The organism is Stenotrophomonas sp. YAU14D1_LEIMI4_1 (genome assembly GCF_003086815.1).
Classification (GTDB): domain Bacteria; phylum Pseudomonadota; class Gammaproteobacteria; order Xanthomonadales; family Xanthomonadaceae; genus Stenotrophomonas.
The window spans coordinates 2477967-2534905 of sequence record NZ_CP025997.1 but is presented as its reverse complement, the minus strand read 5'-3'; the positions used below and the strand labels follow the sequence as shown (position 1 = coordinate 2534905).

The 56939-nt window shown below is 64.4% G+C and carries 55 protein-coding genes (2 of these 55 cut by a window edge); 34 read left to right on the top strand and 21 right to left on the bottom strand.

Features of this window, described 5'->3' with window-relative positions:
- The 3 genes from C1932_RS11810 to C1932_RS11795 form a co-directional block, all read left to right on the top strand.
- Positions 1–289, top strand: partial view of a BLUF domain-containing protein gene (locus C1932_RS11810; protein ID WP_325051525.1) — the 3' portion only. It extends 176 nt beyond the left edge of the window; the window shows 289 of its 465 coding nt (coding positions 177–465); its start codon lies off the left edge, out of view; its stop codon occupies positions 287–289.
- A gap of 340 nt (positions 290–629) precedes the next feature.
- Positions 630–1244 (top strand): hypothetical protein, encoded by a 615-nt coding sequence (locus C1932_RS11805; RefSeq protein ID WP_108762298.1) that lies wholly within the window; start codon positions 630–632, stop codon positions 1242–1244.
- An 832-nt stretch (positions 1245–2076) separates the two neighbouring features.
- On the top strand, positions 2077–2421 hold the full coding sequence (locus C1932_RS11795; RefSeq protein WP_325051524.1) for a hypothetical protein: 345 nt from the start codon (positions 2077–2079) through the stop codon (positions 2419–2421).
- 461 nt (positions 2422–2882) lie between these two features.
- Here C1932_RS11795 and C1932_RS19825 read toward each other — a convergent pair whose 3' ends face one another.
- From C1932_RS19825 to C1932_RS11760, 8 genes are all read right to left on the bottom strand, one after another.
- Entirely contained in the window at positions 2883–3728 is an 846-nt protein-coding gene (locus tag C1932_RS19825) for a hypothetical protein (RefSeq protein ID WP_159094540.1), read from the bottom strand.
- Positions 3729–3966: 238 nt separating this feature from the next.
- Positions 3967–5142: a site-specific integrase gene (locus C1932_RS11785; RefSeq protein ID WP_108762295.1), complete on the bottom strand. Its 1176-nt coding sequence runs from the start codon at positions 5140–5142 to the stop codon at positions 3967–3969.
- A 304-nt stretch (positions 5143–5446) separates the two neighbouring features.
- Positions 5447–6493 carry an XVIPCD domain-containing protein gene (locus tag C1932_RS11780; protein ID WP_234412118.1) on the bottom strand — a complete coding sequence of 349 codons (1047 nt, stop codon included), beginning with the start codon at positions 6491–6493 and terminating at the stop codon, positions 5447–5449.
- 42 nt (positions 6494–6535) lie between these two features.
- A complete protein-coding gene (locus C1932_RS20040; protein WP_234412117.1) occupies positions 6536–6922 on the bottom strand; it encodes a hypothetical protein in 387 nt (128 codons plus the stop codon).
- Complete coding sequence (locus C1932_RS11775) at positions 6919–7557, bottom strand: hypothetical protein (RefSeq protein WP_108762294.1); 639 nt, start codon at positions 7555–7557, stop codon at positions 6919–6921. Before C1932_RS11775 ends, C1932_RS20040 begins: the two co-directional genes overlap by 4 nt.
- A gap of 140 nt (positions 7558–7697) precedes the next feature.
- Positions 7698–8321 (bottom strand): hypothetical protein, encoded by a 624-nt coding sequence (locus tag C1932_RS11770; RefSeq protein WP_159094539.1) that lies wholly within the window; start codon positions 8319–8321, stop codon positions 7698–7700.
- A 257-nt stretch (positions 8322–8578) separates the two neighbouring features.
- Positions 8579–11332, bottom strand: a complete 2754-nt coding sequence (locus C1932_RS11765; protein ID WP_108762292.1) for a UvrD-helicase domain-containing protein — start codon at positions 11330–11332, stop codon at positions 8579–8581.
- Positions 11333–11483: 151 nt separating this feature from the next.
- Positions 11484–12473: an MDR family oxidoreductase gene (locus C1932_RS11760; protein ID WP_108762291.1), complete on the bottom strand. Its 990-nt coding sequence runs from the start codon at positions 12471–12473 to the stop codon at positions 11484–11486.
- A gap of 101 nt (positions 12474–12574) precedes the next feature.
- Here C1932_RS11760 and C1932_RS11755 point away from each other — a divergent pair, with 101 nt between their 5' ends.
- Positions 12575–12922 carry a helix-turn-helix domain-containing protein gene (locus C1932_RS11755; protein ID WP_108753418.1) on the top strand — a complete coding sequence of 116 codons (348 nt, stop codon included), beginning with the start codon at positions 12575–12577 and terminating at the stop codon, positions 12920–12922.
- Positions 12923–13334: 412 nt separating this feature from the next.
- On the top strand, positions 13335–13742 hold the full coding sequence (locus C1932_RS11750; protein WP_108762290.1) for a hypothetical protein: 408 nt from the start codon (positions 13335–13337) through the stop codon (positions 13740–13742).
- A gap of 375 nt (positions 13743–14117) precedes the next feature.
- On the opposite strand, the gene C1932_RS11745 is transcribed toward C1932_RS11750, so the two are convergent.
- From C1932_RS11745 to C1932_RS11700, 10 genes are all read right to left on the bottom strand, one after another.
- Positions 14118–15806 carry a PAS domain-containing sensor histidine kinase gene (locus tag C1932_RS11745; RefSeq protein WP_108762289.1) on the bottom strand — a complete coding sequence of 563 codons (1689 nt, stop codon included), beginning with the start codon at positions 15804–15806 and terminating at the stop codon, positions 14118–14120.
- Between the two features lie 83 nt (positions 15807–15889).
- Entirely contained in the window at positions 15890–18046 is a 2157-nt protein-coding gene (locus tag C1932_RS11740; protein ID WP_234412387.1) for a TonB-dependent receptor, read from the bottom strand.
- Positions 18047–18128: 82 nt separating this feature from the next.
- The gene (locus tag C1932_RS11735) at positions 18129–19322 is read right to left on the bottom strand and encodes a GAF domain-containing sensor histidine kinase (protein ID WP_108762287.1); all 1194 of its coding nucleotides are present in this window, start codon (positions 19320–19322) and stop codon (positions 18129–18131) included.
- Between the two features lie 63 nt (positions 19323–19385).
- On the bottom strand, positions 19386–21137 hold the full coding sequence (locus C1932_RS11730; RefSeq protein ID WP_108762286.1) for an EAL domain-containing protein: 1752 nt from the start codon (positions 21135–21137) through the stop codon (positions 19386–19388).
- A gap of 171 nt (positions 21138–21308) precedes the next feature.
- Positions 21309–23435 (bottom strand): methyl-accepting chemotaxis protein, encoded by a 2127-nt coding sequence (locus C1932_RS11725; RefSeq protein WP_108762285.1) that lies wholly within the window; start codon positions 23433–23435, stop codon positions 21309–21311.
- Between the two features lie 145 nt (positions 23436–23580).
- Positions 23581–23850: a hypothetical protein gene (locus C1932_RS11720; protein ID WP_108756493.1), complete on the bottom strand. Its 270-nt coding sequence runs from the start codon at positions 23848–23850 to the stop codon at positions 23581–23583.
- A 95-nt stretch (positions 23851–23945) separates the two neighbouring features.
- Complete coding sequence (locus C1932_RS11715; protein WP_108762284.1) at positions 23946–24689, bottom strand: SOS response-associated peptidase family protein; 744 nt, start codon at positions 24687–24689, stop codon at positions 23946–23948.
- Between the two features lie 18 nt (positions 24690–24707).
- Positions 24708–24896 (bottom strand): hypothetical protein, encoded by a 189-nt coding sequence (locus C1932_RS11710; RefSeq protein ID WP_108762283.1) that lies wholly within the window; start codon positions 24894–24896, stop codon positions 24708–24710.
- Positions 24893–25171: a hypothetical protein gene (locus C1932_RS11705; protein WP_234412116.1), complete on the bottom strand. Its 279-nt coding sequence runs from the start codon at positions 25169–25171 to the stop codon at positions 24893–24895. The genes C1932_RS11710 and C1932_RS11705 overlap by 4 nt, the downstream gene beginning before the upstream one ends.
- A 105-nt stretch (positions 25172–25276) precedes the next feature.
- Positions 25277–26473: an MFS transporter gene (locus C1932_RS11700; protein ID WP_108762282.1), complete on the bottom strand. Its 1197-nt coding sequence runs from the start codon at positions 26471–26473 to the stop codon at positions 25277–25279.
- Between the two features lie 293 nt (positions 26474–26766).
- On the opposite strand from C1932_RS11700, the gene C1932_RS11695 reads away from it, so the two are divergent.
- The 24 genes from C1932_RS11695 to C1932_RS11565 all read left to right on the top strand — a co-directional run bounded on the left by C1932_RS11695 (position 26767) and on the right by C1932_RS11565 (position 50497).
- Positions 26767–27024 (top strand): hypothetical protein, encoded by a 258-nt coding sequence (locus tag C1932_RS11695; RefSeq protein WP_108753406.1) that lies wholly within the window; start codon positions 26767–26769, stop codon positions 27022–27024.
- A gap of 36 nt (positions 27025–27060) precedes the next feature.
- Entirely contained in the window at positions 27061–28740 is a 1680-nt protein-coding gene (locus tag C1932_RS11690; protein WP_108762281.1) for a type IV secretory system conjugative DNA transfer family protein, read from the top strand.
- Between the two features lie 416 nt (positions 28741–29156).
- Complete coding sequence (locus C1932_RS11685) at positions 29157–29603, top strand: hypothetical protein (RefSeq protein ID WP_108749944.1); 447 nt, start codon at positions 29157–29159, stop codon at positions 29601–29603.
- An 88-nt stretch (positions 29604–29691) separates the two neighbouring features.
- On the top strand, positions 29692–30777 hold the full coding sequence (locus tag C1932_RS11680; RefSeq protein WP_108762280.1) for a type IV secretion system protein: 1086 nt from the start codon (positions 29692–29694) through the stop codon (positions 30775–30777).
- Positions 30774–31553 (top strand): TrbG/VirB9 family P-type conjugative transfer protein, encoded by a 780-nt coding sequence (locus C1932_RS11675; RefSeq protein WP_108762279.1) that lies wholly within the window; start codon positions 30774–30776, stop codon positions 31551–31553. Before C1932_RS11680 ends, C1932_RS11675 begins: the two co-directional genes overlap by 4 nt.
- On the top strand, positions 31550–32827 hold the full coding sequence (locus C1932_RS11670) for a TrbI/VirB10 family protein (RefSeq protein ID WP_108762278.1): 1278 nt from the start codon (positions 31550–31552) through the stop codon (positions 32825–32827). The genes C1932_RS11675 and C1932_RS11670 overlap by 4 nt, the downstream gene beginning before the upstream one ends.
- 14 nt (positions 32828–32841) lie before the next feature.
- Entirely contained in the window at positions 32842–33885 is a 1044-nt protein-coding gene (virB11, locus tag C1932_RS11665) for a P-type DNA transfer ATPase VirB11 (protein ID WP_108762277.1), read from the top strand.
- 3 nt (positions 33886–33888) lie between these two features.
- Complete coding sequence (locus C1932_RS11660; protein ID WP_108762276.1) at positions 33889–34842, top strand: lytic transglycosylase domain-containing protein; 954 nt, start codon at positions 33889–33891, stop codon at positions 34840–34842.
- Positions 34843–34915: 73 nt separating this feature from the next.
- Positions 34916–35317, top strand: coding sequence for a TrbC/VirB2 family protein (locus tag C1932_RS11655; RefSeq protein ID WP_108749938.1), 402 nt, complete (start codon positions 34916–34918; stop codon positions 35315–35317).
- A complete protein-coding gene (locus tag C1932_RS11650; RefSeq protein WP_108749937.1) occupies positions 35310–35618 on the top strand; it encodes a VirB3 family type IV secretion system protein in 309 nt (102 codons plus the stop codon). The genes C1932_RS11655 and C1932_RS11650 overlap by 8 nt, the downstream gene beginning before the upstream one ends.
- Positions 35619–35695: 77 nt before the next feature.
- Positions 35696–38143 carry a VirB4 family type IV secretion/conjugal transfer ATPase gene (locus C1932_RS11645; protein WP_108762275.1) on the top strand — a complete coding sequence of 816 codons (2448 nt, stop codon included), beginning with the start codon at positions 35696–35698 and terminating at the stop codon, positions 38141–38143.
- On the top strand, positions 38140–38964 hold the full coding sequence (locus C1932_RS11640) for a hypothetical protein (RefSeq protein WP_234412115.1): 825 nt from the start codon (positions 38140–38142) through the stop codon (positions 38962–38964). The genes C1932_RS11645 and C1932_RS11640 overlap by 4 nt, the downstream gene beginning before the upstream one ends.
- A 64-nt stretch (positions 38965–39028) precedes the next feature.
- Positions 39029–40168: a type IV secretion system protein gene (locus tag C1932_RS11635; RefSeq protein WP_108762274.1), complete on the top strand. Its 1140-nt coding sequence runs from the start codon at positions 39029–39031 to the stop codon at positions 40166–40168.
- Positions 40169–40176: 8 nt separating this feature from the next.
- The gene (locus tag C1932_RS20125) at positions 40177–40713 is read left to right on the top strand and encodes a DUF4189 domain-containing protein (RefSeq protein ID WP_108762273.1); all 537 of its coding nucleotides are present in this window, start codon (positions 40177–40179) and stop codon (positions 40711–40713) included.
- A gap of 36 nt (positions 40714–40749) precedes the next feature.
- Positions 40750–41286 (top strand): DUF4189 domain-containing protein, encoded by a 537-nt coding sequence (locus C1932_RS11625; RefSeq protein WP_108762272.1) that lies wholly within the window; start codon positions 40750–40752, stop codon positions 41284–41286.
- Between the two features lie 757 nt (positions 41287–42043).
- Positions 42044–42610: a DUF4189 domain-containing protein gene (locus tag C1932_RS11615; RefSeq protein WP_159094537.1), complete on the top strand. Its 567-nt coding sequence runs from the start codon at positions 42044–42046 to the stop codon at positions 42608–42610.
- A 1059-nt stretch (positions 42611–43669) separates the two neighbouring features.
- The gene (locus C1932_RS20160; protein WP_108762268.1) at positions 43670–44197 is read left to right on the top strand and encodes a DUF4189 domain-containing protein; all 528 of its coding nucleotides are present in this window, start codon (positions 43670–43672) and stop codon (positions 44195–44197) included.
- A gap of 53 nt (positions 44198–44250) precedes the next feature.
- On the top strand, positions 44251–44832 hold the full coding sequence (locus tag C1932_RS11600; RefSeq protein ID WP_159094536.1) for a DUF4189 domain-containing protein: 582 nt from the start codon (positions 44251–44253) through the stop codon (positions 44830–44832).
- Positions 44833–44897: 65 nt separating this feature from the next.
- On the top strand, positions 44898–45434 hold the full coding sequence (locus C1932_RS20120) for a DUF4189 domain-containing protein (RefSeq protein ID WP_108762266.1): 537 nt from the start codon (positions 44898–44900) through the stop codon (positions 45432–45434).
- A 617-nt stretch (positions 45435–46051) separates the two neighbouring features.
- Entirely contained in the window at positions 46052–46582 is a 531-nt protein-coding gene (locus C1932_RS11585) for a DUF4189 domain-containing protein (RefSeq protein ID WP_159094535.1), read from the top strand.
- Between the two features lie 82 nt (positions 46583–46664).
- A complete protein-coding gene (locus C1932_RS11580) occupies positions 46665–47201 on the top strand; it encodes a DUF4189 domain-containing protein (protein WP_108762263.1) in 537 nt (178 codons plus the stop codon).
- 336 nt (positions 47202–47537) lie between these two features.
- Positions 47538–48074 (top strand): hypothetical protein, encoded by a 537-nt coding sequence (locus C1932_RS11575; protein WP_108749931.1) that lies wholly within the window; start codon positions 47538–47540, stop codon positions 48072–48074.
- Between the two features lie 57 nt (positions 48075–48131).
- The gene (locus C1932_RS11570) at positions 48132–49139 is read left to right on the top strand and encodes an XVIPCD domain-containing protein (RefSeq protein ID WP_108762262.1); all 1008 of its coding nucleotides are present in this window, start codon (positions 48132–48134) and stop codon (positions 49137–49139) included.
- 86 nt (positions 49140–49225) lie between these two features.
- Positions 49226–50497, top strand: coding sequence for a hypothetical protein (locus C1932_RS11565; RefSeq protein WP_234412114.1), 1272 nt, complete (start codon positions 49226–49228; stop codon positions 50495–50497).
- 69 nt (positions 50498–50566) lie between these two features.
- Here C1932_RS11565 and C1932_RS11560 read toward each other — a convergent pair whose 3' ends face one another.
- Together C1932_RS11560 and C1932_RS11555 are read right to left on the bottom strand one after the other, a co-directional pair.
- Positions 50567–51877 carry an XVIPCD domain-containing protein gene (locus tag C1932_RS11560; RefSeq protein WP_108762261.1) on the bottom strand — a complete coding sequence of 437 codons (1311 nt, stop codon included), beginning with the start codon at positions 51875–51877 and terminating at the stop codon, positions 50567–50569.
- Positions 51874–52527 (bottom strand): hypothetical protein, encoded by a 654-nt coding sequence (locus C1932_RS11555; protein WP_108762260.1) that lies wholly within the window; start codon positions 52525–52527, stop codon positions 51874–51876. The genes C1932_RS11560 and C1932_RS11555 overlap by 4 nt, the downstream gene beginning before the upstream one ends.
- Before the next feature lie 403 nt (positions 52528–52930).
- Between C1932_RS11555 and C1932_RS11550 the strand changes: the two genes are divergently transcribed.
- A complete protein-coding gene (locus C1932_RS11550; RefSeq protein WP_108762259.1) occupies positions 52931–53440 on the top strand; it encodes an N-acetyltransferase in 510 nt (169 codons plus the stop codon).
- Positions 53441–53486: 46 nt separating this feature from the next.
- Here the strand turns inward: C1932_RS11550 and C1932_RS11545 are convergent, their stop codons facing one another.
- On the bottom strand, positions 53487–53690 hold the full coding sequence (locus C1932_RS11545) for a hypothetical protein (RefSeq protein ID WP_108749926.1): 204 nt from the start codon (positions 53688–53690) through the stop codon (positions 53487–53489).
- 129 nt (positions 53691–53819) lie between these two features.
- Here C1932_RS11545 and tadA point away from each other — a divergent pair, with 129 nt between their 5' ends.
- The 4 genes from tadA to C1932_RS11525 all read left to right on the top strand — a co-directional run.
- Complete coding sequence (gene tadA, locus C1932_RS11540; protein ID WP_108762258.1) at positions 53820–54344, top strand: tRNA adenosine(34) deaminase TadA; 525 nt, start codon at positions 53820–53822, stop codon at positions 54342–54344.
- A gap of 78 nt (positions 54345–54422) precedes the next feature.
- On the top strand, positions 54423–54995 hold the full coding sequence (gene orn, locus C1932_RS11535) for an oligoribonuclease (protein ID WP_108749924.1): 573 nt from the start codon (positions 54423–54425) through the stop codon (positions 54993–54995).
- 63 nt (positions 54996–55058) lie between these two features.
- Entirely contained in the window at positions 55059–55931 is an 873-nt protein-coding gene (locus C1932_RS11530; protein ID WP_108763429.1) for an EcsC family protein, read from the top strand.
- A 253-nt stretch (positions 55932–56184) separates the two neighbouring features.
- A protein-coding gene (locus tag C1932_RS11525) for an alkene reductase (RefSeq protein WP_108762257.1) crosses the window boundary here: on the top strand, positions 56185–56939 show its 5' portion. Its footprint extends 361 nt past the window's final position; 755 of the gene's 1116 nt are visible here — the first part of the coding sequence; its start codon is at positions 56185–56187; the stop codon falls past the right edge of the window.

Sequence of the window (56939 nt, the reverse complement as noted above, 5' to 3'; positions counted from 1 at the left end):
ACCAGAGGACGGGATAGAGGCTGTGTACAGCCGGATTCTTGCCGACAAGCAACACAAGAAACTGATGGAGCTAGGCAGGGGCAGAGTCCCCCGGCGACACTTTCCGTTCTGGGCGATGAAGACCGTGGTGTCCATCTCGGACGAGATGCAGATGCTATCCAGGGCGGATTGGAGTGGAATGCGCTGCATTGAAGGCTTCGGCGAAATCCCCTCCAGCGGCCTACTGTTGCTCCAGGGGGTGCTTGCTCCAAGTATGCCTCCCATGTCCCCTAGTTTGCCCTGCCCGTAGTCCGCCGGGCAGCAGCTTCGATTTGCTCCGTTAGTAACGCTAGAACCTGCCTGAAGCCAGCGGCGAAGACCTGGCTCTCATCCGCTTCGTGACGCTTGATGATCGCAGGGACGAGAGCTTGCCAGTCCCTCGATAGCGCGCAGGGATCATGGTGGGTCACTATCGCGGTGCGAATCGCGTACTCCAATCCCTTAAGGTAGCCACGCTGCGCGGATAGTTCCGCTTCACAAGTCGCCAGTCGTTCTTCCAGCTCCGGTGGAGTCGAGCTCATGTTGCACCTTGTCGATAGACATGGGGGTGGGGATGGGGAGATATTTGCCGGGTCAACCGGAGAGGCCTATTGAGCATCCTCAACGTTCTACTGCGTCCTGACCAGCTGCTGGTCGCCGTTGACACTCTCGCAGAAGACGCCCTTACCGGGGCGAAATCTTCCGGCGCGAAGCTGCTCCTCATCCCCCAGCACAACCTTGTGCTCGCCACCCGGGGCAGCACGCAGTTCTTTCTGCGCATCTATGAGCTTGCGCTGCAGGCTAGCTTCCGAGCGGACTTCACCATGGAGCAGCTGGGCAAAGAGCTGGGCCTGGTGGCGGATCAGTTGTGGCCGGCCTATGAGAGGGCGGCCGTGGACGCCGGCATACCCCGCGAGGCGCTGGGAACCGAATTGGTGCTTGGGGGCTGGTCGCCCCAAGCGGGGCGGATGGTGGCGACTGCCTACGCGAAAAGCGACAGCGGCGTGGCCGCGGTGGTCCAGCCGCTGGCCGGTGGGCTGGCATCGCCTGGGGAGCCACTGCAGGGCAGACCCGACAGCTTCGCACCGGACGCCGTTCTCACTGCCGCACGCATCCAGGCGACGTGGCTGAACAAGGCCACGGGCAGAGAAGCCGCCGGGGGACGCGTGCTTGCTGCCGTACTGCGCAGCGGGCAGGCGGTGATCCAAGATCTAGGGCCGGTATAGATCGTCGGGCGTCAGCCCAGCTAGCGCCAAGATCCTATCCTTTCTCACCTGCTCGCCCCAGAGGATCCAGGCTTGGTCGACGGTCAGCAGTCCCGTCGCCCTGCAGGCTGGGCACGTGAGCTCTATCCCACCATCCACTTCAGCAAGCCCACACCCTCGCGACATGCGCGATTCGTCCCCGCATGAGCCGCATTTGGCATGCAGAGCTTCGACTTGCTCGATCGTTCCGTTGAGGCGCAGCAGAGGGCGGATCCGAAGGATCCGGAAAGCAGTTGAGGGTGTCATGTGTCGAGCCTGTAAGGGGCTAGACACGGGGGCGAAGGATTTCGCACCTGAGAGGAGCCAGATTCGTCAACCATACAGCATGAACCGTTAAGAACTTCGTGCTGGACAAATTCTCTACGTAGGAAGCCGTGCCGTAAAGGAGCTCAACTCGGGGGGCATGTCCGGCCGTGGCCTGAGTGTCAGGACCAGCCCGACCCGTCAGGGCGACATTGTCCGACGGTGCCGGCGGGCCAGTGCGCGCATCCTGACCTTGCCGGGTCCGGGGTCGCAGGTCGCTCAACCCGGATGCGCCTGAGCAGCACTTGGCCGGCACCACTACAATGGTTCAGGCGACAGAATCGCCGTCGTCGCAGCATCTGCGACCGCCGGGCGTATGCTCCCGGACATGCTCATTCCAAGCGTCTATCAGTGGTTGCACTCCGTCCCGATTCCGTCTGGCTGGGTCCAGACGGGTGATCGCTGGGGGCTTTGGTACAACGGCCGCGAGACGGCCAGCGTTGCCCCTGACGGACGGCCAGGTCTGCGCCTGTGGATGGAGGGTCAGAAGATGTGGCACGTGAAGGAGGCGAGGGTGGCCAGCGTGCGCCAGGGGAAGCGCTTCGCGGAGCGCTGGTGCGCTGCCAGGCTATATCCGGGCCTGCCGCTGCGCGAGGCGGTGGCCCGCCTGACCGATACCACCCCCGGCGCGCCGGCCGCTCCGCTTCCCGGTCTACCGCCTACCCGCGAGCAGTTGCAGCAGGCCCAACGCCTGGACGAGGCCTCAGCTGTCGCTGCGGCCCGAGTGAAGGCGGCGCTGGAGCCGCGGCGGGCGCCGGTGGTGACCAAGCCCAGGGCAAAAAATCCAATGAAGGCCTGGGTAAAGGCGTCGCGGCGAATCCAGTGGCCGTCGTAAAAAGGTAGCGCCCGGATGGGACCGGGCGCTATGCATCAGAACAGGCTCAGCTGATGCGGGTAAGAGCGCCAGTGCTGGCAAACCTGCTCCAGGCTGCCGAAGCGAATCCTGGTGTAAGCACGCACTCGCACGCTCTTGGGCTTGGCTGCAATGCAGTCCATGGCCAAAGTCCTCTTAGGGCTTTGGAGGCGATATTTGCCTGCAGCGTCGCACGGGTGATAGAGTTCCCCCGTCTTCAAGAGACAGCTACAGGTGGCAGAGGGACGCCCCCACTGCCATGCCGAGCCCGATAGCGTTGGCGCGCTATTGGGCTTTTTTCGTTAGCGAGTTGACATGCCTAGCGGCACTTGCCAACATCGACTTCTCGGCCGATTCATGTTGTGAGGAAATGGCGGGTTAGCACCATCTACACCCTCCAGTCCGAGCAGTCCCTTCGGTTCGGGTCAGGTCGTTCACCTGTGTTACTCCTCCTCTGACGCGGTTGCACCCGCGTCAGAGGCTTCGAATTTGATCTCGCGTCGCGCTGGCGAGTCTATGTAGACGTGGCCGCGTTCCGACAAGGCGTAGGTCCCATCGGTTTTTAATTCCAAAAAGCCATACTTGGTCCGGTACGCGTACAAGAACGTGCTGAGTGCAGCGCGATTCATGCCAAGCCCACGCCTTTCAACGAACTCGAACGTGGAGTCCGACGTCGCTGGTATGCGCAAGAAGCGAAGGAGTTCGATTGCCTGCGCAGACACTTGACGCTTTGGCTGAACGAATTGGCTCTCTTCACCGCCTTGACTCCTTTCTCCGCTGAACTCGCTCGGCTCGGATTGCGCCTGAGGCGGGGCAATGAACGGATTCATCGGCCCGGGCGGCGCAATGAACGGGTTCCTTGACTCAGGCGGGGCAATGAACGGATTCACCGGCGCCGGCGGCGCTGGCGCGGGCGGCGGCGGTGCCGGCGGGAGCGGATTGGAAGGCGAAACTCTGGGAAGGGCCTGCGTGAACGGGCTCACCTCCGCTGCGGGCAGTTGGGGCAGCGGTGGAAGGCCTGGGTAAATTGGTGCAGAGGAGGCCGCCAGAGACGCTGGAGGCACAGCCTCATACTTGACGGTTCCAATTTCACTTGAGGCCAGACTGATGCTATTGGAGCCGCTCAGCTTTCGTTCCAGGGCAGCGTCCACATCGTCCTGAGCGCCATCCGCCAACCCTTCGAGCGCTGCAATTCGCGCTAGGCAAGCTGCGATGCGCTTTTCGTACTCTGAAATCTTCGCGCGCTCCATAGCGATGGCTGCGGCGTAAGGGCTGGTCGGCGTGTTCATGATGCGAACAATACCCCTCACCTCAGCCAAATGGAAGTGTGAGGCGAAAATTTCTAGTTCGGTGCGTGTATCTTGAGCCGGCGCGCTGAACAAAATATAGTTTAATCAACATCTTAGCTTGTTTCCTTGTGGAGTCTGATGAGGTGGAGTCGTGCATTCTCGATGATTCGGCGTGAAGTTCCGTGATTCACGGTGCTGTCGCGTGAGGTGAGACGGGCCTCTCTTTGGCATAGCGCGTTCACGTTTCGTTCATTATGTACGCGCACCAAGCAGCCATCAAAGATCTGCGCTTTTCGAGCATCGTGCCGCGCTTGTAGGCCGCTTTCGCTTTGTCTCGTATTTGATGAGCGAGCGCCGCCTCTGACAGATCGTCGGGATAGTCAGTTGTCTCACTCGCCCAGTCCTTGAAGGTCGATCTGAAACCGTGGACGGTGACGTGGCCAAATCCCATGCGCCTCAACAGCGCCAGCATTGCGTTTTCGCTGAGGGGCTCGCCAGTCAGGTCGTTGGGGAACAATAGCGCGCGCTGCGTGCGTGGCCGGACCAACGCCATAGCTGCCGAAGACAGAGGGACTGTGTGTTCTGCTTTCGCCTTCATGCGACTACCGGGGACTGTCCATGTGCCGGCGCGAAGGTCAATCTCCGCAGGTACGGCTCCGAGCGTCATTCCTGTGCGAGCAGCAGTGAGGATGGTGAACTCCAGGGCCCGCGCGGCCTCACCGTGACGCCGCGCTAGGGCGGCCATGAATGCTGGCATGTCGGCATAGGGCAGGGCGGCGAAATTCTCTACCTTTGATACGGCTGTCGGCTTGGGCAGGATCATGGCCAAGTGCCCGCGCCACCTAGCCGGATTCTCGCCGGCGCGTTTCTTCTGGACCGTCGCGGCATCCAGCACGGCTTCAATGCGCTGTCTCACCCGACTGGCGGTTTCGGTCTTGCTGGTCCAGATCGGCCGCAGGACCGCCAGTACGTCCTCGGTCTCGACCCGATCTACGCGAAGGTCACCGATGATCGGCCTGGCGTAGGTTTCCAGCGTGCTGGTCCATTGAGCCCCGTGCTTCGGATTGGTCCAGCCGGCTCGACGCTCCGCAATGTACAACTCGGCAGCCTCCCAGAACGTGGGGGTGCTGGCCGCGGCGACCGCCGCAGCGCGCCTTCCCGCGAGTGGATCGTGGCCGGCTTGCACCATCTTTCTCGCGGCATCAGCTGCCGCCCGCGCATCGGCTAGGCCGATCACATGCAGCGGGCCAAGTCCCATTTCTGGGCGCCTCCCTTCAAAGCGATACCGAAAGACCCAGCTCTTCGCCCCGGAAGCCGTAACCTGTAGGTACAGGCCGCCACCGTCGGCGTGGTAGCCCGGCTCCGTGATTGTGGCCACCCGTCTCGCCGTCAGGCGATTGATCTTCAGACCCATTCCTACCCATCCATGTACCCGCCCAATTGACGCGGTTTCCCGCGAAGGCGTGCGAACCAGACCGGATGGTGAAACATAGCTGGCGCAGGGGCTGAGACTGGTTTCACGAAGGCGCACGGAAGCTAGGGGACGCCCTAAATTCAGACACTCTCTCCGCCAGAATATTTGGAAAGCCTCTGGAAACAGGGGCTTTCTTTTTTGCCGTGCCGGCCTATGAAAGACCCCTGGCGAGGCATTTTCATCCGTCATCTGGCTGCGCAATCACGTGAGAGCAACGAACAGATGGGGTTCGGTTGCGCAGCAATTACCCCATGCGCATCGCATCTCGCGCCTGCTCGTGGGCTTGCTCTTTCTGGGCAACCTGCTGCTGCGCCTGTGAGATCTGCTCTGCCTTGGCGAGTGATTGTTCCACTGGGGTGTTGATCGCGTCGCTGATGGCTACCGATGCCCGCAGGTGTGCCGGGTTGTCGAGCTCACCTTGCACAACGAACATGCGCGGGCCAGAGCCGTCGGAAGATGGGTTGCCCAGGACGACGTGATCGACCCGATTCAGGCCGCCACTCTTGGCCGATGCCAACAGGCTGGCGCAGATGCGTTCGCTGGTTTCATCGAAGCTGCGTCCATGCGTGGAGTCCACGGCCGATACACCATTGCGGATCTGTTGATAGAGCGGATGATCAGGGTGTCCTTTCTCCCTGGGATCTTGGTTCATCTTGTCCAGGGTCGATTCGATGCTTTCCTGTAGTGGACTCTTGGGTGCGAAGCCCGGGTTGCTCAGCGAAGGCGAGCCCTTGTCGGTTGCTTCTTGCGTAAGTCGCTCACCAGGTTTGAGTGCACTGTGTGCCCGTTGTTCCGCTTCGGCCTCGCGGCGAGCGTACTCGCCGGCTTCCTCGGTGCCCCGCAGATGATTGATCCCATCACGCAGTAGCCCTGGGCCGCCACCTACAACGACGGTGGCTCCGACGCGTACTTGATGGATGTCACTGCGGTACTCAGTGACCCGGCGCAGGTCGTCGGGGTCGGTGATCCGTGCGCTGGGGTCGTCAAGGACGGACTGCACCGGCCCTTTGTCGGTCATGCGATCAAGGAAATGAACCACCCGATGGGAGTCGCCCAACTGCACCGCTACGGCCGCGGAGATGGCGTGCCCGCTCCCCAATCCAGGTGCCAGAAGGGACCCGACGCGTTGGCCCTGTTCGGCGCTGCGCAGAACCTCCAGTTCCTTGGAGAGCGCATACATCTCAACCTTGCCGTAATGGGGGCCGCCTGCGCTCACCAGGTCGCCTGCCATGACATGGTTGGTGAAGGGTGCCGCATTGGCGGGCTGGCCCTCGGGAATGCGGTACGCCAATCCGGCAGCGCCGTAGGGATTGAACGCGTCGCCGGGGAGGTTTTAGTGATGTGCGGTGATCTGTGCAAGCGCGCCACCCAGGGAGTGGCCGGTGACGTGTACAGGGCCGTACCCCATTTCATTCGCCATCTTGATGGCTTGTTTGGTCAGCGCGAGGGCATCGTCGAGCTGTGGGTTGATTCGGGCGGCAACCATGGTGGCGTCGATCCCGCCATCTAGCAGTGGCTCGCGATCAAACTCGGTGCCGCGGTGGGCAACAATGACTTCGTTCGTTGCTAGGCTGCGATAGACGGTGCCTTGATATCCGGTATTGGAGTCGCTTCTGGCCAGTATCTGGTACTTGATACCCGCAATGGTGATGAACGCATCGTCTAAGGGAGGGGATTCATACGTGCTGTTGGAGAGCGCGGCGGCGGTAACAGGAGTCATCGAATCTCTCCTTCAGCCTTTCTGGAAATCTCGATAGGGAAGTACTTTGAGCGCTCACCTTGGGGGATTTTCTGGAATTGGCTGTCGGTCCAGATGCTCGCTCGCTCGGGTGTCTGTCCTGGAGTCAATGGTCTAAGTGTCTTCTCCACGTATGTAGTAGAGCGCGCTTTATCTTCGATCTCTGGAAAGAAGGCGGGAATATCTACTCTGATAGGGCGGCCTTCGACGTCCAGCGTGAACGATGCTTGCACAAAGCGTGGTGTCCAGTTACATGGTCCGCGGCCATAGTAGTCGGCGACCTCCATCCCATCTTTGAACACTGTGGCAGCGAACTCGGTCTTGCTGACGCGTTGCACTGGAAAGACCACTGACTGGCGTTGCGGCGCGTACTGGACGCCCTCGTAGTTGTCGATCGGCGGGAGACAGAGCGGGTCTATTTCGTAGGAGACGAAGACCTTGGGAGCTGGGACGTCCACGGGCGCATCCTGTACCCGAATCACGATAGCAAGCGCGTCCGTGGGAGCAGGATTCTCGCGGTAGGCCGGGTAGGAACGGTCCTCACTGCAGCCAGGCGCGACGACGGTAACCAAGGCGATGAGAACTACACGAGGAAGAGGCTGGAGGGATGTCAGCATGATCGGTCCATGTCGCTGATTGAGATGCTGTTCGGGGGCGCCAGTACAGGCTTGCTACAAAGCATGGCTTCCCGGGCGTTAAGCAGTCGGCTGGGCCAGCCAGACCGTTAGTTCGCGCTGTGTCGCCTGGATGGTCAATCTTAGAATCTTGAGGAGATATCTATCGCAAAGTACTTGGGGTGATCTGCGAGCGGGCGCTTTTCGAACATGGTCTGGGACAATGTCCAAGCCCGTTCAGGTGTCTGCCCGGGAATCAACGGTTTTAGTGCCTTCGCTACGTAGGTGGTTGAGCGGCCCTCATCTTCAAGTCTCTGGAACGCGACGCCAACTTTCGCGTCAATTGAGCGGCCATCCACGACCATTGGAAATGAAGCTTGCACGGTGTTGGGCGTCCAGTTGCATGGGCCACGACCGTAGTAGTCAGCAACGGCCATCCCGTCTTTGAACGCTTTACTGGTGAATTCGGTTGAACTGATGCGTTGCACCTGCAATTGAACAGAATGCCATTTGGGTTCGTAATTCACGCGCTCGTAGTTGTCGATCGGCGGCAGGCAACGTGGGTCAATTTCGTAAAGGACGGTTATCTTGGGCGTTGGGACGCTCACGGGTGCATCGCGGACCCGGATCACGATCGGCAGGGCATCCCTGGGAGCAGGATTCTCGCGGTACACCGGGTACGAACGGTCCTTGCTGCAGCCTGGGGCGGCAACGGCGATCAAAGCAATCAACACAACACGAGGAAGGGTCTGGAGGGTTGTCAGCATCATCGGTCCATGTCGCTGATTGAGGTGCTACCGGGCGGCGCCAGTACAGGCTTACTACAAAGCATGGCTCTCATTGCGTGACGCAGTTTGCAGGACTGCCCAGATCGTAGATCAGCTGGGCAGAGCGTGTCGCCTTGAAGGATGAAGCCCTGACTGACTTCTTGGGCAGATGCGACAGTTCCCGCTCTCTCAGCTTCACGTTCATCGGCGCGCCATTGCGAGGCGTGCGCTGACCATACGATCCGCTCTGGCCAGGCCTACCCGCGCCGCCCGCCCCTCGGCTTGTTATGGCACAACGGATAACTGGAACACGACCGGAACGCTCCATGCGGCCCATTCCGATCCACGAACACCCCCACCTTGCACACCGGGCAGCGCTCCTCATTGATCGCCACACCCGACACGCTCGTAACCTCCACCACGCCATCCTCCACCAGCTCATCCAGGAACGGCGAGCGTTTGCCCTGCAGCGTAAACATCGCAACACTCCGCCGCGCACGCGTCAGCGCCACATAGAACAGTCGCCGCTCTTCGCCCAGCGGGAAGGTATCGCCTTCGGGCATCGCCAGCGAAAGCACCGGGTCGTCCGCTCGCAGGCTGGGGAAACCGCGGTTTACCATTCCCGGCAGAATCACATAGTCCGCCTCGCGCCCCTTTGAACGGTGCGCGGTCAGGAACTCCACGTCCATCGTGCTGCCAAAGGCCGTCTTCCAATCCGCCGGTAGTGCGCTGCGATCATTCCGGTAGCGGCCCAGAATGAACACGGTCACGCGCCCGTTGCGGCCGCGAGGCACCGCGCCGGACAGCAGTTGCTGATGCAGCGTAGCCAGATACTGGCGAACGCCATCCTGAACTTCTTCGCGCCGGGTCATCTGGAATGCCTGCAGCACCGGTCCAACAGGCGCCGTCGAAGAACGCACCGCCTTGGCAATCTGCGCCGGGTTGCGGCTGATGAAGCGGCTGGAGATATCGCACAGTTCCTGCGGGCAGCGGAAGGTCTGCTCCAGTTTCAGTACCTGGCCGTGCCCCATCCATTCGCGGAAACCGGTCATCACCGAAACATCGGCACCGGCGAAACGGTTGATGGACTGCCAGTCGTCGCCCACCGCAAACAGATAACGGCCCGGGCGGTTGACCAGGGCGCGGCACAGGCGGGCGCGGGCGCGCGATGCATCCTGGAATTCGTCGGCCATCACCAGTTCGTAGGGCGATTCATAGTGGCCCTGTTCCAGCAGTCCGGCGGCCATGTTCAACATGTCCTCGAAATCGATGCTGCGCTCGTCGACCAGTGCATCATCCCAGGCCTGGAATACGGGCCCGGCGATTTCCAGGAAGCGCCGGTAGCGTTCCTTGAACTGGTCTTCGGGCATCTGCCGCAGGCGCTCGGCCATGTCTTCCAGGCTCAGGCAGTTGCTCTTGGCATGGGCGATGAAGGTGCGCATCAAGCCGATCAGATCGGCATCGGGCATGGGCTTGGCGCCGGCGTCGGGCAGTTCACGGTCCGGGTTCGGGTCCAATTCAATGCGCGATTCGCCCAGCCGTTCCGACAGGTGGTGCAGGGCCTCGCCACTGCGCAGCCCGAACGAGGTGGTCTCGACCAGCGCGGTCCCGCGTGCGGCGTGCTGCTCGCGCTTCCAGCGCACACCCTCGGCGTAGTTGGCGAACTGCTGTGGCGGCCGGCCGTCGGCGTCCAGCGCGAAGTGCTCGTGATACAGCGCGGCATCCGGGTAATAGAAGGCCGGGCGGTATTGGCGATGGGTATCGGTGGCGGTATCGAATTCGTAGCGCCGCTCGTAGTCGTAGGCCACGCCGTTGTAGAACAGCCAATCGGCAATCACGCACTCTTCCAGGCTCTTCACCCGCTCGCCCTGCAGGGTGCGGATATAGGGTGTGCCATCGCGGTCGTAGCCATCGGCCAGCATCTGCGCGCCCAGCGGCGGCAGATCGCGGCCGAACACCAGGCGGAACATGTCCCACTGGGTGCGGAAGTGGGTCGAGCGGTCCTTCAGGTCGTCCACCAGTTCGGCCAGCTTGTTGAAGCCCAGCGCTGCATCGATGGCCCATTCGGGAATATCGGGCTTGCGGCCGGTGGCCTTGGCGATGATCGACAGGCCCAGTGCGTGGAAGGTGCGCGCCTCCACCACGGTATCGCCCATGCCCAGCCGCTCAAACGACCGCTGCGCGCGTTCTTCCAGTTCCTTGGCGGCATCCTTGTTGAAGGCCAGCATGACGATGCGTTCGGGCGCAACGAAGCCGCGATCAATGGCATAGGCGGCCTTGGCGACCATCGTCGAGGTCTTGCCGGAGCCGGCCGCGGCGACCACCTGCACGTGGTTGTCGAAACAGATGACCGCGCGGGCCTGTTCCTCGGTCAGTGGCTTGCTCTCGACCCGGTGCAGGAAACTGCGGGCCAGCACCAGCTCGCGCGTTGCCATGGTCGCGTTGGCTTCGGCCCAGACGGACGGCCAATCCAGTTCCCAATCGTGCAGGGCGTCCAGCGCGGCACGGTGGCTGTGCGACTGCAGGTCGTCGTGCACATCCTCATCGAGGAACAGCCGCTGCAGCGCGGACGGCTGCAACGGCAGGGCAGGGCGCTCGGCCAGCAGTGCCTGCTGTTGTTCGTGCGTGATCCAGCGGCGGCCGGCGCTGCCGCGGTCGGTCAGGGCATCTGCCTCGGCCAGCCAGCCCTGGATCTGCGCCAGGATGTCCGCAAAGAGCGCCTTGCGCCCACGGGTGGTGCAGGTAAGCCAGATCTGCTGCACGGCGGCCGAAAGCTGCGACGCCTGGCGGTTGGGCAGGCCATCCACCGACAGCGTTTCACCGTCGTCGCGCTGCAGCTCGACCCGGGCCCAGAACAGGCCTGGAATGATCCGCACACGCGCGTCGCAATCCACGTGCTGCCGGTACTGCGCGCTCCCAATCGAGAGTTCGACCTGTTCGCCATCCAGCCGCAGCCGCCAGTCCGGCGAGCGGGTCACACGTTGGCCCCAGCCCGAGGGGCGCCATTCCATAGACATCCAGATACTGCCTTGCGTACGTCACTAGGCGTAAAGCGCCCTTACAGCCCCATGATAAAGGGGCTTGATGGCGTGCGCGGCGTTTCCGGGTCAGGCCAGGCAGTGGGCCAGCGATGGCGTTGCACCACCGCTGGCCCGATCGCCGTCAGGCATTCACATCCACAACGATTCGCCCGCGCACCTTGCCCGGGATGATCTGCTCGTACACATCCAGCACTTCGGCCAGCCCGATCTGCTGCACCGTGCTTTCCAGCTTCTTCGGGTCCAGATCGGTGGCCAGGCGATCCCAGGCGCGCTGGCGCACCTGCTGCGGTGCGTTCACCGAATCCACGCCTGCCAGGGTGACGTTGCGCAGGATGAACGGCAGCACGGAACCGTGCAGCGCATCGCTCTGCGCCAGGCCGCAGGCGGCCACCGCGCCGCGGTACTTCGTTTCGGCCAGGGCATTGACCAGGGTGGGGCCGCCGGCCACGTCTACCACGCCCGCCCAGCGTTCGGAGCTGATCGGCTTCTTGCGCGGCTCGGACAGCTCCGCGCGGTCGATGATCTCGGCCGCGCCCAGGCTGTGCAGGTAGTCGGCATGTTCCGGGCGGCCGGTGGCGGCCACCACGCGATAGCCCAGCTTGGACAGGATGGCCACGGCAATCGAGCCGACGCCGCCATTGGCGCCGGTTACCAGCACATCGCCCTTGTCCGGGGTCACGCCGGCATCTTCCAGCGCCAGCACGCACAGCATCGCGGTATAGCCGGCGGTGCCGATGGCCATGGCATCGCGGGTGGTCAGGTTGCTGGGGATCTTGTTCAGCCACTCACCACGCACGCGCGCGCGCTGGGCCAAGCCTCCGTGGTGGCCCATGCTCAGATCCCAGCCATTGAGCACCACGCGATCACCGGTCTTGAAATCGGCATTGCTGGATTCCAGCACCACACCGGCCAGGTCGATACCTGGAATCAGCGGAAACTTCTGGATGACCGGGCGGCTGTTGGTCAGCGCCAGCGCGTCCTTGTAATTCAGGGTCGAATAATCGACCTGCACCAGCACATCGCCGTCCATCAGGTCGGCCTCATCAAAATCGACCAGTTCAGTAACGACGCGGTCGTCGGTCTTGCTCGAAAGTAGTGCCTTGAATGTCATCGCGGGCCTCACGGTCAATGGATGCGCCCATGCTAGGCTCGCACCGTGATTGCAACAAGAACGATGGTTTTTCGTAGGTACTATGGTTTTCCGGAGTATTCATGCGTAGCAGGCGTTGGGACAACAAAAGTGGTTGTGCCGTGGAAGTCACCCTTTCGGTGATGGGTGGCGTGTGGAAGCCGATCATTCTGTTCCACCTGATCAAGGGCAGGCGCCGGTTCATGGAACTGACGCGGCGGGTGCCCAACGCCACCCAATCGATGTTGACCAGCCAACTGCGCGAACTGGAGGCCGATGGCGTGGTGATCCGCCATGTCTATCCGGAAGTGCCGCCGAAGGTGGAGTACGAACTGTCCGAGTTCGGCCACACGCTGGTGCCGGTGCTGCTGGCCATGCGCGAGTGGGGCGAAACCTATCGCGGGTACCAGAGCGCGCGCGATGACAGTTGACGCGTAAGGTGTCGCGATTGGCCCGTCGGAGCGAGTTGAATTGCGGCTGGCGTGGGTGATCGCTGAAAGCCAGCAGCGCCATTGAAGGGGCTATTCGTCACGGCGTGACGCATGTGCCCCGACCACGCTATGGCGGCGTATTTCCCTACTTTTCATCCACGAAAGACTGCGGCAATCATCGCCACGCCAAGGCACCCGCCCTGGCCGGGATTGGCGTCCCGAACTTACGTACCACTACCGGTCGGATTTGCAGCTCATCCTGCAATCGCGACAATGCACCGCCTGCCAGTCTTTGGCGGACGGTGCGTGGGGATCTCGTGATCCGCCGGCTTCAGTGGTACGTATCCGGCACGCCAACCCGCACCGTCCGCCACCTTGCTTTCGCAGGTGGCCACACCGTGAGGTTGCCGCCATGTCCGACCTGCTTCCCGACTATCCCCGACTGCATGCGATGCTGGGAAATGCCACGCGCGATCTGCCCAATGCCATCGCTGAACAGCTGGAAGACGCGCTCTGCGATTCGCCCGACGGCCTCGCGCCGTCCGCCTTCTTCGCACACCTGAAAGGCCATGGCAGGAACCTGCGTGCCGACGGCCAACCGTGGGGCGAACATCGCCTGACCCCCACCCGCGCGTTCGATCTGGCCCTGGCTACGCGCTGCGCGTCGGGCATTACCGCATTGACCGCCGTGCTGCATGCCGCCCATGTGGCGCGGGAAAGTGATGATCCGGCGGGCTGCCCCTCGGCGGCCGTGGTCGATGGACTGTTCGACGCCTGCGAAGCCTTGTCGCTGCAGGTAGAACGGTGTCTGGTTCCGTGATAACCCACGATTCGCTGCCTACACGGTAGGTGCCCACCTTGGTGGGCACGAGCGGTAAAGCGGGACCGCGCAGGGTGGCCGGCATTTCGGTAGGTGCCCACCTTGGTGGGCACGAGGGGTAAAGCGGGACCGCGCAGGGCCGGCTTTTCGGTAGGTGCCCACCTTGGTGGGCACGAGGGATAGGCGGAGACCAATGCCCACCAAGGTGGGCATCTACCAAAGCGAGACCGCGCAGGGTAGGCGGAGAGCAATGCCCACCAAGGTGGGCATCTACCAAAGCGAGACCGCGCAGGGTAGGCGGAGAGCAATGCCCACCAAGGTGGGCATCTACCAAAGCAGGGCCAGGCAAAGCGCAATGCCCACCAAGGTGGGCATCTACCGGGCGCTGCCGTGCGCCGCTTCGGTCATCACCTGGGCCAGTTGCTTCAGCGAATACGGCTTCCGCAGCAGGGTGAAACCATGCCCCGGGTCGCGTGCCAGCAGTTCGCTGTAGCCGCTGGTCAGGATGATCGGCAGCTTCGGGAACTGGGTGCGGATCGTGCGTGCCAGCTCCAGGCCGTTGGTGCCGGGCATCACCACGTCGGTGAACACAAGCTGGAAGCGCGCGGCGTCGTGTTCCAGTTCGGCCATGGCCTCAGCCGCGTTGCGCGCCAGCACCACGCCGTAGTCCAGCTCGCGCAGCGCGCCAACGGCGAAGTCGGCCACGTCCACGTTGTCTTCCACCACCAGCACGCACAGCCCGCCGCCACTGGCCAGGCCGTGGTGCGGGGCAGGGCGCGGCACGCTGTCGGTGCATTGGGTCAGCGGCAGGTACAGGGTGAAGCAGGTGCCCGCGCCCGGCCGGCTCTGCACGTCCACTTCGCCTTCGGACTGCTTCACGAAGCCGAACACCTGGCTCAGTCCCAGCCCGGTGCCGGCGCCCACGCCCTTGGTGGTGAAGAACGGTTCGAAGATGCGTTCCAGCACCGAAGGATCAATGCCACTGCCGGAATCGGTCACGCTTATCGCAGCAAAATCGCCCTTCAGCGGAATCGACTGGCGCACCGACGGCACGGTGCTGACCCGTTGCACTGCCAGTGTCACCTTGCCGTGGCCCTCGATCGCATCGCGCGCGTTTACCGCAATATTGATCAGCGCGGTATCCAGCTGGTTGCGGTCCAGCAGCACCGGCAGCGGCACATTCGGCAGGTCCAGAGCTACATCAATGCGTGCGCCCACCACGGTGGTGATGATGTCCGCCAGCGCCTGCACGCTTTCGCACAGGTCAAACACTTCCGGTGACAGGCTCTGCCGCCGCGAGAACGCCAGCAGCTGGGCGGTCAGTTTGGTCGCACGCTCGGCCGCCGATTCGATCGCCTGGGCGTAGCGCCGGCGCGGGTCATCGCTGGGCCAGCCGTACAGCAGCATGTCCACCGAACCGGTGATCACCTGCAGCAGGTTGTTGAAGTCGTGCGCCACGCCGCCGGTCAACTGGCCCATGGCTTCCAGTTTCTGTGCCTGGCGCAGCTGCTCGCGTGCGCGCACCAGTTCCAAGTGTGCCTCGCGTGCTTCCTGGGTAATGGCGGCCACCTGGCGGCTGTGCAGGTCGCGTTCGATCACCCGCTCGGTCTGCTCGCTCACCACGCACAGCAGGCCGGCGATTTCGCCGTTGCCCAGCCGCAGCGGCGAATACGAGAAGGTCCACCAGGTTTCCTTCATCGCGCCGTCGCGGTCCATCATCAGGCGCAGGTTCTGGAAGCTGCGCGCGGTGCCGGCGAAGGCATCGTCGATGGCCTGGCTGACGTCGGCCCAGACATCGGCCCACACCACGTCCAGGCGTGCGCCCATGGCGCCGTGCAGCTTGCCGCCCAGCAGCGGCAGGTAGGCATCGTTGAAGAAGAACGCCTTGTCCTGCGGCCCCCAGGCAATCCACATCGGCTCGGGGGAATCGAACACCATGGCCAGCACGGTGCGCAGTTCGGCCGGCATCTGCGCGGCCTGCGCGGTCTGTGCCCAGTCACTGTCCTGCAGCAGACGATACGCCAGCTGCTCGGGCGCAGAGACCGGAAGGGAAAAGGCGTGCATGGCCGCTCAGGGCAGGAAGGTGGCATAGCGTACCCGACGGCGTGTGTGCATGCTCTACACGCCGCCGGGTGGTCATTGCGGCATCAGAAGCTGTACGCCGCCTGCAAGTACACCCGGCGCGGTTCGCCGGGGAAGTGGCCGTTGCGCTCGATGAAGCCGCTGGCCGCATACACCTTGTCGAACAGGTTCTTCACGTTGGCCTGGAACTGCCACTGCTGCCAGGTGGTCTTCCAGCTCATGTCGAACACGGCGTACGGCTTCACCCGCTGGCCGTCCAGGCTGACGCGCTCACCCACGTAATCGGCACCAAAGCCGATGGCCGAATGCAGGGCGGGCAGGTCGTAGCGGGTCCACAGGCCCAGCTTGTTGCGCGGCGCATTGGCGAAGCGATCGCCGGAGGCATTGGTGATCCCGTTCGGGCCGGCGTCCTTCACCCGCGCATCGTTGTAGGCGTAGGTCAGGTTCAGCACCCAGCGTTCGGTCAGGTCGGCCAGCAGGTCCATTTCCATGCCGGTGCTGCGCACCAGGCCCAGCGCGGCCAGCTGGTTCACCCCGCCCACCACTTCGCCGGTGGCCTGCACGATGTTGCTGCGGTCGATGCGGTAGGCGGCCAGGTTCAGGGTTACCCGGTCGGCCAGCAGCGATTTCATGCCCACTTCCCACTGCTTGCTGCGCTCGGCATCGAACGGACCGCCGGCGGCTGAATTCTGGTTCGCCGCAGTCTGCGGCACGAAACCGCTGGCCACGTTGGCGTACAGGTTCAGGCCGTCGCGCACGATGAAGGTGCTGCCCAATCGCCAGCTGATGTCGTTGCCATCCACGCTGCTGTGGGCGATGCGGTCTTCATCCTTGAAGCCGTCCCAGCGCAGGCCGGCCAGCGCGTGCCAGCGCGGGGTCAGGGTCAGCTCATCCTGCAGGTAGCCACCGTAGCGCTGGCTGCGGGTGGACGTGCTGCGCCAGGGCAGGGCGGCCAGGTTGTAGTCATGCCAGGTGATGGCGCCGTACACCGGGTTGAACAGGTCGATGCCCTGCACCGGGCCGGCGCCACGGGCCAGGTCGGCACTGTTGGCGGTCTGCGCGGTGAAGTCCGCATCGGTCTGGTACACATCGGCGCCGAACAGCACCTTGTGTTCGATGCCGCCGGTGCGGGTGCGCCACACCGCATTGGCGTTGGCGGTGACCGCGTCGTTGTCGCGGATCTGGTTGCGCAGCTGGCGGGTCATCCACTCGGCCACGCCGTCGCCGTCGCGGTCGATCAGCCCCATCGGCTCGTGGTACATCTGGTGTTCGCTGTTCTTGAACCAGCGCGCCGCCACGTCCACGTCCAGTGCATCGGTGGGGGCGAAGCGGTACTGCGCCAGCGCCACCTTGGCGCGCATGTCCAGGAAGTCGCTGGCTTCGTTGTGGTTCCAGCGGCGGTCGGTCAGGAAGGTGCCGTTGTCGTCCACCGGCACGCCGCGCAGGCGGTTGCCGCCCAGCTTCTGGGTGATATCGGTGAACTGCAGCACCAGCTCGCCGGTGTCGCCCACGTCGAAGGCCAGCGAGGCATCGCCAATCACGCTTTCACTGTCGGTGTTCCAGCGCACGCCCGATTCGCTATCGCCATAGATGCCCGCGCGATAGCGCACGCTGCCGCTGCGGTTCAACGGGCCGGTGCCTTCAATCGACGCGGCGCGGAAATCCTCGTTGCCGACCTGCAGCTCAATGCGGCGCTCGGCGCTGGCCTTGGGCTTGCGGGTGACGTAGTTGATCACGCCGCCGGCATCGCCGCCGCCGTACAGGGCGCCGGCCGGGCCTTTCAGTACTTCCACCCGCTCGATGTTGAACAGCTGCGGCACCGAAAAGCCGGCGTAGGGATCGCCGCGCAGGCCGTCGTACAGCACATTCTCCTGGCGGAAGCCGCGCAGGGTTACACCGGCGTAGCTGAAGAAACTGATGCCGCTGATGCTGCGGTACAGGTCGGTCACCTGGCGGGCGGCCTGGTCGTCGATCAGTTCGCGCGGCAGCACCTGGATCGACTGTGGCACCAGGGTCAGCGGGGTGTCGGTGCGGGTGCCGACGGCGGCGTCGTCCACCCGGTACAACGTCTGTGCGCGGCCACGCACTTCCACTTTGTCCAGATCCTGCACGCCGGCAGGCGGGCTGTCGGCGGCGTGGGTAGTGTGTGCGGCAATAGCCAAGGGCAGGGCGAGCGCGGCGCACAGGGCGCGGCGGCGGGGCAAACTAGTGGGCATGGGCAGTGCGGGGGTGGCTGCAAATGAGAAATATTAGCATTTGCAACACTTCGACACGCATCCCCCGTTCGGGCAATGCCGTTTCGTTTCAGAGGCGCAGGGTCAGTACCGTGCCCGAATCGCTGGCGCTGACCACCGACAGCGTGCCGCCATGGGCCTTGGCGATCTGCGAGGCGATGTACAGCCCCAGGCCGAGGCCGGAATCCAAGCGCTTTTCCTGCGGGCGTGAGAACGGCTCGAACAGCGCCGCCAGCTGCGCCTGCGGGATCACCCCGCCGTTGGCCACCTCAATCCGCAGGCCGTCGCCCTCGCTGCGGCCGGTCACGCGAACGGGTTCCCCGGCGGTGCCATGCACGGCGGCGTTGATGACCAGATTGGCCAGCAACTGGCACAGGCGCGCGCCGTCACAGCGGAACACCGGCGGCAACTGAAGATCCAGCTCGCAACGGCGCTGCGGATAGGCGCGCATGGCCTCGCGGCAGGCCACGGCCAGTACCCCGGAAAGATCGGACCAGTCTTCCAGCTTCAGGGCAATGCCGGTGCCCAGCCGGCCCCGGGCGAAATCCAGGGTCACATCGATCAGCTCGGCGATGCGGTCGGTGCTGTCGTTGATGTGCTCCAGCACCTTCTGCTGGGCCACGCTCAGCGTACCCAGCAAAAGCAGGTCGGCGCCGGCACGGATGGCCTGCACGGGGTTGCGCAGATCGTGGGCCAGCACCGCGATGAACTCCTCGCGCTCCTTGCCCACCCGCAGCAGCTCGGCGTTGTTGTGCTCGGATTCGGCCAGTTGCACGTCGCGGGTGGTCCCATCACGCCTCAGGCCATCGATCAGTTCCGCATCGGCGTCGTGGCTGTGCACGGCATCGATCTGCCCGGCCACCAGCCGCGCCAGCATCGTCAGCGCCGCCACATGGCTCTCGTCCACCGGCCGGGGCAGCGGATCGAGCGTGCAGAGCGTACCGAAGATGTTGCCGTCAGCCAGGGTGATCGGCACGGAGATATAGCTGCGGAAACCGTACAGGCCGGGTACCGGGCTGTGCTGGAAATCCGGGTGGGCATGTGCGTCGGCAAACCAGACCGGGCACTGCTGGGCCTTCACGTCCCTGCAGAAGGTCTTGTTGATGTCCAGCACCATGCCGTTGCTGATGCCCAGGCCGGCGCGGTCAACACTCTGCACGGCCCGCCAGTGCGCATCGGTTACTTCGCCCACCAGCGCCACGCGCATGCCCGTCAACTGGCAGGCGAGGTCCAGCGAGGGGCGGAAGCCGATTGGTGAGGGCATCGCAGGCAATCCGGCATCGCGTCTGGGCAGGGGCAGTATAGCGACGTGCGGTGCGCCAGCGGTTCACTCGGCCACCTGGGTATCCAGCAGCGGACGGCTGTGGCCGGTGAACAGCTGATCCGGATCCATCGGCCGGGCCAGGGCAAATCCCTGGATCTCATCGCAGCCCAGTGCGCGCAGGCGGCTGACCTGGTCGGCACTCTCGGCGCCTTCGGCCACCACGCTGTAGCCCAGGCGATGGGCCAGGCCGATGATCGCTTCCACCTTCACGCTGGACCGGTTGTCCAGGCACAGGCGATCGATCAGCGACTTGTCCAGCTTCAGCGTGCTGATCGGCAGTTCGGTCAGGTAACCAAAGTTACTGTAGCCGCTGCCGAAGTCGTCCACCGCCACGCGGATGCCCGCATCGGCCATCCGCTTCAGTTGTTCGCCCTGCTGCGAATCGGCACGCAGCCATTGGCTTTCTGTGATCTCCACTTCAATCTGCGTGCAGGCCAGGCCGCGCCGGTCGATCCCGGCAATCAAGCGCTCGGCCGCGCCTTCGCGGGCCATGTCGCGGGCCGAGTAGTTGATCGACAGGTTCAGCGGCAGGCCATCGGCGTGCCAGCGTGCAAGCTGGTCCAGTGCGCGGTCCACCACCCAGTCGGTGATGCCGTGCATCAATGCGGTGCGTTCGAACACCGGAATGAACTCGGCCGGGCTGACCGGACCCAGTTGCGGGTGGTTCCAGCGGATCAGCACTTCGGCCGCGACGGGCTGCAGGTCGCGGGCGCGGAAGCGGGGCTGGTAGACCAGATGGAACTCGTCCTGCTGCAGCGCCGTGCGCCCGTCGGTGGCCAACCGGTAGCCGCGACGGGTACTGGCATCGTGGCCCTGCGAGTACCAGCGGAAGGGCGCGCGGGCGGACACCGCCGCGCTCAGCCCCACCAGCAGGCGGCGGATCACTTCCCCCGCGCTGTGCTGGCCCAGGGTCAGCTCGCACACGCCGGCGTGGAAGCCCGGTGACATCGGCACTTCGGCAGCCATCATCGGCCGGGTCACCCGCGCCTGCAGTTCGGCCAGCAGGGCTTCCACCGCGCTGGCCTGCTCCAGATCCAGCACGAAGGCGAAGCGCGCCACGCCCACGTGGTAGACCTGGGCCAGCCCGTCCAGTGCCACCTTCAGGCGCACGCCGGTGCGCCGTATCAGCGTTTCCAGCGGCGCCATGCCCAGCACCTGTCCCGCCTCGGTGGAAACGGCGGTATCGAACACATCCACCAGCACCGCATGCATGAAGGTTCCCGGCTCGCGTTCGGCCAGCGCATCGTGGTCCAGCATGAACTGCTGGCGATCAGGCAGGCCGCTCACCGGGTCGCTGCGTCCGCTCATCGCCCGCAGCTCCAGTTCGTTCATGGCCGCCCGGGCCAGCGTTTCCAACTGCCGCCGCTCGGCCTCGGACAGCGTGCGCGGTGCATCGTCCATCACACAGAACGCGCCGATGGCCACGCCGTTGCGCGCCACCAGGGGCGCCCCGGCATAGAAGCGCAGGTGTGGCTCGCCCGCCACCAGCGGATTGCTGGCATGCCGCGGGTGTTGCAGCAGATCGTCGATCACCAGCGTTTCGGTTGAACCAATCGTGCTGGCGCAGATGGAATCGCGGATATGGGTCTGCGACACCGCCAGACCGCGGCGCGAGACCAGCCGCTGACGGTCGATCTGCAGCAGCGACACGAACGCGACCGGCACGTTGAGGGTGTGCGTGGCCAGCTCGGTCAGGCTGTCCAGCGAGGCGCCACTGATCTCGCCCAGCGCATTGAGGCTGGCGAGGGTGGACATTCGTTCTTCATCACGGCTGGCGGGCATGTACGGCACATCGTTACGGCGATCGGGGCGCTACACCGCCAGCATGCCGCAGGCGGCGCGAAGGCGGTGTGGCGTCGGCTTGCGCGAAGCGGCCCTGCGATCCTGCCCACTGAATCCTTCAGCTGGGCAGGGCAGGGCATGCGTTTACGCTGCGCGCTGCAACGTCGCGTGCGGTGCGCCAGCGGCTGTGATCCTGAACGTCGCTGCCGCCTGGTCCAGCGCGCTGGCCTGCTCGGCCATGGCGCGCGCCGATGCACTGGCCTCTTCCACCAGCGCGGCGTTCTGCTGGGTGGCCTCGTCCATCTGCGCGATGGTCTGGTTCACCTGCTCGATGCCGGATGCCTGTTCGCTGCTGGCCTGGGCGATCTGCTGGATCAGCTTGTCGGTCTGGGCGGCGGCGGCGCGCAGTTGCTCGATGGCCTGTTCGGACTGGCGGGCGATGCCGATGCCGGCCTGCACGTTCTCGCCGGAGGTTTCGATCAGCGCCTTGATGTCCTTGGCCGACGCTGCCGCGCGCTGGGCCAGGGTACGCACCTCGCTGGCCACCACGGCGAAGCCGCGCCCCTGTTCCCCGGCGCGTGCCGCTTCCACGGCGGCATTCAGGGCCAGGATGTTGGTCTGGAAGGCGATGCCATCGATCAGGCCCACCATCTCGCCGATCCGCTGGGACGAGGCGTCGATCTGCTGCATCACCTGCACCACATCCTGTACTGCGCGGGCGGTGCGCTGCACGGCATCACCGGCGCTGCGCGATGCGGCGTTGGCATGCTGGGCATGCTCGGCGTTCTGGCGCACGGTCGACGTCAGTTCTTCCATCGACGCGGCGGTTTCCTCCAGGTTGGCCGCCTGGCTCTCGGTGCGGCGCGAAAGGTCCGCGTTGCCGGCGGCAATTTCGTCCGAGGCGTTGGCAATCGATGCTGCGGCCGTCTGGATGCGCTGGACGATGCCCGACAGGTTCTCGGCGGTGCGGTTGGTGTCGCGCTGCATGGCCGCGAACACGCCCTGGTAGCTGCCCTGCAGGCGGCGGGTCAGGTCGCCCTCGGCCATCGCGCCCAGTACCACCGACAAGGCCTTCAGGCTGCCATCGGCGGTTTCCATCAACTGGTTCAGATCCACGATCATGCGCTGGAAGTCGTGGCGGTAGGCCCCGGCATCGCCGCGTGCGCTGAAGTCGCCGGCGGCTGCCGCGCGGGCCAGGCGCTGGATGTCCTGGTTGATCGCATACAGGCTGGCCTTGGCCGCATCCATCGATTCATGCAGCATCGCGCGGCTGCCGGGCAGGCGCCGGGCGTCGCGGCGCAGATCGCCCTGGGCGTATTCGTTCAGCACCTCGATCGCATCGACGATGGCGTCCAGGTGCTCGAACACCATGGTGTTCATGCCCTCGGCCAGCTCGCCATACACGCCCGGGAAGTCGGTCGGCATGCGATGGGTGATGTCCTCGGCGGCATGCTTGTCGATCATCTGCCGGGTCTGCTGGGAGAAGCGCTGCAGCAGCTGCACCATGCCATCGGTGGCACGCAGCATCTGGCCCACCTCGTCCTGGCTGTCATCCTGGGCGCGCACGCTCAGGTCGCCACGGGTCACCGCATTGATCGAGGCCTGCACGCGTGCCAGCGGCACGGTCAGGCTGCGCGAGATCAGCCACGCGGCCAGGATGCCCAGCGCCAGGCTGGCCACGCCGAACAGGGTCAGCAGGCCAGTGGTGCGCGCCGCCAGTGACTGCATCTCCGCCGCCGCTTCCGCTACGAGCTTCTGCTGCAGATCGGCGAACTCGCTCAGTGCCGTGTTCCATTGCGCCGCGGCCGGCGCCACCTTGTCCAGCAGCAGGGCGTCGGCGGCCTGGAAGTCGCCCGCACGCATGCGCGCGTCCAGCTCGGCCAGTGCGGCCTGTGTGGCCTGCTGGTGCGCGGCCACCTTGTCACGCATGGTCTGTGCCAGCGGGCTGGTGGCTGGCCGTGCAGTGAAGTGCTGCCAGATCTGATCGTAGCGCGCGGTCTGCGCCTGCACGGTGGCCAGGTCGCGGTCCAGTGCCTGGCCGCGGCGCAGCAGCATATCGCGGCGCAGCAGCAACAGTTCCTTGTTGATGATCAGCATGTCGTACAGCTCGCCCATGCGGGTCACGCGTACGTTCACCGCGTTGTCGAACTGTTGCCGCTGTTTGTAGTTGCTGTGCAGGGCGATCGCAAGAATGGTGGCGATCATCAACAACAGGATGGAAAAACCAGCGGTAAGGCGGGTGCCTACCTTGAAGCGGCGCAGTGTGTTCAATTTGTGAAGTCCGGTAGTCGTCGTAAGCCCGACTGCCGGGCGTGTCTGCACAGGCGAGAGTCCCGGCAGGCAGTAAGACGGTAGCGGCGCTGCAAGCCGAAGCTTTAGCGCAATGGTTCGGTTTTTTTTCGAAGGCGCCTGCGCATCAAGCAATGCAGAGCACGAACACCGCCGACAGCGCGACCATCAGCACGAACACGCGTCGGCTCAGGGCCAGGCAGGCGAGGCCTGCGGCCAATGCCCATGCACCGAGCAGGACACAGGCCAGCAGCCACAGGCCCATGCCCATCAGCGAGCCGGACACTACGCCCGACAGCGCCAGCGCCTTGAACAGGCCCACGCCCAGCACGCTGCCCAACAGCCCTGCCTGCAGGGCGACGGCATCATGGCGGGCAGGGGAGGGGCGGTGCTGCATGGCTGCACTCTGCCGCAAGCCACATCCACGCCATGTGTTTTTCAAGGGGTCGGATCCCTTTCCAGCGGAAAGGGCTCTGACCCCAATCCCGTAGCTCACGCATCGTCATCCAGCGCATCGCCATCCCAATCGGGCAGCGCGCTGTCGGCACGCAGCGCATCGGGGTTTACCGGCTCCAGCAGGGTGTAATCATCGCGTTGCGGGTCGCGGACACCCAGGCCGACATAGGCAGCCTCCAGCACGGCGGTATGCGCCTGTCGTCGCAGTTGCGCCGGGGTGGTCAGCTCGCCACGCAGCCAGGCCGCCGCGGCCGCGGGTTCCACAAACACCGGCCCATCGGCAGACAGCGGCGCCGGGATCGACGGATTGCCATCGGTCAGGATCGAAAACGTGTCGCGCATGTCGCCGGCCTCGTCCTGCCAGTGTTCCCACAGCCCCGCCGCCAGCAGGGCCAGGCCATCCTGGCGCTGCACGAACATGGGCCAGGGCTGTCGTCGTTGCCGGTCCCATTTGAAATAGCCCGTCATCGGCACGATGCAGCGCCGCTTGCTCCAAGCATCGGCAAAGATGCGGCTGCGCGGGGCGCGCTCCAGCCGGGCCGTGACGGTGGTGTAGGGCGTGGACGGTTGTTTCGACCAGCGCGGTACCAGGCCCCACTGCATTTCCGCAACGACTGTCGTGGTCGCGTCATCGGCGGCGCCGGCCGCCCAGACCCAGGCGTGGCCGTCCTTGCCAATGTTGTAGTGCGCATCTCCCGTTGCCAGTGCTGCGGCCACGTCACCGGGCAGGGCAGCAGGGAAGCTGTCCGCGTCCACGAAGGCCTGCACGAAACGTCGCATGACCGCTCCGTCGCTGCCTCAGCGCGGCGGATGTGCCTGCAGCACGTCGCGTCCTCGCGGGGTCAGGTCGATGTCACCGTCCTCGGCCTGTACGGCAAGGCCTGCGGCGACCGCCCAGGTTGCGGCGTCGCTGTCTAACTGTTCCGCATCGGCAATGGCCTGCAGGATCCGTCGCTGTGCTCCTGTCAGTGTCGCGTCCATGTTCATACCCCGAGCACGCGCGGCTGCCAGTCGGCCACGCGTGCATTGCTCACGGCCTGATGGCAGCCGCAGTCTTCACAGCGGAACAGGGTGCCGCCCGGCAGGTGCAGTAGATTGCCTTCGGTGGACGAGGTCGTGGCTTCGCAATGGTTGCACGTCACCGTCAGCGACGTGATGCGTTCGACCCCGCCGGCCATGTTGAAGACGGCCTCGAAGGCGCGAATGGCGAAATGACCGGTGTCCGACATGAGGGGAAGGGGGGCAGGGGAAGGTGCATTCATCGTCACACTTTCACCTGTGATGACCCCGTCAGCCCGATGCGGTGGCGAGATCAAATCCAGCTACTGGACACAGCCCTGCCAGCGGCAAGGGCTGTGTCCAGGGCCTCAGGCGGCCTTGCGGCGGCGGTCTACCATCACCGAGACGCACCACAGCAGCAGGCCGCCGATGGCGGTCGCCGCGCCCACGTAACCGGTGGTGGCCGGGCTGAAGCCGGCGCTGATGGCCATGCCGCCCAGCCACGGGCCCAGTGCATTGGCCGTATTGAAAGCAGCGTGGTTGGACGCGGCGGCCAGGGTCTGCGCTTCGCCGGCCACGTCCATCAGGCGGGTCTGCAGCACGGCCGCCAGTGCGCCCATGGTGCCCACCGTCACGATCATCGGGCCGATGGTCCATACCGACTGCGCTGCCAACGGGTACAGCAGCAGCATCACGATCGACCAGGCCAGCACCACGGCGGCGGCCTTGAAGTGGAACTTGTCCACCAGCCAGCCGCCGGCAATATTGCCGATGATCGCGCCGATGCCGAACACGCCTACGGCCAGCGGCATCCACGATTCGGCCACGCCGGTCACCTGCACCAGCGTCGGGGCCAGATAGGTGAACACACAGAACATGCCGGCGAAGCCGACCGCACCGATCGCCAGCGCCAGCCACACCTGGGTGGTGTTGAAGGCGCGTAGCTCGCGCATGGGGGAAGTACGCACCTCGTCCGGGTCCGGCAGCAAGAAGCGGGCGATCATCACGACGGTGGCGATGGCCAGCAGGCTGACCAGGGCGAAGGCGGTGCGCCAGCTGACCTGCTGGCCCAGCCAGGTGGTGAGCGGATTGCCGATCAGGATCGCAATCGACAGGCCCAACAGCACCCGCGACATGGCCTGGCCGCGCTGGCCGGCCGGGCTGATTGCCGCGGCCACCAGCATGGCCACGCCGAAGTAGGCGCCGTGCGGCAGGCCGGCGACGAAGCGGGCGACCAGCATGGTGGCGTAGTTCGGTGCCAGCGCGCTGGCCAGGTTGCCCACGGCGTAGAAGCCCATCAGCGCCAGCAGCAGCTTGCGCCGCGGGAAGCTGGCGCCGACGAAGGCCAGGATCGGGGCGCCGACCACCACGCCGATGGCGTAGGCACTGATCAGGTGGCCCACCTGGGTTTCGCTGATGGACAGGCCGCGGCTGATTTCCAGCATCAGGCCCATGCTGGCGAATTCACTGGTGCCGATGGCAAAGCCGCCCAGCGACAGGGCGATGATGATCAGGGTGCGCTGGCGGGGCGTGAGCCGTGCGGCCAGGGAGGAATTGGGGCTCATGCGGGGGCGCGATGGGGCAAGGGAACGGGCCATTGTACTGCTGCACTGCAGCAGGCGGCAGCGGCGTTCAGGAAAATCAGTGTTCGGCCGATTGTGCGCCTGGGCGGCCGTGTCGATCTGCCCGGCGTGGGCGCCGGTCGCCACCGCGCGGGCGCATGCCAACCCGTGCAGGGTGGTCTTCGAAGCACAGACGTGTATTGTCGGGGATGGCACCCGCGCGTTGGCACCCCTGGTGGAGCGACGCACGGGCCCGTCGTGGGAACGACATGTGAACGCCGTCACGGAGTGAAGCAATGCAGCAGTACACACACCAACTTGAACTACGTGGGCGCTACCGATTGGTAGCGGTGACCCACGCGCCGGTGTACGCTCCCGGCGATGTGATCGGGCATGCGGTCATCGCCGATGACGGGGAACGTCTGTCCGATCTGATGTCGCTGGCCGAGGCGCGGCACTACCTGGAAGGGCTGCTGCGGGAAGAGGGCATCGAGCCCGGGCTGGAGGATGAAAACCACCTGCGGAAGAAGGCGTCACGCTGGCGCCGCCGCTAGTTCGTCGCGCCCTTGGGCGCATCATGGAGGATTCGGGTGTTGCCCAGTAAGAAGTATCTGCTCATCGCCATCGCCGCCCTGGCGACCCTGGTGCTCGGGTTTGCGCTGTCCGGTTATCTGACCCTGCTGTTGCTCGGCCTGGATACCAAGCTCTTCACCTGGAACACCTATTACCAGTATTTCAATGCCCTGGGCCAGCCGCAGGTCGCCCCGTTCGTGGGCAAGATCAAGTGGGCCGGCTACCTTGGCTTCGGTGTGCCGCTGCTGCTGCTGGCGGTGATCGCGCTGGTGGCGCTGCTGAAGAAGGACAAGCGCTCGCTGCACGGCGATGCCCGCTTTGCCACCAGTGCCGACCTGGCCAAGCACGGCATGTTCAAGAAGACCGGGCAGAGCATCGTGGTCGGCAGCCACGGCGGCAAGCTGGTGCGCCTGGATGGCCAGCAGTTCGTGATCCTGGCCGCGCCCACCCGTTCGGGCAAGGGCGTGGGCGTAGTCATTCCGAACCTGCTGGAATACGGCGAATCGCTGGTTGTGCTGGACATCAAGCAGGAAAACTTCGACCTGACCAGTGGCTGGCGCGCCAGCCAGGGCCAGGAAATCTACCTGTTCAATCCCTTCGCCGAAGACCGCCGCACGCACCGCTGGAACCCGCTCAGCTATGTGTCCGACGATCCGGCCTTCCGTGTTTCGGACCTGATGAGCATCGCCGCCATGCTGTACCCCGATGGCGCCGAGGACCAGAAGTTCTGGGTCAGCCAGGCCCGCAATGCCTTCATCGCCTTCACTCTGTACCTGTTCGAGAACTGGGACGACGAACGTGCCAGCGGCTTCCCCGGCGGCATGGGCACGCCCACGCTGGGTGCGGTGTACCGCCTGTCCTCCGGTGACGGCACCGATCTGAAGAAGTTCCTGAAGAGCCTTTCCGAGCGGCCGTTCCTGAGCAGCAATGCGCGCTCGGCGTTCGCCAACATGCTGTCCCAGGCCGATGAGACCTTCGCCTCGATCCTGGGCACCTTCAAGGAGCCGCTGAACGCCTGGATCAATCCGGTGCTGGACAAGGCCACCAGCACCAACGACTTCCTGCTCACCGACGTGCGCAAGAAGAAGATGACCATCTATATCGGCATCCAGCCCAACAAGCTGGCCGAAAGCCGCCTGATCATCAACCTGTTCTTCAGCCAGCTGATCAACCTCAATACCAAGGAACTGCCCAAGTCCAACCCGGACCTGAAGTACCAGTGCCTGCTGCTGATGGACGAATTCACCTCGATCGGCAAGGTGGACATCATCGCCTCGGCGGTGTCCTACATGGCCGGCTACAACGTGCGCCTGCTGCCCATCATCCAGAGCATGTCCCAGCTCGATGCCACCTATGGCCGGGAAACCTCGCGCACCATCATCACCAACCACGCGCTGCAGATCCTGTACGCGCCGCGCGAACAGCAGGACGCCAACGACTACTCGGACATGCTGGGCTACACGACCATCCGCAAGAAGAACGTGACCCATGCCCGTGAGAAGACCCACAGCTACAGCGAAGAGCGGCGTGCGCTGATGCTGCCGCAGGAACTGAAGGCGATGGGTCCGGACCAGGAGGTATTCCTGTACGAAGGCATCCCGCATCCGGTGAAGTGCGACAAGATCCGCTATTACAAGGATCGCTATTTCACGTCGCGTCTACTTCCGAAAGTTGACGCGCCGGTGCTCGATATTTGAATTGTCGAGTGCTGAATGTGACGCATGCACGAATTCATGGATGTGAATTCGTGAAGTGCGTCAAAAAAACACCATACGTTGATGGAATTCAGACTTGTCTGACATGGAATTGACGTGCGGTTGTGCGACTCTATGCACGGCTTGGGAATCCTCGGGATTCAGCTTGCTTTCAGAGTGGCCAGGAGTTTCAGCCATTGGAACAGGGATGGTTCCGACGTTGGTGAGGGCGCATGAGCGCGGCTTGGAAAAGCCGTGGTCTGCGACCTGGTTGGCAGCTTTCGGGCTGCAGGGGAACCGTGACAGTTGTGCCCTGTTAAGTGCGCTTACTGTGACGTTTCTGGCGTGCGCCATGCAGCGCCGGACGACCAGGGGACCAACATCGGGACTGCTTTTTCGTACGTCAAAGTGAAGCCCGTATGAATCAGGCGTTTATCGTGAAAATGTCCATCGCCGCAGCCGCGGCGTTGATGGTGGCCGGTTGCGCCACCAAGCCCGCACCCGATTTCGGCGGACGCTGGAAGCCGGTGAACCGGTTTGCCACGGCCCCGACCGAAATCCCGCTCTATACCAGCTATGTGTACCAGGCGTCGCCGATGGACGGCACGCTGAAGGCGATGCTTGAGCGTTGGGCCAAGGATTCCGGCCGCACCTTGGATTATCGCCTCAGCTCGGATTTCACCCTGTATGGCGCGGTGTCGGACATCGACACCACCAACGCACAGCAGGCCGTGATCGACCTCACGGCAGCCTATGCGGCACAAGGTGTTTCCGTCTCCATCGTGGGCAACCAGATTGTCGTGCAGAACGCCGGATCGACGCCCACTGCGGCGGTTCCGGCGGCTGACGCCAACAGCGGCAGCTGAGCCCCACCGAAATCATCGAACGTGCCGCACCCCGCGCCCGCCGCAGGGGCGTCACGCCCATTGATGTTTCAGCAGTACGGAAGAATCCATGTTCCGCAAGAAGGATGCAGGCAACAGCCAGAAGGTCGAGCAGTCGGTCGCCAAGGCGGTCAGCTACGAGATCACCGTGGCCGACATGGCACGACGCAGCGAGCGCCGCGCCTGGTGGGTGGCCACCGGTTCGTTGCTGATGTCGCTGGCGCTGGCGGGCGGCTACTACTACATGCTGCCGCTGAAAGAGAAGGTGCCGTTCCTGGTGATGGCCGATGCCTACACCGGTACGGCCACGGTGGCGCGGCTGACGGGCAATTTCGAAGGCCAGTCGATCACCGCCAGCGATGCGATCAACCGCAGCAACGTCGCCCAGTACGTGATGGCGCGTGAATCCTACGATTTCGCGGTCATGGGCCTGCGTGACTGGGCCCTGGTGCATGTGATGTCCGACACGCGCACCAGCTCGGCCATCCGTGCCTTCTATTCGCAGAACAATCCGCAGAGCCCTGTCGTGCTGTACGGCAAGGACCGGGCGATCCGGGTGAAGATTCTCAGCATCACCCCGCTGGAAGCACAGGTGAATGGTGGCTTCCGCGGCGCCTCGGTGCGCATCCAGCGCAGCGTGTACGACAAGAACAAGGCCACCACCTCGTACCTGGACAACCAGCTCATCACGCTGCGGTTCCGCTACGACAGCAACCTTGCCTTGAACGAGCAGCAGCGCATCCTCAACCCGCTGGGCATGCAGGTGTTCGAGTACCGTCGCGACAACGACTACTCGCGCGGCGTGCCGGGTCCGGACGAGGCGCAGTTGCAGCAGCAGGCAGAACAGCAGGCGCTGCAGGCACAGCAGGGGGTCTACGACCCGAACAATCCTGCTGCGGCCACCATGATCGATCCGGCCACCGGCCAGCCGTTGGCGGTGCCGGGCGATGTGCAGGTCACCCCGCCCATGCCGGGGCAGCAACCCATGCCGGGGCAGCCGATGCCCGGCCAGCCCGTGCAGCAGGCTCAGCCGATGCAGCAAGGCCAACCGATGCAGGGCCAACCCATGCCCGGGCAGACCATGCCCGGCCAGCCGGCCATGAGGCCGGCGCAGTACCAATCCACCGGAAATGCTGATGGAGCAAGCAACCGATGAGTAGTCGAAAAGTCAGGGGGAGCGCATTGGCGCTGCTGTCGTTGCTGTCGCTGGTGTTCTCCACCGGTGCCATTGCACAGGCAGTGGACCATTACGAGTATGAAAAGGATCGCATCTATCCGGTTCGCACCGGCCTGGGCCTTACCACCCAGATCGAGTTGAGCCCGAACGAGAAGATCCTCGACTACAGCACCGGCTTCAGCAACGGCTGGGAGCTGACCCGTCGCGAGAACGTGTTCTACATCAAGCCGAAGAATGTGGACGTGGACACCAACATGATGGTGCGCACCGAAACCCATTCCTACATCTTCGAACTGAAGGTGGTGGCCACCGACTGGCGCCAGCTGGAACAGGCCCGCCGCGCCGGCGTGCAGTACAAGATCGCCTTCTCCTACCCGAACGACACCGTGTTCGGCGTGGCCCAGCAGGCAGTGGAAGAAGAAGCGCAGCCGCTGCTGAGCAGCGAACTGGCCAAGGATCGCCAGTACAACTTCAACTACTCCTATTCGACCAGCAAGGCGAAGAAGATGGGGTGGCTGATCCCCGTCAATGCCTATGACGATGGCCGTTTCACGTACCTGAAACTGCCCAACTCGCCCGAATACAAGACCGGCATTTTCCCGGCCGTGTTCGGTCGTGAGAAAGAGTACGGCGAGGACTTCGTGGTCAACACCACGGTCGAGGGCAACACCCTGATCGTCCACGGCACCTACCCGTACCTGGTCATCCGCCACGGCGAGTACGTCGTTGGCCTGCGAAGGAACGTGAAGAAATGAGCCAGCAGAACACCCCCGGCAACGATCCGAACAACGCCCGCGACGACGGGCAGTCGCCCTACGGTGGCCAGGGCCAAGGGCCGGCCGAGTCGACCTCCAATCCTTACTTCGGCACCCAGCAGACCGAGGCTGCACCGAACCTGGATGCGGCGGCTCCGCAGCTGCGCTCGGCCGAAGAGCAGCGGCTGAACCGCAAGGCGCTGATGTTCCTTGGCGGCATCGTGGTGCTGCTGGTGGCCATGGGCTTCCTGCTGTTCCGCAAGGGCCAGGACGACAAGAACGCAGCGCCCTCCAACCGCCAGGAAGCCCGGGTATCCACGCCGGACCTGCCGACCGTTGCGCCTGCGCCGAGTGCAGCGGCGCCCGTCGCGCCGGCCGATCCGATCCCGATGCTGCCGCCGCCGCCGCAGCAGGACATTCCGATGGTCAGCCTGCAGGACTCTGACCGTGCGCGCATGCGCCAGTCGTCCGAGCCGCAAGGTCCGTCGCTGCTGGACCGCCGTATTGGCAGCAGCAGCGGATTCGGCGCCGGCGATGGCAATGCCAAGCCGCAAGGGCAGGGCACTGATTACAGCCAGGCGATGATCGCCGCCATGCAGGCCGCCAACCCGCAGGCCCAGCAGCAGCAGAAAGTGCGCCGTGGTCCGGACGTGGAAGACGTGTCCAACGCCAGCTTCATCCAGAGTCCGGATGCCCTGCTGGTGCGCGGTACCTACCTGCGCTGCGTGCTGGAAACCCGCATCATCACCGACATTGCCGGCTACACCTCGTGCCTGCTGACCGAACCGGTCTACTCGATCAACGGCCGCAATCTGTTGCTGCCGAAGGGTTCGAAGATCTATGGCTCCTACGGTGGCGGCCCCAACGGCAAGCGCGTGGAAGTCATCTGGGATCGCGTCACCACGCCGAACGGTATCGACGTGGCCATGTCCAGCCCAGGTATCGATGGGCTGGGCGGTGCGGGCCATCCTGGCCAGTACAGCGCGCACTGGGGCAGCCGCATTGCGTCGGCGCTGATGATCAGCCTGATCGCCGATGCGTTCAAGTACGCCGCAGCCGAGCACGGCCCGGAATCGACCACCGTGGCCAGCAACGGGTTCGCCGTGCAGTCGCCGTATGAAAGCGCGACCGCCCGCACCATGGAGCGCTTGGCCAACGAAGCACTCAGCGAAGGTCGTCGCCCGCCGACGGTCACCATCAACCAGGGCACCATCGTGAACGTCTACGTCGCAAAGGACGTCGACTTCACCAACGTGCTCAACCCGCGCCGGTAATTCATAGAACGATCATGGACGCCGAAGTGTCTCCCATTGCCCTTGTTTCCAGCGAATTCCTGCGCTATCAGTACGAAGTGCTGGGCATCGCGGAGTACATGAGCTCGCCCGACGTGACGGAAATCTGCATCAACCGTCCGGGCGAGCTGTACCTGGAAACCCGGGCGGGGTGGCAGCGCGTGGACGTGCCGGGCCTGACCTTCGAGCGGGCCCGGCAGTTCTGCACCGCGGTGGTGAACGAGAGCAACACCGGCCAGCGCATCACCGATGCCGATCCGGTGGTCTCGCTCACCTTCCCCACCGGGCAGCGTGCGCAGTTCGTGATCCCGCCTGCGTGCGATGCCGGCAAGGTGTCCATCACCATCCGTCTGCCGTCCAAGCACACCAAATCTCTCACCCAGTATCACGAAGACGGGTTCTTCAACCAGATCCTGGAACAGGACGGCAGCCTGAGCGAGCAGGACCGCGAGCTGCTGGAACTGCGGCATTCGCGCGAATACGCCGAGTTCTTCCGGCGTGCGGTGATGTATCGCAAGAACATCGTGGTGTCCGGCGCCACCGGTAGCGGCAAGACCACCTTCATGAAGGCACTGGTCAACCACATTCCGGACAACGAGCGCCTGGTCACCATCGAGGATGCCCGCGAGCTGTTCCTGACCCAGCCCAACGTGGTGCACCTGCTGTACTCCAAGGGCGGGCAGAGCACCAGCAATGTCACTGCCAAGAGCTGCATGGAAGCCTGCCTGCGCATGAAGCCCGAGCGCATCATCCTGGCCGAGCTGCGAGGCGACGAAGCGTTCTACTTCATCCGTAACTGCGCCTCCGGTCACCCGGGTTCGATCACCAGCTGCCATGCCGGCAGCCCGGAGCAGACCTGGGACCAGCTGGCGCTGATGGTGAAGGCCTCCAATGAAGGCTCGGGCCTGGAATTCGATGTCATCAAGCGCTTGCTGATGATGACCATCGATATCGTCGTGCATATCAAGGCGCATGCTGGTTCGCGTTACATCACCGGCATCGATTTCAATCCTGGGCGTGCCCAGGGGCAGGAGGGCTGAACGATGTTGCCAGGCCTGGAAATGATGGCATGCCCGGAAATGGCCGTGTCCATGGACGTCATGCAGCACGTCATCAACGTGGAATCCTCGCGCAACCCCTTCGCCATTGGTGTGGTGGGCGGCGCGCTGGTGCGCCAGCCCAAGGGGCTGGATGAAGCGCTGGCCACCGTGCGCATGCTGGAAGAGAAGGGCTACAACTTCTCGGTGGGCCTGGCCCAGGTGAACCGCTACAACCTGGCCAAGTACGGCCTGGATTCCTACGAAAAAGCCTTCCAGCAGTGTGCCAACCTGCAGGCGGGCTCGCGCATCCTGGCCGAATGCTACAAGCGTTCTGGCCAGGACTGGGGCAAGTCGTTCAGCTGCTACTACTCAGGTAATTTCACCACCGGCTTCCGCCATGGCTACGTGCAGAAGATCTACGATTCGATGCGCCGTGGGCAGCAGGTGGCCAGCAATGGCGCAGTGCCGATCGATGTGGTCAGCCGTGGCGAGCGTCGTACGGTAAAGGTTGAACACCATCCGCAGACGCTGTCGCCGGTGCAGTCGCGCATCGTCGCCCAGGCCGACGCGCCGGTGTATGTGCCGTCCAACGATCCGGCCCGTGCCTACACGGTCTACCCCTCGGCGGGCGCCATGGCGCGCAGCAGTGCCTTGAACCTGGCCGACCAGGCGCTGTCGCGCGTGGTGCTGGGTTCGGTGGATCGCATGATGCAGCCGCAGGCCCAGCCCCAGGCCATGCCACAGCAGATGCCGCAGCAGTTGCCGCAGGCTGGTGCCGACCAGGCCATGCCGCAGCAGCTGCCCGGCGTGGCAGCGGGCAGCGGGCAGCCGGTCATGCTGCGCCCGTGGAGCGAGCGCAACCAGCCGGTGGCCGCTCCAGAAAACGCATACAACGTGCCTGCGCAGGGAGCGCCGGTGCAACAGATTCCCGCAGGGGATGCGGCCTTCGTGTTCTGACGAAGTCGTGGTACGGCCAGACCCCCGGCTGGCCGATTCAGTTGTGTTAGTCCATCAACAAGGAAATCAATCCATGAAGCGATTCAATCTCGATCTGGCCCAGGCCCAGCGCACGCTGAAGACCATGCTGATGGCCGTTGCCTTTGTCGGCCTGGTGTTTGCCCCGCAGGCCATCGCCAGCGGCACCGACTTCGGCGGAACCGATGAAAAGGTCTGCGGCTTCTTCAACAACATCAATGGTCTGCTGAACATTGCCTCGATCGCCGTGGTCACCATCGCGGTCATCTTCGCTGGCTACCAGATTGCCTTCGCCCACAAGCGCATTGCCGACGTGGCCCCGATCCTGATCGGTGGCGTGCTGATCGGTGCTGCCGGCCAGATCGCCCGCATGCTGCTGGGTGAAGGCAGCGACGGCAACTGCTCGGGCAGCTCGGCCGCCATCATCAACAACGTGCTGCAGTACTACAGTGCATAAGAACGTGCTGTTCCGCGGCTGCACGCGCCCGGCGATGTTCCTGGGCGTTCCCTACCTGCCATTTTTCATGGTGGCAGGTGGGTTGTTGCTGCTGAGTGTGTACACGAACTTCTGGTTCCTGCTCACCATTCCTGTCGCCATTTTCATCATGCGACAGATGGCCAAGCGCGACGAGCTGATCTTCCGTCTGCTGGGGCTCCGCCTGCTGTTCAAGTTCAAGGCGCGCAACCTGCAGGACCACGATGGAATGTGGGTGTTCAGCCCGAACCACTACCGCAAGAAACCCGCCCGCATGGATTGACGGGCAACGGCCGGGCAGGTGTACGCACCTGTCCGGCCACCTCGTAGTTCCCCGGCTTACCTTTTGGAAGCAGTCGCATGTTCTCTCCAGATACCTCCATCAGCGAATTCATTCCCCTGTCGTCGCATGTGGCGCCGAACGTGGTCAAGACCACGGGCGGTGACTATCTGTTGACCTGGTACCTGGAAGGGCTGCCCTTCGTCGGCCGCGAAGAGTGGGAACTGGAGCACCGCCACAACACCTTCAACCGCCTGCTGCAGACCCTGCGTGCGCCGGACTTCGTCAACGTCGCCTTCTGGGTGCACGACATCCGCCGGCGCCGCACGCTGAAGGGCAAGAGCCACTACGGGCAGCGCTTCAACCAGGACGTGGCTGACCAGTACATGGGCATGCTGTCCTCGCAGCGCATCATGCAGAACGAGCTGTACCTGACCATGATCTATCGCCCGGTCGTGGCCGGTAAGCGTTTCGTGGAAAAGTCGGCCAGCATCGAAAAGCTGCAGGGCGAGCAGGACCAGGCCGTTGAAAAGCTGCTGGAGTTGGCCGGCAACGTCGAAGCGGTGATCCGCGATTACGCGCCGTACCGCCTGGGCATGTATGAAGCCAAGAATGGCGTGGTGTTTTCCGAAACGCTGGAGCTGTTCGGCTACCTGATCAACCGCGTGGACGAGCCGGTGCCGGTGCTGCCCGCCCCGGTGAAAGACTATCTGCCGATCAGCCGCCACATGTTCTCGGCCAAGACCGGTGACTACGTCATCAACACGCCCAATGGTGCCAATCACTTCGGCGCCATCCTGAACATCAAGGAGTACGCCGAGGGAACCTACCCGGGCATCCTCAATGGTCTGAAGTACCTGGACTACGAGTACGTCATCACCCATTCCTTCAGCCCGATGGGCCGCCAGGACGCACTGAAGGTGCTCGATCGCACCAAGGGCATGATGATCTCCTCCGGCGACAAGGCGGTCAGCCAGATTGCCGAGCTCGACTACGCCATGGACCAGTTGTCCTCGGGCAATTTCGTGCTGGGTGAATACCACTTCATCATGGCGGTCTACGGCGACAGCCAGGCCAAGCTTTCGCAGAACGTGGCGACCACGCGCGCCGAGCTGTCCAATGCCGGCTTCGTGTCGACCAAGGAAGACCTGGCCATCACCTCGTCGTTCTATTCGCAGCTGCCGGGCAACTGGCGCTATCGCACGCGATTGGCCAACGTCAGCTCGCTGAACTTCCTGGGCCTGTCTCCGCTTCACAATTTCGCCACCGGCAAGCAGCACAACAACCCCTGGGGCGACTGCGTCACCACGCTGCAGACCACCAACGGCCAGCCGTACTACTTCAACTTCCACGCCACGCACCCCTCCGAGAATTCGCTGGGTGAGAAGGCCATCGCCAACACCATGGTGATCGGTAAGTCCGGTACCGGTAAGACCGCGCTGATCAACTTCCTGCTCAGCCAGGTGCAGAAGTACGATCCGTCGCCCACCATCTTCTTCTTCGACAAGGACCGAGGCGCCGAGATCTTCGTGCGTGCCTGTGGTGGCAACTACCTGGCCCTGGAGAACGGCGCGCCGACCGGCTTCAATCCGTTCCAGTGCGAGAACAGCGAAGCCAACGTGCAGTTCCTGGCCGACCTGATCAAGGTGCTGGCCGGCAAGCGCGAATACAGTGCCCGCGAAGAGGAAGACATCTACCGCGCGGTGGAAAGCATGCTGGACACGCCCATGCACCTGCGCAGCATGACCAACTTCCAGAAGAGCCTGCCCAACATGGGCGATGACGGGCTGTACGCGCGCATGCGCCGCTGGACCTCGGGCAACTCGCTCGGCTGGGTGTTCGACAACCCCGTTGATACCGTGGACCTGAGCAAGGCCAACATCATCGGCTTTGACTACACCGACATCATCGACAACCCCGAAGTGCGCGTGCCGGTCATCAACTACCTGCTGCACCGCCTGGAATCGCTGATCGACGGTCGTCCGCTGATCTACGTGATGGACGAATTCTGGAAGATCCTGGACGGCGAGGGTGGCCTGAAGGAGTTCGCCAAGAACAAGCAGAAGACCATCCGTAAGCAGAATGGTCTGGGCATCTTCGCTACGCAGAGCCCGGAAGACGCGCTTAAGAGTGACATCTCCGCTGCCCTGATCGAACAGACCGCCACGCTGATCCTGCTGCCGAACCCGAACGCCAGCAAGAGCGACTACATGGACGGCCTGAAGCTGACCGAGGCCGAGTTCAAGGTGGTAACTGCGCTGGACGAGCGCTCGCGCTGCTTCCTGGTCAAGCAGGGCCACGCCTCCAGCGTGTGCCAGCTCAACCTGCGCGGCATGGACGACATCCTGTCGGTCATTTCGGCATCGACCGACAACATCGAAGTCATGCACCGGGTGCTGCAGACCGCGGCGGTGCGCGCCCGCGTGTCCGTGGACGAACTGACCCCGGACCAGTGGCTGGACGCGTTCTACAAGAATCGAAAGGGCTCGGGCAAGCGAGCCGACAAGGACCAGGAGGAGGCGGCATGAAAACCATCACCGAACTGCAAAAGGAAACTGCCATGGGCATTGAAACCCGAAAGAGCGCGCCGCGTCGTCGGCGCTTGGCGCCGCTGTTCGCGGCCATGTTGACCCTGGGCATGAGCTTCAGCACCGGTACGCATCAGGCACAGGCCATGACCGTGTATGACCCGGCCAACTGGATCATGAACTTCCTGCAGGAATACAAGTCTGCCGGCGAGTACGTGACCGAAGCCGGGCGCTGGAGCGAGACGGCCGGGCAGTACATGAAGACCATCGAGAACTGGATCTCCAAGCTGCAGAACATGCAGCAGATCATTGCGTCTCCGCTGATGCCGCCCACCCCGACGCTTACCCGCATTCCGGATTACTGGAACGTTGCCGAGAAGTGTGGCGGCGGCTCGATGGTCAGCCAGGAAGGCCTGATGTCGCTGCTGGGTGTCAGTCCGGGCGGGGATATCGGTGCGCAGCAGCGCTCGATCTGCGCCTACATCCAGGTGCTGGAGAACCGCAAGTACAACGAGACCGTGGACGTGGTGACCAAGTCGCTGCCGGCCATGGAGCAGATGCTCGGTACGCTGCGCAAGATCCGCAACGCGTTCCGCAATGAGGCAGCCATCCAGGAAGATATTTCCAACAATTCGGCCAGCCAGCTGGCGTTGGACAAGTCGTTCAAGGAGTGGGAGACCGCGATGAAGGTCTACGACCAGCAGATCGCGGCCCTGCAGGGGCGCCAGCGCAACCTGACCGAGCGCGCATTGAAGGGCGAGAGCAGCCCGCTTGGCACAGTGATCAAGGCTGCCGCGCTGAAAACCGCGCTCTCCAAGTGAACCACGTGCGTAACGCACTCCAGCAGGGCCCCAACGCGGGGCGGGTGATGTGATGAGTCAGGGAATGATGCAGGGCATGGTGATCGGGGATCTGCTGCACGGAACGCTGTTCGCCTCAGTGGGCGACTTCGTGTTCTTCAAGCTGATCCTGGAGTACCTGCGAGAGGAAATCGCGAACTTCGGCGAAGGCGTGCTCGGTCGCATGATGACCTGGGTGGGCTCGATCGCGCTGGTGCTGATGACGCTGTGGGTGCTGATCCAGGGCTTCCGCATCGTGACCGGGCGCAGCCGCGATTCGATGGCGGCGCTGGCCACCAACATGGCGCGCGCGGCGCTCATCGTCACCGTGGCCACGTCCATGGCGATGTTCGGCAAGGATCTGCAGTCCTTCCTGACCCAGGACGTCCAGGACGAGATCACCTACGTGGTGACCGGCAAGGATGACACGGCCGAAGAACTGATCGACCGCAACCTGGGCTACATGCAGTTGGCACTGACGTCGGTGAGCGTGCTCGACGTGGCCGGCGACGTCACCCTGGACAGCGCGAAGACGCGTGCGATGTGGTTCATCGGCCTGGGCACGGGCGGCCCTGCGGTCACCGCCGGTGCCATGCTGCTGCTGTACCAGGTCGCGATGGCCATGTTCATCGGCTTCGGTCCACTGTTCATTCTGTGTCTGCTGTTCGAGCAGACCAAATCCTTGTTCCAACGCTGGTTGTTCTATGGCATCGGCACTATGTTCTCGATGGCGGTGCTGGCCGCCATGACAGGCATCGCCATGGAAATGGTGGCCCGCGTTGCCGCCTCGTTCTGGGGCGCTGCCGCACTGGGCGCGCTGCTGAGCACGAATCTGACCGAAGGCATGAGCAGCATGGCGCTGCAGCAGGGCGGCATGGGCCTGATCCTGACGACGCTGATTCTGACTGCACCCCCAATGGCTGCGATGTTCTTCCAGGGCACCCTGGGTACCTTCATGGCATATTCGCAGATAGGCGGAAGTGCTGGTGCGGCTTCGCCTGGCCCGCAGGGTCAGCCGCCGGGCTCGCATGGTGGTGGCGGTGGTGGTGGTGTATTTACGCCGCATGCACCAACCAATCATGGCGGAGTGAATGAAGTGAATAGAGGTTCGGCGCGTTCTGGTTTCGGCGATGGGCCGTCTTCTAATACGGGCCAGCGCGGCGCAGCAAACAACGAACGAGATTGAGGTCTGATATGTCCATTCGCGTGATGTGCTTGCTCCTGATGCTGTTGGCCTGCACGGCTGTCTCAACGGCACACGCGGAGGGTGGATGCCCCCCCGGCATGTACCCGATTGGAGGTCAGGGCGTTCAAGGCTGTGCTCCTATTCCTGGTGCTCAAGGCAGTGGCGCGGGCTCCTCGGTTTCTGCTCCAGCTCCTCCGCGCCCAACGGGCGAGTGGATCACGACCTGGGGCGCGCTCGCGGGGGCGGTCGAAGGAATGCAAGGTGGTGCGTCGGAGAGTGAACTCACCGAGCGCGCTGCGAGACGCAAGGCGATCGAGGACTGCGAGAAGCGCGCTGGCGGACGATGCCAGGTTGAATTTGTTTATCACCAACAGTGCGCGGCAGCGGTGGTGTCCGAGCTGGCATCGACCGGCACCAACTATGCCAGCGCCGCGACGGCAGATGAGGCGACAGAGGCCGCCATGCGTAATTGCAGGAAGGCCGGAGGCAAGCAGTGCCGGTCTATTTACTCGGCGTGTGCTGTACCGTTCTTCAAGAAGTATTAGTCTCGTCCGATCTGCCGTCCAAACGCTCGGGTGCCTATGATTCGTCGGATTCTCGTTGCCGTGCTGTTGATCGGCGCTGGGGTCAGTGGCACAACTGCTTATGCCGAGGGAGGGTGTCCGCCGGGTTCCTATCCGATCGGGGGCCAAGGCGTGCAGGGATGTGCTCCCATCCCGGGCGCCGGTGGTGGACAGAGCGGCTCCAGTATCCCGACACCTCCTCGGCCAACCGGGCGATGGCACGATGCATGGGGCGCGATTGCCCATTCCAAGTCGACGTCAGTAGTGGGAACTGCAAGCGCTGAGACTTCCCGCCGTTCTGCCGAGCGCACCGCGCTGAAGAAGTGCGCGGTTGAAGGTGCCAAAGACTGCGCGGTGGTCATGGCATACACGAACCAGTGTTTTGCCTGGGTCATCCCCAATGTTGGTGGGCCGGGGGCACAATCAGGTATGGCAAGGGCGGCGACGATGGAGTTGGCCAGCGAGCTCGCCCAGAAGGAATGCAAGGACGGTGCTGGCGATGCCTGCAAGCCTTTCTACTCAGACTGTGCCGAACCCACGTTTGAGCGCTTCTGACTGGAATTGGGGAGCTGTGGCTGTCTACCCAAGGTTCACGTAATGGCAGACGTATGCTGCGCGCCGGAAGGGAGTTCGCATGATGGTCCGTTCACGCACCAGCTACTCCGCGTGGCTGATCAAGCCAGCCACAGTGGTGCTGGCGCTGGTGTTGGCGTGGCCAGTCTTTGCTGAAGGCGGCTGCCCCTCGGGCTACTACCCGATCGGCGGCCAAGGTGTGCAAGGCTGTGCTCCAATTCCCGGAAGTCAGTCCAGTGGAGCGCCGGCCCAAGTTGGCGTGGTCGCGCCGCCCAGACCGTCGGGTGAGTGGTTGACGACCTGGGGTGCAGTTGCGCAGTCGCCTACGTCCGATCTTGTAGGGACGGCGGCGAACAAGCCGAGTGAGCGTGCTGCGGAGTCTGAGGCCCTGCGCATTTGCGCATCCGAAGGCGCGAAAGACTGTAAGACGTCGCTTACCTATTACAACCAGTGCGTGGCATTCTCCGTGCCGAAATCTGGCAAAGGCAGGGGCTCGGTCAATACGGCCGTCGATCTGTCCACCGCCAAGAAGGATGCGCTGGACAGTTGCAGTGACACGGGTGGTGGGCGCTGCGTAATCTCTCACACTGAATGTTCGGAGCCAGTGTTCAGTGAATTCTAGTGCTCACGTGCCCACGTGCTTTCTGGATGGTGTTACGTCTGCGCTATCGCAGTATCGGGGAAGGCGAGATGGTGATTTCGCTTGTGCTTTGGGATGTGTGCTGCTGATGAGCGGCCTATGGATCTCTTCAACGGCCGTGGAGGCGGTTCAATGAAGCTGCTCGCGCGTTTTGTCGTAATAGGCATTGCGATGCTTGGAACGAACGTGGTCTTCGCCGAGGGCGGATGTCCTCCGGGCACGTATCCCATCGGCGGCCAAGGCGTTCAAGGCTGTGCTCCTATTCCGGGCGCTCAAGGCGGCGGCGCCGGTTCCTCTGTTTCTGCACCGGCCCCTCCGCGTCCGACCGGCGAGTGGATTACCACTTGGGGGGCGCTCGCGGGCGCCGTCGAAGGAAAGCAAGGCGGGGCTTCGGTTAGCGAGCTCACCGAGCATGAAGCCAGGCGTAAGGCAGTCGAAGACTGTGAGAAGCGAGCTGGCGGGCGGTGTAATGTCGAATTTGTCTATCATCAACAGTGCGTGGCGGCAGTAGTGTCTGAGTTGGAATCAACCGGAACTATTTACGTCAGTGAGGCGACGGTAGAGACGGCGACAGAATTGGCCTTGGAGGATTGCAGGAAAGCCGGCGGGAAGCAGTGCAGGTCGATCTATTCGGCGTGTACAGTTCCGTACTTCAAGAAGTACTAGTCGCAGTTCGTAGTCCGGCTACGTTCTGCTGTTCTTCACTGAGCTATGGAGTGCGTTGTTCAACCGTGCGTCGCATGTTTCATGGGGTGTTGGACGGCGCAGACGATTCACCCCGGTTCGGTTTGACATACTGCGCCATCGATCAGCTTCTCGATGGCCGTGCTGGCCGCTATGACAGGCATCGCCGGGGAAGTGGTTGCCCGTGTTCGGGACACCGTGCAGGAGTGATGGCTCGGGGTCCCTGCTTCGTGGGTTCGCGAGACCAGCTCAGAGCACCGGGCAACGTGGCGCAGAAAATCGTGAACGAGGTTGAGGTTTCATATGTCGATTCGCATCGTGCGTTTTGCCACCATTCCCGTGTTCTGTTTCGCGGCTTTCCTGGCCTATGCCGAGGGAGGATGTCCTCCTGGCATGTACCCCATAGGAGGACAGGGCGTTCAGGGCTGCGCGCCAATTCCCGGAGCGCAGGGCGGGGGCGTGAGCGCCCCCTCAACAACGCCTGTGCCGCCACGTCCACTGGGCGAATGGATCAAGACCTGGGGTGCTTTGGCAAGGCCATCCAAGGGAAATATGGGTGGCGCTGTGGCCAACGAACTTACCGAGACTGCCGCCAGGAGGAAGGCGGTAGAGAACTGCGAGCAGAACGGCGGGGGTGAGTGTAAGGTTGATTTTGTCTACCAGAATCAATGTGTCTCTGCTGTCTCCTCCCCAGAGTTGACTTCCCGGGGGACGAATTATGTCAGCGCTGCAACTGAGGACGAAGCAATCGAAGCCGCGCTGCAGGATTGCAGGAAGGCTGGAGGCACGCAGTGCCAGAGTATCTACTCGGCGTGTAGTGTTCCTTTTTTCATGAAGTACTAGAGCTGGTTCCTGAAATGGTCAAGCTTTGCTCCGCAACGACGCCACGCGCTTGTTGATCAAGCGAGCGGAGCCTGTTTCAGTAGCGCAATTGGAAACAGGGTGTTTGCGGTGTCCGGCGCGTATCCCGTCAGGCCTTGCGTGCTTACCTTCAAGGCCCACCTGTACGCATCGCCGATCAACTGTTGCGAGGGTAGTTCAATGAGGCTGAAAAACGTGCGTCTTGTCGCAATCAGCACGACGCTGTTTTGGACAAATCTCGTCTTCGCCGAGGGTGGTTGCCCAGCGGGCATGTACCCCATCGGCGGACAGGGGGTGCAGGGCTGTGCGCCGATTCCAGGTGCGAGTGGCTCGACCTCTCAGCAGCTTCCGGCCCTTCCGCCGCGGCCGACTGGGCAATGGCATAAGACATGGGGCGCCATGGCCATCGGCAGGGGTGGGGATACGGGCGTTTCGAAGGGCAAAGACTCGAAGCGAGAAGCAGAGGAGGTGGCGCTTGCGCAGTGCGCAACCTGGGGAGCGGATGACTGCAAAGTCATGCTTGCCTACGAAAATCAATGCGCTGCAATAGCCACCCCCAAGGCGTCAAATACCGGCTCATCGTTTGCAGGGGGTCCAACCGTGGGGAGCGCCTCGGACACTGCAATGAAGTCCTGCAGGGAAGAGGGAGGCATGCAGTGTGAGATCGTCTATTCTGACTGTAGCGAACCGCGGTTCGAGAGATTCTGACAGGGACGCCTGGTATGGGGCGGTTTGGGGCGCAGGCGCATTGGTTCCTGGCGGTGCGCGCCACGCTGATGCAGCCAGGACAAGGGAGTAGTGATCTTGTGAACGTTTGTTCTCTACGCATTGCACTGTTGCCGTTGCTTTATCTCGCCATTTCCGTCGTATACGCGGAAGGTGGATGCCCCGCTGGCATGTACCCGATTGGTGGGCAGGGCGTTCAAGGCTGCGCCCCCATTCCTGGCGCGCAAGGCGCCGGAGCCAGTGGAACCTCTTCCGCGCCCCTGCCGCCCCGCCCGCTGGGAGAATGGATCGAGACCTGGGGGGCGCTCGCCGGTTCAATCGAAGGAGAGGAAGGCGGTGCTTCGGTAAGTGAGTTGACGGAGGCAGCGGCCCGCGAAAAATCGATAGCGAACTGTGAGCGCCAAGGTGGAGGGCGCTGCAAGGTCGTGTTCGTCTACCAGAACCAATGCGTCTCGGCAGTGACTTCCGAGCTCGCTTCCACTGGCACAAAATATGTTACTGGAGCGAGCGAGGAAATCGCGACGAAGCTTGCTGTTCAAGATTGCGAAAAAGCCGGTGGCAAGCAGTGCAAGTCCATCTATTCCGCTTGCACCGTTCCTTTCTTCAAGAAGTACTGACGAGCGCCAGTGGTCATCCGCCGCGTTCTGCTCCATGGCGGAAACGAGTGAGATTGAGGTGTGCCATGGTCATTCGCATCATCCCCGTTGCCCTGTTGCTCCTGATCGCTTTCGCTGTCACACCCGCCTACGCTGAAGGCGGCTGTCCGCCGGGTATGTATCCCATTGGCGGGCAGGGCGTCCAAGGCTGCGCGCCGATTCCCGGGGCCCAAGCAGGGGCTGGAGGTGGGGCGTCGTCCACGCCCCTGCCGCCGCGTCCTACCGGCGAGTGGATCAAGACCTGGGGCGCGCTGGCCGGCGCAGTTGACGGTACCGCAGGCGGTGCGTCGGTGAACCAGCTTACTGAGGATGCGGCGCGTCTGAAGGCTGTTGAGAACTGTGAGCGCCAAGGTGGTGGGCGCTGCAAAGTTGACTTCGTCTACCAGAACCAATGCGTGTCCGCAGTGAACTCTGAACTGGTCTCTACCGGTACCAAGTACGCCAGCGCAGCGTCGGTGGAGTCAGCGACCAGACTCGCGGTCCAGGCATGCACAGCGGCCGGCGGAAAGGAGTGCAGGTCCATCTACTCTGCCTGTGCAGTTCCATTTTTCAGGGAGTACTAGTGCCATGCGCGCACGTTTCTTTTTCGCATTGCTGCTGGGTGGCATGGCCGTGACGGGGACCGCCCATGCCGAGGGCGGCTGCCCATCCGGCATGTATCCCATCGGCGGCCAGGGCGTGCAGGGCTGTGCGCCGATTCCAGGGGCGTCAGCAGGGCAGGGCGGTGCAAGTCCGCCCGCGCCGCCGCGACCCACTGGGCGCTGGCACGATGCCTGGGGCGCAATTGCGCACTCCAGATCAACGTCACTGGTCGGCACTGCAACGGCGGAGACGTCGCGTCTTTCTGCGGAGCGGACTGCGCTGAAGAAGTGCGCTGTCGAGGGCGCAGACGACTGCACGGTCGTGATGACTTATTCCAATCAGTGTTTCGCCTAGGTGGTACCAGGTGTGGTTGGACCGGGAACCCAGTCCGGCATGGCACAGGCGCCGACCTTGGAAGAGGCCACAGCGCTTGCCCAGAAGGAATGCAAGGACGGTGCTGGCGATGCCTGCAAGCCTTTCTATTCAGACTGCGCCGAACCGACATTCGAGCGCTTCTGATTGGGTTTGGCGAAGGGCATGCCGATGCCCGGGCACGGGCGTGTTCGGCGCGGCGTCAGCTAAAGGGAGTAACAAGGTCATGAATATCCACGTTCTGCGCATCGGGCTGTTGATGTTGCTGCATCTTGCCGCCTTCGCCGTCCATGCCGAGGGCGGCTGCCCACCGGGCATGTATCCCATCGGCGGTCAGGGCGTGCAGGGCTGTGCGCCGATTCCCGGGGCCTCCGGCGGTGCAGGACCGGTCCCAAGCGCTGCGCCGGCGCGTCCCTTGGGGGAATGGCTGACACGTTGGGGGGCTGTGGTGGAATCGCCGTCCTCCAATCTCGTTGGCACTTCGGCAAACGAATCCAGCGAGGAGCGCGCGGTGGCTGTGGCCACCCGGAAGTGCGCCGCGGAGGGAGCGCAGGGCTGCAAGCCTACGGTGACTTACTACAACCAGTGCGTTGCCTTTGCTGTCCCGTCTTCCGGCAAGGGCCAAGGGTCGCTTGATACTGCGGCGGACACGGAGACCGTGGCGCAGAACGCAGTCGGAAACTGCAAGGACACCGGTGGCGGCAAGTGCCACGTTGTGTATGCGGAGTGCTCGCTTCCTGAATTCAGCAGATTCTAAGCCGCGGGCGTGGGTAAAGAACATCCGCTCGGCGACTGCGAACCACGCAGGGGGCCGGCGTCATTCGTAGCAGGGTGAATCAATGAAAAGCATCGCCGCGCGCGCTTTCGCTGTGCTCGTCGGTTTGTCAGGCGTGGGCGCAGCCCACGCCGAGGGCGGCTGCCCATCAGGTATGTATCCCATCGGCGGCCAGGGCGTGCAGGGCTGTGCGCCCATGGGCGGCGCAGCAGGTTCTACGTCACAGCAGATGGCCTCGCCACCGCCCAGGCCCTTGGGCGAGTGGATCCGTACCTGGGGCGGAGTGGCGGTGTCTGAGACCACATCGGACGCAGGCGTGTCCACAGGACAGCTGACCAAGAAGGATGCCGAGCGCGATGCCATGGCCAAGTGCGCGAACAGCGGTGCTCGCGACTGCAAGGTGAGCGTCACCTACTTCAATCAATGTATGTCCTGGGTCGTGCCCAGTGGTCGCACGGGTAATGGCAGGTCCGGTATCGGCACCGGCCCGACACTGGAGCGTGCAGCCGAACTGGCGCAGGGGATCTGCCAGAACGACATGCCCGGCGCGTGTGCGCTTGTGTATGAGAACTGCACCGAGCAGATCTTCAGGCCGTACTGATGGTGTCGCCCACAGCGCACCCGCTTCGCGAAAGTCACACTTTTTTTGTGACTGAAACCGCTCTTTCAGCGCTTACCCCTTCGACGTAACGAATGCCCTCGCGGTAAGCTCGCTTTGCGTCAGAAACGTGACGCGTCGGTGCACCGCATGCAGGAGCTTTCCCGTCCATGAGGACTCTGTCTGTCCCGTCCCAGGGTGACGCTTGCCACCATCGCCGCGGCGACGGTGCCGGGGCTATGATCCGTTTCGACGGACAGCCCGGTGCAGGTGGACCTGGCGTCCGTGCCCGCGGAGCGGGTGGGCACCGGCGGCATGACATTGAAGGAGTGGGAGGGGATGGAGAACCGGAGTGGCGCGCACATGGACAATGCCCTGGCATTCGTTCCGTCTGGCGCGAACCTGCTGGAAGCCGTCAGGGGCGTGTGCAACGGCGACGGTGTGCAGTATCAGCTGCTGGTGATCGACCAGCCCGCGCCGGAAGGCCTGGTGGCCGGCCAGCATGGTCCCAACCGGGTATTGCTGTTGCTGCGCGGTGACGGCGGCGGCCGCTGGCAGCTGGCCGCGCGCAACGACAAGCTGGTGCCGTGTTCGACCCGGGGTGGCCTGGCCGGCGACCCTTTTGCGTATGCAATGGTTGAGGAAGACACGTTCAGCGTGATCACCAACGGCGGCAGCCGGCAGCGCTGGAGCAGCACCTACACGTTCCGCTATGCCTCGGCGGAGCGGGATTGCTGGGTCGACACCGTGCGCCGCAAGGTGGTGGACATCGAAACCGAGGCGACCAACATCCGCGAATTCTCGGCGGCCGAAATCGGCCGTGTGCGATTCGAGGATTTCGATCCGGCCAGCGTCGCAGAGGTGACGCTTCCATGAGCCAGGCTTCAACCGGCGGGACGGAACCCGCGCTGATGACTACCCAGGAGTGGCACCGTGTCGAGGGATAGGGAGTCGCAACTGCTGCGGCAGGCGACTGCGGCAGGCATCGATTCGCCACGCGAACTGGCCAATTTCATGGCCCAGGCGGGGCACGAGTCGCGCGGCCTGTCGCGTCTGAACGAGAGCTTCAACTACACCCGGGGCATCTCGCAGATTCCGGTGGAAGCGGCGTGGCGCAACGGCAACGACGCGCTGGAGTCGGCGCGCCAGGAGGCCCTGCGTGGGCGCCCGGAGGCGCTGGCCGAGCTGATGTACGGCGGCCGGCTGGGCAACGATGCGCCAGGCGACGCGCTGACCTACCACGGGCGCGGCTACCTGCCGCTGACCGGTAAGGACGCTTACGCGCGCGCCGGCCAGGCGCTGGATCTGGATCTGTTGAACCACCCCGAGCTGGCCGCGCAGCCCGAACACGCCGGTCGCATCGCGGTCTGGCAGTGGCAGCAACACGTACCGGAGCAGGCGCGCGAGGATGTGCGCGAGGCAACCTATGCCATCAATGGTGCGATGAACGGGGTGGAGGATCGGCTGCGCCGCTTCGACGGCTGGCAGCAGAAGCTGACCCCCGACGTGATGGAGCGCCTGGGGCGTGGCGAGGTGGGCGAACGCGCCGCGGTGGCGCGTGACTTGACCGATCCCAACCACGTCGGCCATGGCCTGTTCCTGGGCGCGCGCAACGGCTTGCAGCAGCTTGGGCCGGGCAGTGGCCTGCGCACGCCGCAGGAACTGGACAATGCCGCTGCGGCCCTGGCCGCAGGTGCGCACAAGGCGGGGTTGCAGCAGATTGACCACGTGGTCGCTGGCGCGGACGGGCGCATGCTGTTTGCCGTGCAGGGCAACATGGGCGACCCGGCCATGCAGCGCTGTGCGGTGGAACGCGCGCAGGCCGCCCAGCAACCGCTGGAGGAAAGCAGCCGGCAACTGGTGGCCGATGCCACTGCACGGCAGGAACAGTCGGCTTCGATCAACCGCGAGCAGGAACAGCAGCGCTCGCGATCGCTGTAAGCGCGGTCCGCCTGGGCACAGGCGTGGGATCGCATGGGTTGGGTGCCTGCGGGCGCCTTCATGGAACTTCCTTGTAGGGACACAACATGCAGAATCGTGAATCACCCGCGCGGCGTGCTGCCGCGCATCGCCCGCGCTGCGGCGTACGCCTGGCGCCGTTGTGGGCGCTGTCGCTGGCACTGACCGCCACGTTGGCCCAGGCACAGGACGCGCCTGCTGCTGCGGAAGACGTTGCACCGGCAGTCGCATCGGCAGTGGCGGCTGAGGCCGCACCGGCTCCGGCGCCCGTGGCCGAGGCGGCACAGGCACCGGCACCGGCGCCTGCCCCGGCTGCCGAACCGGCAGCGGAACCTGCGGTAGCGGTAGCGCCGGCCGCACCCGTGGCGGCCGAAGCTGCGCCCGCACCGACTGTCGCACCGGCGGAAACGCCTGCCGCGCCGGTAGCGGAGGCTCCGGCCGCTCCGTCGGCACCCGTCGCGCAACCGGCACCACCTGCACTGGCCGTAATGCCGCTGCCGCCGGACCAGGCCACCGAACGCCAGCTCGGCGCGCGTTGCCCGGTCGATCTGGCCGGGCGCCTGGCGCCGCAGGGCGATCTGATGATCGGCGCCTGCCAGGGCACGCTGCCCGCGCATCTGGCCGCATTGCTGGTGGCCGTGCCGGAACAGGACATCCTGCTGCCGCGCGCCTGGCGCGAACGCGAGGTGCGCCAGCGCGTGTGGTTCAAGGCGGTTGCTGGCTTCGGCCAGCGGCCGGATTTCATCGCCCGGCTGGGCGATGTCTGGGTGCGTTCGTTCGAAGGCGCTGATCCGACGATCACCACCTATCTGGTGCAGGCGCCGTTTGAGTGCGCCGACCGCGCATTGCCGACCGATGCGCGTCCCGATCCGGTGCGCGTGCCGGCCGGTGCCTGCCAGCAGGCCTACGTCAGCCAGCGTGTGTACCAGATGGGGGCCGATGGCGTGACCCGGGACGTCACCGCCAAGGTGATGCCGTCGGCACCGTCGATCACCGAGGCCGACCGCGCCCGCCAGCAGGCGCGCGAAGGCCGGGTGCTGCTGGACCACAGCAAGTTGCAGTACGGTCCGGCGCTGCGCTGGTACGTGCAGTATCCGGAGTCGCCGCAGAAGACCGGCCCGCACGCATTCAGCGACTGGAATCGCGAACACCTGGCCTTCGTGGTCTGGAACGGGCAGAACTTCGAACTGCGCGAGCGTGTGGCGCGCAGGCAATGGCCGTGTGACCCGGTCGCGCCCGGCGATCGCGCCTGCGGTGGCTTCCCGGATTCGGGCCCGGATGTCTACGTGACGGCCGACAACGCGGCCGGCGACAGCACCGCGGCGATCTCCAGCCCGTAACGGCTCTATTGCGTGCTGCACGAACGGGAGCCGGCAGGTCCGGCTCCCGTTTGCGCAAGCCGTCGTCCGTCAGGAGGGCAGGGCGCGTGCCTGGCTCTGCACCAGCTCCTGCTGCGGGTCGCGTTCCTGGCTCTGGCGCTGCGCGGTCTGCTGCTCGATGCGCTGGGTGCTCTGTTCCAGCGGCGTGTGGGTGGCCACTGCGGTATCCACCGATACCCGCAGATGGCCGGGATCACCACTCTGGCCCTGCACCGCAAAACTGCGCGCGGCATCGCCGCTCATCACCACCTCGTCGATGCGCTGGCCGCCGGCGGCGTGCATTTCCGCTGCCAGGGAACCTGCCAGCTGCGTGCTCATCGCATCGGGCGTGCGCCCGGCACGTGCGTCCAGGGCGTGTACGCCGCGCAGGGCATCGTTGAACAGTGGATTGCCAGCATGGTCACGTTCGGTGATACCCGGCAACGGCGCCACCGGGGCTTCCCGCCGTGCCGGTTCGCCCGGCTGCAGCGGGCCGCGGCTGTGGTCGTAGATGTCGTACAGGTTGCCGGTGATGCCACGCGCGCCAATGGTGATGCCACGGCGCACGCGCTCCACCTCGTTGCGGTACTCGCCGATCATCCGGCTGTTGTCGCGGGCCAGCTCCTGCGTGCCCGCGGTGTTCAAGACCGAATCGTCGCCCAGGAAGTTGCTGAGCTTGTGCGAGCCCAGTGACGAGGCCGCCGCGCCCAGTGCACTGTCGGGAATGAGCGCGCGGAAGCGGCTGTTGCTGAATCCCCAGCTGCCCAGCGTGTCGATCTCCTTCTGCGTGGCGTACATGCGCACGTCACCGAAGTGCTGCGAGGCCGCGCTGACCGGGTCGGCCGCCATCACGTGGTTGAGCACGTTGTGGCCGCCTTCGGGAATGCGGTAGGTCAGGCTGACCGCGCCGTAGGCGTTGAAGGTTTCGCCCTTCAGATCGAAGTGATGGGCCGAAATCTGCGCCAGCGTGCCGCCCAGCGAATGCCCGGTCACGCTTACTTCGGGGGTCTGGCCCAGGTCGCGGCCTTCTTTCTGCGCATAGGCCAGGGCGTGGCGGGTCAGTTCCAGTGCGTCGTTGGCCTGCAGGTTGCGCCGGGCCAGCACCATGCCGCCGTCGGTCAGGATGCCGTCGCGACCGATCTGTTCGGTGCCACGGTGGGCGACCACGATCTCGTGGGTATCCACGCGCTGGTAGATGGTGCCCTGGTAGCCGTTTAGGCGGTTGTTGGCGTGTTCCAGCACGCGGTAGGCGTGGCCATTGAGGATGACCGGCTGCTCCTGCGCTGGATCGTGGCGGCCGACCCGTTCATCGCGGTAGGCATCGCTGGCCAGCGCGGCGTAGTCCTGGCTGGTCACGGTCATGGGCTGACCTCGTGCGCGCTCAGAGTGGCCGAGAACAGGGCGTCGCGCAGCTCGGCGCGGAAGCGGTTGGGGTCCTGCTGGCCGCTGGCGCCGTAGTCGGGCATGTCATCCACGCGCGGGTAGTCGCCGCGCGGGTAGTGCCGGGTTTCGGCGCGCCCGCCCGTGAACGGATCGGCGCCCAGGAAGGACAGGAAGCGGGTTTCGCCGTCGGCGCCGGTGGCCTTGAGCATGGCGCCGGCACCGCTGAACGACCAGGTGCAGACGCCGCGGCCGTAGTAGTCCTCGTCCAGCATGCGGTCCAGGTAGACGGTGCCGCGATACTCGTTGTCGGCCACCTTGCGCAGGGTCACCGGCTCCTGGCTGGTGATGCGCGCGGGGGTGCCGGTTTCCGGCTCGATGTAGCCGCATTGGTCTTCGTTGGTGACGTCGTACTGGGCCACGCCTTCGACCACCGCGAAATCGCCGGGTGGGTTGGCCAGCCGCAGGACCAGTTCATAGGCCTTGCGGGGGGCGGGGTTGAGCTTTGCCAGGCCGCGCCCTCCCTGGGCGACGTTGGCGGCGGCGGAATCAAACTCCTGTGACATGAGAGCCTCCGGGCTGCAGGCGATCAGCAGCGACAGAACAACGCAGGGAAATGTGCGGCCGCGCATCCTCAGGCCGCCTGTGGGGCGGGGCAGGGACGGTGCGGCAACACGGCAGGCAGCGTCTGCAGATGTACAGCCGTGCGCGCGAACGCCAACGCCATGTGCACGGCAGGTCTCCTTTCCTTGGGGACGGGAGTTTTGATTATGGGAGGCCATGACGACACGGTGCCACCGCTTGCGGCCCTGTCATGTCATTAAATTGACGCGTCCGACCCCGCCTGCTTCGTGGAAATGCCTTTCTCCCCAAGGGCTTGCGGCACCGGCAGTACGTCGGAACCACCGGTAGACGGGTGTCTCAATTCGTGAGGTGGGTCAACAATTCACATGGAGTGTGCAGGCCCGCCAGCGTTGCGGTTGCGTGAATCCGCACGCCGCGCCATCGTGTGCGCGCTTCCCTGGAGTCCCTGAAATGCCTTTCATCCGCCCCGAACAACCGGCCGACGTGGCCGCCATTCACGCCCTTACCGAGGCCGCCTTCCGGCAGGCCGAGCACAGCAGCCATACCGAGCAGTTCATCTTGGATGCGCTGCGGGCGCGCGGCGAACTGACGGTGTCGCTGGTTGCCGAGCAGGACGGTGAGGTGGTCGGCCATGTGGCGGTGTCGCCGGTTGCGGTGAGCGACGGCAGTACCGGCTGGTTTGGCCTGGGGCCCATTTCGGTGCTGCCGGCCCGGCAGGGGCAGGGCGTGGGCGCGGCGTTGATGCAGGCCGCTATCGACGCACTGCGCGGCCAGCAGGCGCACGGCTGCGTGCTGCTGGGCGAGCCGGCCTACTACGGTCGGTTTGGTTTCCGCGCCGACCCGGGGCTGATCCTGCCGGGGGTGCCTGCGGAGTATTTCCAGGCCCTGTGCCTGCAGCCGCCGATGGCGCAGGGCGAGGTGCGCTATTCGCCAGCGTTCGAGGCGACTGCGCCGCTGTGATGGGGTCAGATCCGTTTTCCGACGCAGCGCAGCTCTGACCCCGGCGTCACGGCGCCTGCCACGGGCGCGGTTCCGGCGCCGGCGGCGGAATGCGGTAACCACCGATGTGCGTCAGCAGTTCATTGGTGCGGCGTTGTTCGGCCAGCAGTTCACGCATGAGACTGCGCACACCGAAGATCGCGAACGGCACCAGGATCCACACCACGCTCATGACGGTGGCGAAGATGAAGAACAGAATCTGCCCTCCCATTGCGGGCACTCCTTCCTTGGGAAAACGTCGAATCTAGCAGTGTGAGCGGCCGGCCACCCGGCCTGCACGCGCCCGGGGCGTACAATGCCGGCCGTCCGGCATGGCCGGGTCTTCACTGCGAGAACCACCATGAGCGATTCCCTGGGCGTGCCCGTGCACGATGCTGATGAACACTGGATGCGCCACGCGCTGGCGCTGGCCGAGCGCGCGCAGCACGTGTTCGATGAGATTCCGGTGGGCGCAGTGCTGGTGGGCGCCGATGGCCAGGTGTTGGGCGAGGGCTGGAACCTCAACATCGCCAGCCACGACCCCAGCGCGCATGCCGAAATCGTCGCCATGCGCGAGGGCGGTCGGGTGCTGGCCAACCACCGTCTGGTGGGCAGCACCCTGTACGTGACGCTGGAACCGTGTGCCATGTGTGCCATGGCCATCGTGCATGCGCGCGTGGCCCGGCTGGTCTATGGCGCCAGCGACCCGAAGACCGGTGCCTGTGGCAGCGTGTTCAACCTGCTGGGCGATGCGCGACACAACCACCGGGTGGAGATCCATGGCGGCGTGCTGGCCAAGGAGGCCAGCCTGCGCCTGACCAACTACTTCCGCGCCAAGCGTGGCAAGCCACCGCTGCTGCTGGAAAACCACGCCGACGAGGCCTGAGCAGCGAAAGGGTATGATGGTCGCCCCTTTCCTATTCCTGCGGCGGGCCACGTGCCTGCCCGGCAACGAGACGACACGATGGCCGACAACGGCGCGAGCAACGAGCGACTGATCTGGATCGACCTGGAAATGACCGGGTTGGATACCGACAACGATTCGATCATCGAGATCGCCACGGTCGTGACCGACGCGCAGTTGAACGTGCTGGCCGAAGGCCCGGAATTCGCCATTCACCACCCGCTGGAAACGCTGGAGGCGATGGATGAGTGGAACCGCAACCAGCACCGCCGTTCCGGGCTGTGGCAGCGCGTGCTGGACAGCACCACTACGCTGGGCCAGGCCGAAGCGCAGACCATCAACTTCCTGGCGCAGTGGATTCCGGCCGGCGCTTCGCCGATGAGTGGCAACTCCATCTGCCAGGATCGCCGCTTCCTGCACCGGCAGATGCCGCGGCTGGAAAAGTATTTCCACTACCGCAACCTGGACGTATCCACGGTGAAGGAACTGGCCAAGCGCTGGGCCCCGAGCGTGGCCGCGGGCCTGACCAAGAACAGCAACCACACCGCGCTGAGCGATGTGCACGATTCCATCGCCGAACTGCGCCATTACCGCCAGTTCATGGGCGAGCTGTCGGGCCTGCCGGTCGCCTGAGCGGGACGCCGGGCCGCGTGGCTGCGACGATCTGTTCAACTTCCGGGCGCTATGATCGGCCCCATGAACGAGCCGATCCTGCTGCCGCGCGATATCGCCCACGATGCCCAGGACTGGGGCGACCTGCAGCGGGCGGTCGCCCTGCTGGAGGCGCCTACAATCACCGCGCGCATGGCCAACCTGGTGGGCACGCCGCTGGAGTTCGCGGTGAAGGCGCTGCCGACTGCCGTGTCCGGCCGCATCCATGGCGCTGTGCAGGCCGCCTTGTCCAAGTCCGCGCAGGCGGCGTTGTGGAGCATGGGCAACACGCCCGGGAAATCTGCGTCCACCCGCTGGCACAAGCTGGCCGCAGCCACGTCCGGCGCGGTGGGCGGTGCGTTCGGCTTCGCCGCGCTGTTCATTGAACTGCCGGTGTCGACAACGATCATGATGCGCGCGGTGGCCGATGTCGCCCGCAGCGAAGGCTTCGACCTGTCGCAGTTCTGCACGCGCCAGGCCTGCCTGGAGGTGTTCGCACTGGGCGGAAATTCGCCGCGTGACGATGCCAGCGAAACCGGCTATTACCTGGCGCGCGGCTTCACCACCGATGTGATGCGGCATCTGTCGGCCGAACTGGCTGGGCGCGTGGTGACCGGGCGCGACCTGACCCTGGGCGTGGCGCCGAAGGAGGCCGGCAAGCTGCTGGCCAAGCTGGTGGAGAAAGTGGCGGCCCGCTTCGGCGTGGTGGTGACTGAAAAGTTCGCCGCGCAGGCGGTGCCGATCGTCGGCGCCGCGGCGGGTGCAACGCTCAATACGATGTTCACCGACTACTACCAGGACATGGCGCGTGGCCATTTCATCGTGCGCCGGCTGGAGCTGAAGTACGGCGAGGATGTGGTGCGCGCGTGCTACGACCGCATTGCCCATGGCGGGGCGTTGATCGAACCAACGCTGTAACCGCGCAGCACCGCGGGTGCGGCCTTCATCCTTGCCCGCTGTATCCGCGCAGCGTTGACGGTAGAGTCGACCGTTGGTCGACTGCTTTTGGCCGACCGGTCATGAAAGCCCGCGCTGCGCGCGATAGTCGACCAACGGTCGACTCTACCGTCCATCCTTGCCTGAGCGGCACAACTGTTTTGCCAGACTGCGTCTGTTGTGCCGCGCGCGGTACCCCCACTCTTGTGGGCAGTCCCCCGCACGAGATGCTGCCATGTTGTTCACCCCCTATCGCCTGGGCCCGCTGCGCCTGCCCAACCGTATCGTGATGCCGCCGATGACCCGCTCGCGGGCGGCGGCCGGCAATGTCGCCACCGCGCAGATGGCGCAGTACTACGCGCAGCGTGCCAGCGCCGGGCTGATCGTGAGTGAAGGCACGCAGATCAGCCCGCAGGGCCAGGGCTATGCGTGGACGCCGGGCATCCACAGCGCCGAGCAGGTGCAGGGCTGGCGGCAGGTGACCGATGCGGTGCACGCCGCCGGTGGCCGCATCTACGCGCAGCTGTGGCATGTGGGCCGTGTTTCCCACGTGGCCCTGCAGCCCGATGGCGCCGCGCCGGTGTCTTCGTCGGCGCTGCTGGCCGAGGGCGTGAAGGTGTTCGTGGACCCGACCGGCGCCGGCCCGGACGCCGGGGTGGGCGAGATGCTGCAGCACTCGATGCCGCGCGCGCTGGCCGAAGACGAAATCCCCGGCATCATCGCCGATTACGCCCAGGCCACCCGCAATGCGCTGGCGGCCGGCTTCGATGGCGTGGAGCTGCATGGCGCCAACGGGTACCTGATCAACCAGTTCATTGATTCGCAGGCCAACCAGCGCACCGATGGCTACGGTGGCGCGCTGCAGAACCGCCTGCGCTTCCTGCGCGAGGTGGTGCAGTCGGTGGTGGCGGTGGCCGGTGGTGATCGCGTGGGCGTGCGGCTGGCGCCGCTGACCACCCTGCAGGGTGCGGTGGATGACACGCCGCAGGC

What these genes read in the sequence shown, in the direction of transcription:
- C1932_RS11795 (WP_325051524.1), top strand. Translation starts at nt 2,077, where the DNA reads ATGTGGCACGTGAAGGAGGCGAGGGTGGCCAGCGTGCGCCAGGGGAAG.
- C1932_RS19825 (WP_159094540.1), bottom strand. Translation starts at nt 3,728, where the DNA reads ATGAACACGCCGACCAGCCCTTACGCCGCAGCCATCGCTATGGAGCGC.
- C1932_RS11785 (WP_108762295.1), bottom strand. Translation starts at nt 5,142, where the DNA reads ATGGGTCTGAAGATCAATCGCCTGACGGCGAGACGGGTGGCCACAATC.
- C1932_RS20040 (WP_234412117.1), bottom strand. Translation starts at nt 6,922, where the DNA reads ATGACTCCTGTTACCGCCGCCGCGCTCTCCAACAGCACGTATGAATCC.
- C1932_RS11775 (WP_108762294.1), bottom strand. Translation starts at nt 7,557, where the DNA reads ATGCTGACATCCCTCCAGCCTCTTCCTCGTGTAGTTCTCATCGCCTTG.
- C1932_RS11770 (WP_159094539.1), bottom strand. Translation starts at nt 8,321, where the DNA reads ATGCTGACAACCCTCCAGACCCTTCCTCGTGTTGTGTTGATTGCTTTG.
- C1932_RS11765 (WP_108762292.1), bottom strand. Translation starts at nt 11,332, where the DNA reads ATGGAATGGCGCCCCTCGGGCTGGGGCCAACGTGTGACCCGCTCGCCG.
- C1932_RS11760 (WP_108762291.1), bottom strand. Translation starts at nt 12,473, where the DNA reads ATGACATTCAAGGCACTACTTTCGAGCAAGACCGACGACCGCGTCGTT.
- C1932_RS11755 (WP_108753418.1), top strand. Translation starts at nt 12,575, where the DNA reads ATGCGTAGCAGGCGTTGGGACAACAAAAGTGGTTGTGCCGTGGAAGTC.
- C1932_RS11750 (WP_108762290.1), top strand. Translation starts at nt 13,335, where the DNA reads ATGTCCGACCTGCTTCCCGACTATCCCCGACTGCATGCGATGCTGGGA.
- C1932_RS11745 (WP_108762289.1), bottom strand. Translation starts at nt 15,806, where the DNA reads ATGCACGCCTTTTCCCTTCCGGTCTCTGCGCCCGAGCAGCTGGCGTAT.
- C1932_RS11735 (WP_108762287.1), bottom strand. Translation starts at nt 19,322, where the DNA reads ATGCCCTCACCAATCGGCTTCCGCCCCTCGCTGGACCTCGCCTGCCAG.
- C1932_RS11730 (WP_108762286.1), bottom strand. Translation starts at nt 21,137, where the DNA reads ATGTCCACCCTCGCCAGCCTCAATGCGCTGGGCGAGATCAGTGGCGCC.
- C1932_RS11720 (WP_108756493.1), bottom strand. Translation starts at nt 23,850, where the DNA reads ATGCAGCACCGCCCCTCCCCTGCCCGCCATGATGCCGTCGCCCTGCAG.
- C1932_RS11715 (WP_108762284.1), bottom strand. Translation starts at nt 24,689, where the DNA reads ATGCGACGTTTCGTGCAGGCCTTCGTGGACGCGGACAGCTTCCCTGCT.
- C1932_RS11710 (WP_108762283.1), bottom strand. Translation starts at nt 24,896, where the DNA reads ATGAACATGGACGCGACACTGACAGGAGCACAGCGACGGATCCTGCAG.
- C1932_RS11705 (WP_234412116.1), bottom strand. Translation starts at nt 25,171, where the DNA reads ATGAATGCACCTTCCCCTGCCCCCCTTCCCCTCATGTCGGACACCGGT.
- C1932_RS11700 (WP_108762282.1), bottom strand. Translation starts at nt 26,473, where the DNA reads ATGAGCCCCAATTCCTCCCTGGCCGCACGGCTCACGCCCCGCCAGCGC.
- C1932_RS11695 (WP_108753406.1), top strand. Translation starts at nt 26,767, where the DNA reads ATGCAGCAGTACACACACCAACTTGAACTACGTGGGCGCTACCGATTG.
- C1932_RS11685 (WP_108749944.1), top strand. Translation starts at nt 29,157, where the DNA reads ATGAATCAGGCGTTTATCGTGAAAATGTCCATCGCCGCAGCCGCGGCG.
- C1932_RS11680 (WP_108762280.1), top strand. Translation starts at nt 29,692, where the DNA reads ATGTTCCGCAAGAAGGATGCAGGCAACAGCCAGAAGGTCGAGCAGTCG.
- C1932_RS11675 (WP_108762279.1), top strand. Translation starts at nt 30,774, where the DNA reads ATGAGTAGTCGAAAAGTCAGGGGGAGCGCATTGGCGCTGCTGTCGTTG.
- C1932_RS11670 (WP_108762278.1), top strand. Translation starts at nt 31,550, where the DNA reads ATGAGCCAGCAGAACACCCCCGGCAACGATCCGAACAACGCCCGCGAC.
- virB11 (WP_108762277.1), top strand. Translation starts at nt 32,842, where the DNA reads ATGGACGCCGAAGTGTCTCCCATTGCCCTTGTTTCCAGCGAATTCCTG.
- C1932_RS11660 (WP_108762276.1), top strand. Translation starts at nt 33,889, where the DNA reads ATGTTGCCAGGCCTGGAAATGATGGCATGCCCGGAAATGGCCGTGTCC.
- C1932_RS11655 (WP_108749938.1), top strand. Translation starts at nt 34,916, where the DNA reads ATGAAGCGATTCAATCTCGATCTGGCCCAGGCCCAGCGCACGCTGAAG.
- C1932_RS11645 (WP_108762275.1), top strand. Translation starts at nt 35,696, where the DNA reads ATGTTCTCTCCAGATACCTCCATCAGCGAATTCATTCCCCTGTCGTCG.
- C1932_RS11640 (WP_234412115.1), top strand. Translation starts at nt 38,140, where the DNA reads ATGAAAACCATCACCGAACTGCAAAAGGAAACTGCCATGGGCATTGAA.
- C1932_RS11635 (WP_108762274.1), top strand. Translation starts at nt 39,029, where the DNA reads ATGATGCAGGGCATGGTGATCGGGGATCTGCTGCACGGAACGCTGTTC.
- C1932_RS20125 (WP_108762273.1), top strand. Translation starts at nt 40,177, where the DNA reads ATGTCCATTCGCGTGATGTGCTTGCTCCTGATGCTGTTGGCCTGCACG.
- C1932_RS11625 (WP_108762272.1), top strand. Translation starts at nt 40,750, where the DNA reads ATGATTCGTCGGATTCTCGTTGCCGTGCTGTTGATCGGCGCTGGGGTC.
- C1932_RS11615 (WP_159094537.1), top strand. Translation starts at nt 42,044, where the DNA reads ATGGATCTCTTCAACGGCCGTGGAGGCGGTTCAATGAAGCTGCTCGCG.
- C1932_RS20160 (WP_108762268.1), top strand. Translation starts at nt 43,670, where the DNA reads ATGAGGCTGAAAAACGTGCGTCTTGTCGCAATCAGCACGACGCTGTTT.
- C1932_RS20120 (WP_108762266.1), top strand. Translation starts at nt 44,898, where the DNA reads ATGGTCATTCGCATCATCCCCGTTGCCCTGTTGCTCCTGATCGCTTTC.
- C1932_RS11585 (WP_159094535.1), top strand. Translation starts at nt 46,052, where the DNA reads ATGAATATCCACGTTCTGCGCATCGGGCTGTTGATGTTGCTGCATCTT.
- C1932_RS11580 (WP_108762263.1), top strand. Translation starts at nt 46,665, where the DNA reads ATGAAAAGCATCGCCGCGCGCGCTTTCGCTGTGCTCGTCGGTTTGTCA.
- C1932_RS11575 (WP_108749931.1), top strand. Translation starts at nt 47,538, where the DNA reads ATGGAGAACCGGAGTGGCGCGCACATGGACAATGCCCTGGCATTCGTT.
- C1932_RS11565 (WP_234412114.1), top strand. Translation starts at nt 49,226, where the DNA reads ATGCAGAATCGTGAATCACCCGCGCGGCGTGCTGCCGCGCATCGCCCG.
- C1932_RS11560 (WP_108762261.1), bottom strand. Translation starts at nt 51,877, where the DNA reads ATGACCGTGACCAGCCAGGACTACGCCGCGCTGGCCAGCGATGCCTAC.
- C1932_RS11555 (WP_108762260.1), bottom strand. Translation starts at nt 52,527, where the DNA reads ATGCGCGGCCGCACATTTCCCTGCGTTGTTCTGTCGCTGCTGATCGCC.
- C1932_RS11550 (WP_108762259.1), top strand. Translation starts at nt 52,931, where the DNA reads ATGCCTTTCATCCGCCCCGAACAACCGGCCGACGTGGCCGCCATTCAC.
- C1932_RS11545 (WP_108749926.1), bottom strand. Translation starts at nt 53,690, where the DNA reads ATGGGAGGGCAGATTCTGTTCTTCATCTTCGCCACCGTCATGAGCGTG.
- tadA (WP_108762258.1), top strand. Translation starts at nt 53,820, where the DNA reads ATGAGCGATTCCCTGGGCGTGCCCGTGCACGATGCTGATGAACACTGG.
- orn (WP_108749924.1), top strand. Translation starts at nt 54,423, where the DNA reads ATGGCCGACAACGGCGCGAGCAACGAGCGACTGATCTGGATCGACCTG.
- C1932_RS11530 (WP_108763429.1), top strand. Translation starts at nt 55,059, where the DNA reads ATGAACGAGCCGATCCTGCTGCCGCGCGATATCGCCCACGATGCCCAG.